This window comes from Bifidobacterium apousia, from assembly GCF_007559275.1.
GTDB lineage: Bacteria > Actinomycetota > Actinomycetes > Actinomycetales > Bifidobacteriaceae > Bombiscardovia > Bombiscardovia apousia.
This window is the reverse complement of record NZ_VMHK01000003.1, coordinates 115,344-172,379: the sequence shown is the minus strand read 5'-3', so window position 1 is coordinate 172,379 and position 57,036 is coordinate 115,344. Positions and strand designations below refer to the sequence as shown.

General features: G+C 61.5%; 51 protein-coding genes and 2 tRNA genes (2 of these 53 running past the window's edge). 31 read left to right on the top strand and 22 right to left on the bottom strand.

Going from position 1 to position 57,036, the window contains the following annotated elements; genetic code table 11:
• Both FPK30_RS05760 and FPK30_RS05755 read left to right on the top strand, forming a co-directional pair.
• Positions 1-119: the 3' portion of a glycosyltransferase gene (locus FPK30_RS05760; RefSeq protein ID WP_144085694.1), read on the top strand. 3,022 nt of this gene lie to the left of the window's left edge; only the last 119 of its 3,141 coding nucleotides appear in the window; the start codon falls outside the window, past its left edge; the stop codon is at positions 117-119.
• Complete coding sequence (locus FPK30_RS05755; RefSeq protein ID WP_144085693.1) at positions 116-1,639, top strand: DUF5719 family protein; 1,524 nt, start codon at positions 116-118, stop codon at positions 1,637-1,639. The genes FPK30_RS05760 and FPK30_RS05755 overlap by 4 nt, the downstream gene beginning before the upstream one ends.
• Positions 1,640-1,649: 10 nt before the next feature.
• On the opposite strand, the gene FPK30_RS05750 is transcribed toward FPK30_RS05755, so the two are convergent.
• Complete coding sequence (locus tag FPK30_RS05750) at positions 1,650-2,084, bottom strand: metallopeptidase family protein (RefSeq protein WP_144085692.1); 435 nt, start codon at positions 2,082-2,084, stop codon at positions 1,650-1,652.
• A gap of 65 nt (positions 2,085-2,149) precedes the next feature.
• Here FPK30_RS05750 and FPK30_RS05745 point away from each other — a divergent pair, with 65 nt between their 5' ends.
• Both FPK30_RS05745 and FPK30_RS05740 read left to right on the top strand, forming a co-directional pair.
• Positions 2,150-2,989, top strand: coding sequence for an HAD-IIB family hydrolase (locus tag FPK30_RS05745; RefSeq protein WP_415873702.1), 840 nt, complete (start codon positions 2,150-2,152; stop codon positions 2,987-2,989).
• A gap of 160 nt (positions 2,990-3,149) precedes the next feature.
• On the top strand, positions 3,150-3,842 hold the full coding sequence (locus FPK30_RS05740; RefSeq protein ID WP_186279407.1) for a ComF family protein: 693 nt from the start codon (positions 3,150-3,152) through the stop codon (positions 3,840-3,842).
• Here FPK30_RS05740 and FPK30_RS05735 read toward each other — a convergent pair.
• From FPK30_RS05735 to FPK30_RS05720, 4 genes are all read right to left on the bottom strand, one after another.
• Entirely contained in the window at positions 3,839-5,191 is a 1,353-nt protein-coding gene (locus FPK30_RS05735) for a Y-family DNA polymerase (RefSeq protein ID WP_144085690.1), read from the bottom strand. The genes FPK30_RS05740 and FPK30_RS05735 overlap by 4 nt on opposite strands.
• The gene (locus FPK30_RS05730; RefSeq protein WP_144085689.1) at positions 5,188-5,805 is read right to left on the bottom strand and encodes a LexA family protein; all 618 of its coding nucleotides are present in this window, start codon (positions 5,803-5,805) and stop codon (positions 5,188-5,190) included. The genes FPK30_RS05735 and FPK30_RS05730 overlap by 4 nt, the downstream gene beginning before the upstream one ends.
• Before the next feature lie 70 nt (positions 5,806-5,875).
• Positions 5,876-7,006, bottom strand: coding sequence for a sensor histidine kinase (locus FPK30_RS05725; protein ID WP_144085688.1), 1,131 nt, complete (start codon positions 7,004-7,006; stop codon positions 5,876-5,878).
• A gap of 18 nt (positions 7,007-7,024) precedes the next feature.
• Positions 7,025-7,762, bottom strand: a complete 738-nt coding sequence (locus tag FPK30_RS05720) for a response regulator transcription factor (protein WP_101432493.1) — start codon at positions 7,760-7,762, stop codon at positions 7,025-7,027.
• A gap of 224 nt (positions 7,763-7,986) precedes the next feature.
• Here FPK30_RS05720 and FPK30_RS05715 point away from each other — a divergent pair, with 224 nt between their 5' ends.
• Entirely contained in the window at positions 7,987-8,607 is a 621-nt protein-coding gene (locus tag FPK30_RS05715) for a CarD family transcriptional regulator (protein WP_024627346.1), read from the top strand.
• A gap of 14 nt (positions 8,608-8,621) precedes the next feature.
• Positions 8,622-9,101, top strand: coding sequence for a 2-C-methyl-D-erythritol 2,4-cyclodiphosphate synthase (locus FPK30_RS05710; RefSeq protein ID WP_144085687.1), 480 nt, complete (start codon positions 8,622-8,624; stop codon positions 9,099-9,101).
• 6 nt (positions 9,102-9,107) lie between these two features.
• Here FPK30_RS05710 and FPK30_RS05705 read toward each other — a convergent pair whose 3' ends face one another.
• Together FPK30_RS05705 and FPK30_RS05700 are read right to left on the bottom strand one after the other, a co-directional pair.
• A complete protein-coding gene (locus FPK30_RS05705) occupies positions 9,108-9,935 on the bottom strand; it encodes a metal ABC transporter permease (protein ID WP_045924561.1) in 828 nt (275 codons plus the stop codon).
• Positions 9,932-10,807: an ABC transporter ATP-binding protein gene (locus FPK30_RS05700; protein WP_144085686.1), complete on the bottom strand. Its 876-nt coding sequence runs from the start codon at positions 10,805-10,807 to the stop codon at positions 9,932-9,934. Before FPK30_RS05700 ends, FPK30_RS05705 begins: the two co-directional genes overlap by 4 nt.
• Positions 10,808-11,018: 211 nt before the next feature.
• Between FPK30_RS05700 and FPK30_RS05695 the strand changes: the two genes are divergently transcribed.
• From FPK30_RS05695 to pyk, 6 genes are all read left to right on the top strand, one after another.
• Positions 11,019-11,939 carry a bifunctional methylenetetrahydrofolate dehydrogenase/methenyltetrahydrofolate cyclohydrolase gene (locus FPK30_RS05695; protein ID WP_144085685.1) on the top strand — a complete coding sequence of 307 codons (921 nt, stop codon included), beginning with the start codon at positions 11,019-11,021 and terminating at the stop codon, positions 11,937-11,939.
• A gap of 103 nt (positions 11,940-12,042) precedes the next feature.
• Entirely contained in the window at positions 12,043-13,548 is a 1,506-nt protein-coding gene (gene rpsA / locus FPK30_RS05690; RefSeq protein WP_144085684.1) for a 30S ribosomal protein S1, read from the top strand.
• Positions 13,549-13,619: 71 nt separating this feature from the next.
• A complete protein-coding gene (coaE, locus tag FPK30_RS05685) occupies positions 13,620-14,267 on the top strand; it encodes a dephospho-CoA kinase (RefSeq protein ID WP_232341979.1) in 648 nt (215 codons plus the stop codon).
• A 38-nt stretch (positions 14,268-14,305) separates the two neighbouring features.
• Entirely contained in the window at positions 14,306-16,417 is a 2,112-nt protein-coding gene (gene uvrB / locus FPK30_RS05680; protein WP_101432488.1) for an excinuclease ABC subunit UvrB, read from the top strand.
• A 141-nt stretch (positions 16,418-16,558) separates the two neighbouring features.
• On the top strand, positions 16,559-17,560 hold the full coding sequence (locus FPK30_RS05675) for a TerC family protein (protein ID WP_144085683.1): 1,002 nt from the start codon (positions 16,559-16,561) through the stop codon (positions 17,558-17,560).
• 111 nt (positions 17,561-17,671) lie between these two features.
• Positions 17,672-19,114 (top strand): pyruvate kinase, encoded by a 1,443-nt coding sequence (gene pyk, locus FPK30_RS05670; protein WP_144085682.1) that lies wholly within the window; start codon positions 17,672-17,674, stop codon positions 19,112-19,114.
• Between the two features lie 202 nt (positions 19,115-19,316).
• Here pyk and FPK30_RS05665 read toward each other — a convergent pair whose 3' ends face one another.
• Entirely contained in the window at positions 19,317-19,910 is a 594-nt protein-coding gene (locus FPK30_RS05665; protein WP_024627356.1) for an NUDIX domain-containing protein, read from the bottom strand.
• 121 nt (positions 19,911-20,031) lie between these two features.
• Between FPK30_RS05665 and FPK30_RS05660 the strand changes: the two genes are divergently transcribed.
• The 9 genes from FPK30_RS05660 (at position 20,032) to FPK30_RS05620 (ending at position 29,077) form a co-directional block, all read left to right on the top strand.
• Positions 20,032-20,105, top strand: a tRNA-Leu gene (locus FPK30_RS05660).
• A 64-nt stretch (positions 20,106-20,169) separates the two neighbouring features.
• Complete coding sequence (locus FPK30_RS05655; RefSeq protein WP_197071164.1) at positions 20,170-20,802, top strand: ANTAR domain-containing response regulator; 633 nt, start codon at positions 20,170-20,172, stop codon at positions 20,800-20,802.
• A 7-nt stretch (positions 20,803-20,809) separates the two neighbouring features.
• Positions 20,810-23,704 carry a DNA polymerase I gene (gene polA, locus FPK30_RS05650; protein ID WP_144085681.1) on the top strand — a complete coding sequence of 965 codons (2,895 nt, stop codon included), beginning with the start codon at positions 20,810-20,812 and terminating at the stop codon, positions 23,702-23,704.
• A gap of 48 nt (positions 23,705-23,752) precedes the next feature.
• Positions 23,753-24,670, top strand: a complete 918-nt coding sequence (locus FPK30_RS05645) for a Nif3-like dinuclear metal center hexameric protein (protein WP_144085680.1) — start codon at positions 23,753-23,755, stop codon at positions 24,668-24,670.
• A 35-nt stretch (positions 24,671-24,705) separates the two neighbouring features.
• Entirely contained in the window at positions 24,706-25,389 is a 684-nt protein-coding gene (locus FPK30_RS05640) for an NUDIX hydrolase (RefSeq protein WP_144085679.1), read from the top strand.
• A gap of 128 nt (positions 25,390-25,517) precedes the next feature.
• Positions 25,518-26,231 (top strand): TetR/AcrR family transcriptional regulator, encoded by a 714-nt coding sequence (locus tag FPK30_RS05635; RefSeq protein ID WP_144085678.1) that lies wholly within the window; start codon positions 25,518-25,520, stop codon positions 26,229-26,231.
• Positions 26,232-26,348: 117 nt separating this feature from the next.
• Positions 26,349-27,080 (top strand): ABC transporter ATP-binding protein, encoded by a 732-nt coding sequence (locus FPK30_RS05630; protein WP_186279406.1) that lies wholly within the window; start codon positions 26,349-26,351, stop codon positions 27,078-27,080.
• Position 27,081: 1 nt separating this feature from the next.
• A complete protein-coding gene (locus FPK30_RS05625; RefSeq protein WP_144085676.1) occupies positions 27,082-27,777 on the top strand; it encodes an ABC transporter permease in 696 nt (231 codons plus the stop codon).
• Between the two features lie 13 nt (positions 27,778-27,790).
• On the top strand, positions 27,791-29,077 hold the full coding sequence (locus FPK30_RS05620) for an MFS transporter (RefSeq protein ID WP_144085675.1): 1,287 nt from the start codon (positions 27,791-27,793) through the stop codon (positions 29,075-29,077).
• Here the strand turns inward: FPK30_RS05620 and FPK30_RS05615 are convergent.
• Positions 29,069-29,142, bottom strand: a tRNA-Pro gene (locus FPK30_RS05615). The two genes, FPK30_RS05620 and FPK30_RS05615, sit on opposite strands and share 9 nt — an antisense overlap.
• Positions 29,143-29,257: 115 nt before the next feature.
• Here FPK30_RS05615 and aroA point away from each other — a divergent pair.
• Complete coding sequence (gene aroA, locus FPK30_RS05610) at positions 29,258-30,616, top strand: 3-phosphoshikimate 1-carboxyvinyltransferase (protein ID WP_144085674.1); 1,359 nt, start codon at positions 29,258-29,260, stop codon at positions 30,614-30,616.
• Positions 30,617-30,648: 32 nt separating this feature from the next.
• On the top strand, positions 30,649-31,449 hold the full coding sequence (gene hisN, locus FPK30_RS05605; RefSeq protein ID WP_144085673.1) for a histidinol-phosphatase: 801 nt from the start codon (positions 30,649-30,651) through the stop codon (positions 31,447-31,449).
• A 157-nt stretch (positions 31,450-31,606) separates the two neighbouring features.
• Here the strand turns inward: hisN and FPK30_RS05600 are convergent, their stop codons facing one another.
• From FPK30_RS05600 to FPK30_RS05590, 3 genes are all read right to left on the bottom strand, one after another.
• Positions 31,607-32,833, bottom strand: a complete 1,227-nt coding sequence (locus FPK30_RS05600; protein ID WP_144085672.1) for an acetate/propionate family kinase — start codon at positions 32,831-32,833, stop codon at positions 31,607-31,609.
• 198 nt (positions 32,834-33,031) lie between these two features.
• On the bottom strand, positions 33,032-34,720 hold the full coding sequence (gene pta, locus FPK30_RS05595) for a phosphate acetyltransferase (RefSeq protein ID WP_144085671.1): 1,689 nt from the start codon (positions 34,718-34,720) through the stop codon (positions 33,032-33,034).
• A gap of 126 nt (positions 34,721-34,846) precedes the next feature.
• Positions 34,847-37,321, bottom strand: a complete 2,475-nt coding sequence (locus FPK30_RS05590) for a phosphoketolase (RefSeq protein WP_144085670.1) — start codon at positions 37,319-37,321, stop codon at positions 34,847-34,849.
• A gap of 337 nt (positions 37,322-37,658) precedes the next feature.
• Between FPK30_RS05590 and guaA the strand changes: the two genes are divergently transcribed.
• Positions 37,659-39,221 carry a glutamine-hydrolyzing GMP synthase gene (gene guaA, locus FPK30_RS05585; protein ID WP_144085669.1) on the top strand — a complete coding sequence of 521 codons (1,563 nt, stop codon included), beginning with the start codon at positions 37,659-37,661 and terminating at the stop codon, positions 39,219-39,221.
• Positions 39,222-39,360: 139 nt separating this feature from the next.
• On the opposite strand, the gene FPK30_RS05580 is transcribed toward guaA, so the two are convergent.
• Genes FPK30_RS05580 through FPK30_RS05570 form a run of 3 tightly spaced genes read right to left on the bottom strand, consistent with a single transcriptional unit; the run spans position 39,361 to position 41,185 of the window.
• Complete coding sequence (locus FPK30_RS05580) at positions 39,361-39,717, bottom strand: PH domain-containing protein (protein WP_144085668.1); 357 nt, start codon at positions 39,715-39,717, stop codon at positions 39,361-39,363.
• 3 nt (positions 39,718-39,720) lie between these two features.
• Positions 39,721-40,140: a helix-turn-helix domain-containing protein gene (locus FPK30_RS05575; protein WP_144085667.1), complete on the bottom strand. Its 420-nt coding sequence runs from the start codon at positions 40,138-40,140 to the stop codon at positions 39,721-39,723.
• A gap of 49 nt (positions 40,141-40,189) precedes the next feature.
• Complete coding sequence (locus FPK30_RS05570) at positions 40,190-41,185, bottom strand: glycosylasparaginase (protein ID WP_144085666.1); 996 nt, start codon at positions 41,183-41,185, stop codon at positions 40,190-40,192.
• A 553-nt stretch (positions 41,186-41,738) separates the two neighbouring features.
• Here FPK30_RS05570 and FPK30_RS05565 point away from each other — a divergent pair.
• A complete protein-coding gene (locus FPK30_RS05565; RefSeq protein ID WP_144085665.1) occupies positions 41,739-42,938 on the top strand; it encodes an MFS transporter in 1,200 nt (399 codons plus the stop codon).
• A gap of 47 nt (positions 42,939-42,985) precedes the next feature.
• Positions 42,986-44,014, top strand: a complete 1,029-nt coding sequence (locus FPK30_RS05560) for an alpha-L-fucosidase (protein ID WP_144085664.1) — start codon at positions 42,986-42,988, stop codon at positions 44,012-44,014.
• Positions 44,015-44,199: 185 nt separating this feature from the next.
• On the opposite strand, the gene FPK30_RS05555 is transcribed toward FPK30_RS05560, so the two are convergent.
• The 5 genes from FPK30_RS05555 to deoC form a co-directional block, all read right to left on the bottom strand.
• A complete protein-coding gene (locus tag FPK30_RS05555; protein ID WP_144085663.1) occupies positions 44,200-45,024 on the bottom strand; it encodes an oxidoreductase in 825 nt (274 codons plus the stop codon).
• 153 nt (positions 45,025-45,177) lie between these two features.
• Positions 45,178-46,104, bottom strand: coding sequence for a ribokinase (rbsK, locus tag FPK30_RS05550; protein ID WP_144085662.1), 927 nt, complete (start codon positions 46,102-46,104; stop codon positions 45,178-45,180).
• 8 nt (positions 46,105-46,112) lie between these two features.
• A complete protein-coding gene (locus tag FPK30_RS05545) occupies positions 46,113-47,129 on the bottom strand; it encodes an aldose 1-epimerase family protein (RefSeq protein ID WP_144085661.1) in 1,017 nt (338 codons plus the stop codon).
• Between the two features lie 14 nt (positions 47,130-47,143).
• Positions 47,144-48,490: an L-fucose:H+ symporter permease gene (fucP, locus tag FPK30_RS05540; protein ID WP_144085660.1), complete on the bottom strand. Its 1,347-nt coding sequence runs from the start codon at positions 48,488-48,490 to the stop codon at positions 47,144-47,146.
• Positions 48,491-48,582: 92 nt separating this feature from the next.
• Positions 48,583-49,233, bottom strand: a complete 651-nt coding sequence (deoC, locus tag FPK30_RS05535) for a deoxyribose-phosphate aldolase (RefSeq protein ID WP_144085659.1) — start codon at positions 49,231-49,233, stop codon at positions 48,583-48,585.
• A 155-nt stretch (positions 49,234-49,388) separates the two neighbouring features.
• On the opposite strand from deoC, the gene FPK30_RS05530 reads away from it, so the two are divergent.
• The 3 genes from FPK30_RS05530 to FPK30_RS05520 all read left to right on the top strand — a co-directional run bounded on the left by FPK30_RS05530 (position 49,389) and on the right by FPK30_RS05520 (position 52,939).
• Entirely contained in the window at positions 49,389-50,333 is a 945-nt protein-coding gene (locus FPK30_RS05530) for a sugar-binding transcriptional regulator (protein ID WP_144085658.1), read from the top strand.
• Between the two features lie 369 nt (positions 50,334-50,702).
• Positions 50,703-51,875: an aminotransferase class I/II-fold pyridoxal phosphate-dependent enzyme gene (locus FPK30_RS05525; protein WP_144085657.1), complete on the top strand. Its 1,173-nt coding sequence runs from the start codon at positions 50,703-50,705 to the stop codon at positions 51,873-51,875.
• Between the two features lie 71 nt (positions 51,876-51,946).
• The gene (locus FPK30_RS05520) at positions 51,947-52,939 is read left to right on the top strand and encodes a D-2-hydroxyacid dehydrogenase (RefSeq protein WP_144085656.1); all 993 of its coding nucleotides are present in this window, start codon (positions 51,947-51,949) and stop codon (positions 52,937-52,939) included.
• 39 nt (positions 52,940-52,978) lie between these two features.
• Here the strand turns inward: FPK30_RS05520 and FPK30_RS05515 are convergent, their stop codons facing one another.
• Positions 52,979-53,569, bottom strand: coding sequence for a xanthine phosphoribosyltransferase (locus FPK30_RS05515; RefSeq protein ID WP_144085655.1), 591 nt, complete (start codon positions 53,567-53,569; stop codon positions 52,979-52,981).
• 247 nt (positions 53,570-53,816) lie between these two features.
• On the opposite strand from FPK30_RS05515, the gene FPK30_RS05510 reads away from it, so the two are divergent.
• Positions 53,817-54,110 (top strand): hypothetical protein, encoded by a 294-nt coding sequence (locus FPK30_RS05510; protein ID WP_045924523.1) that lies wholly within the window; start codon positions 53,817-53,819, stop codon positions 54,108-54,110.
• A gap of 206 nt (positions 54,111-54,316) precedes the next feature.
• A complete protein-coding gene (locus tag FPK30_RS05505; protein WP_144085654.1) occupies positions 54,317-56,842 on the top strand; it encodes a UvrD-helicase domain-containing protein in 2,526 nt (841 codons plus the stop codon).
• 27 nt (positions 56,843-56,869) lie between these two features.
• Here the strand turns inward: FPK30_RS05505 and FPK30_RS05500 are convergent, their stop codons facing one another.
• Positions 56,870-57,036, bottom strand: partial view of a response regulator transcription factor gene (locus tag FPK30_RS05500; RefSeq protein ID WP_144085653.1) — the end only. 496 nt of this gene lie beyond the right edge of the window; only the last 167 of its 663 coding nucleotides appear in the window; the start codon falls outside the window, past its right edge — the gene reads right to left on this strand; the stop codon is at positions 56,870-56,872.

Here is a 57,036-nt window from a genome sequence, read left to right as displayed (position 1 = left end):
GTCAGGCGGCGGCCAGCACCTGGAGGAGGGTCTGGCTCTGGACCCTGGGCTTGGTCCTGCTGGGATACTGCCTGGTGGCTCTGCCGCGTCCTGGCTACTTTGGAGGGGAGCAACTATGAGTGCACGAAGCAAGGGATCCCTGGTGGCTGCTCTGGTCACGGCGCCTCTGGTGGCGGTTTTGATTGCTGTTCTGACGGTATGGACGCCTCCGGCCTCCTTGGCCGACGGGGCCCAGGGCTCGGCAGTCGTTGCCACCCGGGTCAGCCAACGTGAGGCAGCGTCCTACTGCCCGGCTCGCATGACGGTAGCGGATGAGGACAAAGTCGGCGATGACCAGTTCAAGGCCTCGGAGGGCGATCTGAGCGCCCGTGTCACAGCCGCCGCCTTTGGAGCCATCGGCAGTGCCAGCCTGACCCCGCTTGGCGGCGGGCGACGCACCGTGATGGCTGATCCCGATCTCTTGGACGGGCAGAAGACCATGGCTGCATCGCTCGATCCAGGCGCCTCGGCCACGGCCTTCGATTCCCGGATGCTCAAGTCCCAGCCGGGCACGGGGGCGGCTGTCGGCATGGTCTCGTGGGCCACCAAGGGCGATCTGCGAGGGATTCAGGCGTCGGCCTGCCCTCGGGCCGTCATGGATGCCGACTTCCTGTTGCCCGCCACCGGCCGAGGGTCCACACAGCGGCTGGTGGCCTACAACCCGTCATCCAAGGCTACGGTGATCAGTCTTGAGATCCAGGGTTCGCATTCCTCCGGCAACCTGTCCTTGGAGACCGGGAACACCATGACTGTAGCGCCTGGCGGCCATGCCTCATATGACCTGTCTGCGGCGGCTCCCGGACAGCAGGCCATCTATGTCCGGGCTCGCAGCTCCCAGGCGCCAGTGGCCATGTCGGTCTCGGTCAATGTCATGGCTGGACTCGATCCACGCGGGTCAGATCAGGTCACAGCCCTGCCGGCACCCGGCCGTGATCTGGTTATTCCCGGCCTGCGCGGGGCAGACCAGGCCACCCTGCTTCTGCAAGGTTCCAAGGCCACTGCGGTGGAGTTGTCCTGGATGGATGAAGATGGTCGGGAATCCTTGCGGCGGGTGGATTTGCAGGGTTCCAGGGCCACTGCGGTGGACTTGGGCGGCGTGCCTGATGGCAAGCTGGCTCTGCAGGTGCATGCCGACCAGCCTGTCCGCGCGGTCCTGCAGGTGACCGGCCAGGGCAGCCAGGATCAGTCGCAGTCCGACCTGGCGCTCATTCCTGCGGGTACTGCTGCCGCCTCCTCGGCCCTGACCATATCCCAGCCTGCCCAGGCTGCGCTGACCCTGGTCAACCCATCGACGGAGCCGATCAAGGCCGAACTGGTCGGGTTCGATGAGAAGGGCAAAAAATTGGATGAGCGCTCACTGACTGTTGAGCCGGGTCGGGCCCATGAGCTTTCAGCCCGCGATCTGGGCGACCAGGTGGCCGCTGTGCGGCTGAACGAGGATTCCGGGCATGGTTCCTCCCGACTGATCTGGAATGCTCGCCTGAGCGTGGACGCGGTCAACCAGGCTGGCCTGGCCGGTCTGGCCGTCATGGCTCCTGACGGGCTCATGCCTGCCACCACGCTGATCCGCTCCGGCCCCGACTTCACTGCCCTGCCCTGAACGTCCGCTGTCAGCGTCCCCACATGGGGTCGATTTCTTCGGGGTCGCGCCCGTAAAGGTCTGCCAGTTGCAGGACCAGTTCGTCGCGGATCATCAGCTCCAGCTCGGTGCGGTCTCGGGTCTTGCTCTGGATGGGCAGCCGGTAGAGGACGATTCTGGCGGGGATGCCGCGACCTGCCGGGAAACTGCGTGAGAAGAGGTCAGCCCTGTCCTCCCAAGGGGTGGGGTCGGAGGGCGGCACGTCCTCGACCGCGAATTGAACAGGCTTGACCAGTTGGGGCCAGCCGGCGCCCAGCCGCCGGATCTGGGCCGCGGTCAGATCGTCGAAGATCCCGCACCTGGTGCGATAGCGGGGCAGGCGGGTGCCGAAGGTGGGACGACGAATCCCCCGGCCATGACTGTCCCGATAGACGCTGCGGGACCAAGGCGGCTGATCGTTGATCATGACACTCACCTTAGCCCCTCAGCTCAGTGACAGTTTCGATTCAGGGTGTCTTGTAGCATGGAGCGATGATCGACAAGCGGATGGGAGCAATCATGGCGGAGGACGGTGCGGTGAGCGTGGCCTGGTGGGGCAGCCAAGACATAGGGTCCATCTGCGCACGGGCACGGGTCTTGGCCTTCGATCTGGACAATACCCTGGCGCTGTCCAAGACCCGCATGGATCAGACCATGGCCGTCCATTTCGCCGCCCTGACCCGGCTTCGGCCCGTAGCCATCGTCTCTGGCGGGCGGTTCAGCCAGTTCCGCGACCAGGTGCTGGATGCCCTGCCTGACGATACCCGTTTCGGCCAACTGCATCTGATGCCCACCAGCGGCACCCGCTACTACCGCTGGCAGGATGGAAGCTGGGATTGCGTCTACGCCCACGACCTGAGCGCCCAGGACCGGCAGGCCGCCGAGGCCAGCCTGGAGCGCAGGGCCAAGCAGCTGGGCGACTGGGAGGAGCAGGTCTGGGGGCCGCGCATCGAGGATCGCGGCAGCCAGATAACCTTCTCCGCCCTGGGTCAGCAGGCCCCCGTAGAAGCCAAGGAGGCCTGGGATCCGGACAACAGCCGCAAGGATGCCCTGGCCCGGGCCGTGGCCGCCGATCTGCCCAACCTGCAGGTGCGTTCAGGCGGCTCCACTAGCGTGGACATCTCGGCCAAGGGCATTGACAAGGCCTACGCCGTGACCTCCCTGGCCAGGATACTGGGTGTGAATGTCGGCGATATCGCTTTCGTGGGCGACCGGATGGATCCTGACGGCAACGATTATCCGGCGGCCCTGGCGGGGGCCATGGCTCTGCGTGTGCACGATCCGGCCGATGCCCTGGACCTGATTCAGGCCATGGAGGCCGATCTGGTCTGAACCTGTCCGCAGTCTATTCTGTGAACAGACAGCATGTTCATGCACATGGCCCTGATCTGCTTGCCTATCCTCTGCGTATTGGGGTTGGCTGGGCGGTATGCGCAACCCTTCATTGGCATTTGATCGACTCCGTCAGGCTGCTTGTGCTGTCGCCTCAGCCATGGCGGACTCGGCCCTGGACCTGGTGGCTCCTCGAGCCTGCGCCGGCTGTGACCGCCCTGACCTTCTGCTCTGCCCCAGTTGCAGATCCTTGCTCTTCCGGCCCCTGTCGAGGCCCGCCCCCGCCTATGCCACAGGTCTGGCCCTGGCCTGCGCTCCATATCGCGGAGCTGTCAGGCGGATCATTCTGTCCTGGAAGGATCATGACAACCGGCCCTTGGACAGGCCGCTGGGCCAGGTCATGGCCGATCTGGCTCCAGCCCTGTCCAGGCTGATCGATCCTCTGCTCCGGCCCAAGCCTGCCAGGGCCATTCTGGTGGTTCCCGCCCCCTCCTCCCTCGCCTCTCTGCGAAGGCGGGGGAGGGTTCATCTGCAGCCGATCCTCCTGTCCCTGGCCCAGGCCCTGCAGCGGCATGGTCTGGCTGCCCAGGTGGAATCGGCTCTGATCATGAACTCCGTGAGAACCAAGTCTGTTCAGGCGGGCGGCCGTCGGAACCGCTCGCATCGGCTGGCAGGCCGGATTGCGGTTGCGGATCCCTCACGGCTGGCCGGTCATCCTGTCTTGGTGGTGGACGACATCATCACCACGGGATCCACCATCCGCCAGTGCGCTCGAGCCCTGGAGACGGTGGGCGCCCTGCCGCTGGCTGCCCTGGCTCTGGCGGCCGTTCCTCCAGGCCATGAGGACCGCTAGCGGGCCTGGGCCACGGCCATCTCGTCCCAGCGAGTGGTGGCCCTGGGGGAGAGCATGCCCCGGTTCATGGCCCAGTCGGCCCCCGTATCCTCGTCGCCCCGGCCCTGGCCGCGGATGCCTCCGTAGCCTACGCCCACGCGGAAGGGGCCGAAACGACGGGTGGCGTCCTCCAGGACGTCCCCCAGACCATGGGTGTCCCGGGCTGCGTCCAGTCCTTCCAAGGTGTGGAAGTGGTCGGCATCGGTCAGGTCCAGCAGAACCACCCCGGCCCGGATCCAGCGGGCGTGGGGATCCACTCGGCCCTTGAGCGCCCGGCTGGCTGCGCCGGCGATGACCAGCGGGTCGTCGCTGGGATCCTCCAGGACGACGGTCCGGCCAGCTGAGCAGAACTGCTGGGGCGCATAGGGGCTGGTGGAGCAGAAGACCCGCACCCTGCCGCACAGGCCGTGCTGTCGACGCAGACGGCGGCAGGCCTTCTGGGCGTAGATGCTCAGCGCCTGGGCCAGGGTGGCGTAGCCCTCAATGGGGTGGGAGAACATGCGCGAGCACAGAATCTGATCGGTGCGCACGCCCCTGGCGGCATCCGCCTCGGGCTCGATGCAGGGTCGTCCCCTCAACTCCAGGACGGTGCGCTGCAGCATGACGGAGAACCGATGCCGGATCAGGGAGGGATCGGCATCGCGCAGATCCAGGGCGGTGGTGATGCCCATGCCCATGAGCCTGCCGGTCAGCCGTCGGCCCACTCCCCAGACCTGGTCGATGGGCACTGATGCCAGAGCCTTGTCGCCATACTGGGACTCCACCTGGCTCCAGAGGGTGATCCCCTCGGTCGAGGGATGGTCCTTGGCCCAGTGGTTGGCCACCTTGGCCAGGGTCTTGGTAGGCGCCACACCCACGCTGACGGGAATGCCGGTGCATCGCAGGACCGCGGCGCGCAGCTCCCGGCAGATCTCGACGGTGCGCTTGTCGTTCCAGATGCTGTCCATGAAGCACTCGTCGATGGAGTAGATCTCCTGGTTGGGCAGGAAATGGGCCATGATGGCCATCATGCGCCTTGAGAGGCTGGCATAGAGCTCATAGTTGGAGCTGCGGGCCACCACCCCGTCCTGCAGGGCCCGGTCGCGAATGGTGAACCAGGGTGTGCCGTTGGTGATGCCCAGGGCCTTGGCCGGGCGGTTGCGGGCCACCACGCAGCCGTCGTTGTTGGACAGCACAACCACCGGGCGATCAGCCAGGGAGGGGTCGAAGACGGCCTCACATGAGGCAAAGAAAGAGTTGGCATCAGCCAGGACCACCCGGCCTGTCAGAGCGGTCCCGGGTGCCGGCTGGGCCGGTCTCTGCGCGCTCATGCCGACCCCCAGCCCGTGGAAGGATAGGCGGGTTTCCGGCCCTGGCTTCCCGTGCGCCTGCGTCCGTGCGGGGTATGTCCGGGATAGGTGACCTGGGGCAGGGGAGAGCCGCTCCGGGATTCGCCCTTGGTGTCCACCCGCTGCCAGTGGTAGTTGCCGATGACCACCCCCCAGATGACTAGTTCCTCGCCCTCCTGGGGCAGGAAGTCGGGGTAGTCGGGGTTCTCGGCCCGCAGCATGGTCCGTCCCTTGCGTCTGGCCAGCCGCTTGACCAGCAGCTCGTCGTCCAGGATGGCGATGACGATGTCCCCCTCGCGTGGCTCCAGTGACCGGTCGACCACCAACAGGTCCCCGTCGAAGATGCCGGCTCCGGTCATGGAATCGCCGGCCACATGGATGATGAAGGTGGAGTCGGGGTGGACGATGACGTTCTGGTCGAAGCTGAAGTCGCCGCTGAAGTAGTCCTGGGCCACTGAGGGGAAGCCGGCGTGGACGGCCTCCAGGGCCTGGGGGACAGGGCTGGGGTGCCCTCGGAAGGGACTCAGGGCATCGACCCGGCACTCCGGCAGGGAAGCAGGGGCCGCCTCCGGCGACCCATGGATGGTAGCGACCATGGCACACCTCGAACTCGATGGCATTCGAACAAATGTTCGATTTCATTATGAGCCGAAGTGCGCCTCCCCGTCAATGCGGCGCGTCGGGCCCGCCGGAGCCGTCCCCGTCCCCCTCATCCTCGTCGGGGTCGCGGTGATATCTGGGCAGGGTGATCTCGAAGTCCGCTCCGCGCGGATCGTCCACCACCTGCACCTGGCCTCCATGCAACTGGGCCGCCCAGCGGGCGATGGACAGCCCCAGCCCGGTGCCGCCTGACTCCGTGCCCGGGCCGGCCTTGCCCTTGACGAAGCGCCGGAAGATATCGGTACGGGCCTCGGGGGGTATCTGCGAGCCGAAGTTGACCACGTTGGTGACTATGGTCTCCTGCTGCCGGTCCTCGTGGGCCTGGATCAGCACCGTGGTGCCGTCGGCCGAGTGCTTCAGGGCGTTGCTGATGACGTTGGTGAAAAGCTGACGCAGCCGGTCCTGGTCGCCCTCCATTCTCAGGCCCTTCTCCAGGTCCACCTGGATGTCGTGAGCGTGCCCGGCGTCGGCTATGGCCAGGGGCTGGAGGGTCTCGTCGATGAAGTCCCCGAAGTCGAAGTCCTCGATCTGCAGGCTGGCGGCCCCGGCCTCCATCCTCGACAGGTCCAGCAGGAAGGCGATCAGGTCGGACAGGCGGTGGGTCTGCTCCAGGATCCCCTCCAGGTTGGCTGGCGTGGGCTCGGTCACCCCGTCCGCCATGTTCTCCACCATGGCCTGCAGGGCCGAGACGGGGGTGCGCAGCTCGTGGCTGACATTGGCCACCATGTCCCGGCGCATCTGGTCGGCGTGCTGGAGCTCCTCGGCCATCTCGTTGAAGGACTGGGCCAGGAGCCCGACCTCGTCATGGCTGGTCGTGGTGGCGTGGACCCGGACCGTATAGTCACCGTCGGCCATGGCCTCCGCCGCATCCCGCATCTGCCGCAGGGGAGCGGTGAGCCCTCGGGAGAAGAAGTAGGTGATCCCCAGGGCCACCACCAGGGTCAGCGGCATGGCGATCCAGCCGCTCCAGCCCATCTTCAGCAGGAACCAGGCCATGACGAAGGCGATGGCTGTGGAGATGATGATCAGGACACTCAGCTCCACCTTCAATGAGGCGAAGGATCCAATGGGCCGTTCGCGGTCCACCCGCGCACTCAGACTGGGCCCCTTGCGCCGGCTTTTGCCGTCCTTGCTCATGGCGTGCATCCGCGGCTGCTACCGCTGGTCCTGATCCTGATCCTCGGGCGGCTCGAAGGCGTAGCCCACGCCATGCACGGTGCGGATCATCTGCGAACCCAGCTTGTGGCGCAGGGCCTTGACGTGGGAGTCCACCGTCCTGGTGCCCGAGGCATCCACCCAGTCCCAGACCTCCTCCAGCAGCTTTTCGCGGGTGAGCACGGACTTGGGCCGACGGGCCAGCGTGGCCAGCAGGTCGAATTCGGTGGGGGTCAGGTGGATCTGCTCCCCGCGCAGGGTCACGATGCGCTGGGCCGGGTCGATGACCAGGGATCCGAAGTCCAGCACCTTCTCGTTCTCGGAGTTCTTGGCGATGACCTTGGCCCGCTCCACCCGGCGCAGGAGGGCCTTGCAGCGGGCGATCAGCTCGCGCATGGAGAAGGGCTTGGTCATGTAGTCGTCGGCGCCGGCGCCCAGACCGGTCACCTTGTCGGCCTCGTCGTCCCGGGCGGTCAGAATCAGCACCGGCACCGGCCGCTCGGCCACGATCCGCTTGGTGGCCTCCAGTCCGTCCATGACGGGCAGCATGATGTCCATGATGACCAGGTCGGGCTTGATCTGGGAGGCGGCCTGCACGGCGCTGGCACCGTCCGATGCCACCCGGGCCGTCCACCCTTCGGCGGTGATGCGCTGGGCTATGGCAGTGGCCAGGGTGGGTTCGTCCTCAACCACCAGGATGGTGCTGGGTGTAGTGTAGCGGCTTGTGTTTCTGATCATGCCTACCTCTGTCTTCGATCACTGATCCGCAAAACGATGCTCGTCATGCGGGGTGGAGCCTTGTCGGCATTCGTTCCACCACCGTCGTTTCTTCCAGAATAGTCTTCAGAGCCTCCAGGGGAAGTGTGCTCGCGGAGAATCGCGTCGTCCCAGGGCGCCCATCAACAAGTCCATGCGCAATGGCATTATTATATGGTATTTTCTCGACTCGTTCTGGAGGGCATATGGGTTACAAGGTCGGTGACATGGTCGTCTATCCGCGTCATGGGGCCGCCAGGGTGGACGCCATCACCGAACGGACCGTCAAGGGCGTCACCCGCAAGTACCTGCAGCTGTCCGTGCTCTCCTCGGACGGGCTGGTCATCAACGTCCCCGTCGAGAACGCGGCCAAGGTGGGCGTCAGAGACATCGTCGACGCCAAGGCGGTGGCCAAGGTCTTCGAGATCCTGCGCACCCCGGTGGTGGAGGAGAAGGAGATGAACTGGTCCCGCCGCTACAAGCTGAACGTGGAGAAGATCGCCACCGGCGAGGTCAACAAGATCGCCGAGGTGGTGCGCGACCTCTCCCAGCGTGACGTGGACGAGCACGGGCTGTCGGCGGGCGAGAAGCGGATGCTGATCAAGGCCCGCAAGATCCTGACCTCCGAGATCGCCCTGTCAGAGAAGCTGGACGAGGACGAGGCCCAGCGTCTGCTGGACGTCAACCTGGGCTATGCGGAGCCCATGCCCGGCGACGACAAGCACCATACCAAGTCCCCCAAGGAGCCGGCTTCCAAGACCCTGGCGCGGGTGGCCCAGGAGGCCGCCAAGACCAAGGGCAAGGGCAAGACCAAGGCCAAGCGCTGAGACCGGATCCGGTCATGGGCCATCCAAGCATTGGACTGGGCTTTGACGCCCATCGCTTTGATCCAACCGGTGAGCGTCCTCTCTGGCTGGCCTGCCTGTCCTGGAATGATGGAACTCCTGGCCTGTTGGGCGATTCTGATGGCGATGCCGCCGCCCATGCCCTGATTGATGCCATCCTGTCATCCGCCGATCTGGGCGATATCGGCACCCTGTTCGGCCTGGGATCACAGTCCCCCGGAGCGGGCATGCATGGGGCGGACATGCTGGCAAAGACCATGGACTGCCTGCATGGGCACGGTCGCAGGCTGCTCAACGCCTCCCTGGTCATCGTCGGACAGCGTCCCAGAATTTCCTCCCGTCGTCACCTGGCCCAGCAGGCCATGAGCCAGGCTGTTGGTGCACCGGTTCGGTTGACCGCTACCACTACCGATGGCATGGGTTTCACCGGTCACGACGAGGGCATCGCCGTCATGGCCACCGCCATGGTGGACTGACCGGCATCAGGCGCGCAGGGCCGCCCACCCCTTGGCCAGAGCCCAGAAGAGGGTGGACAGGGTCACGATGACGAAGCTTGGAGGAGCGGGAACCATGGCCGAAATCACCAGGCCTCCCCAGATGGAAGCCAGGCAGATCAGTCCCGACAGGAGCATGGCCCGCAGGGGAGAGGCCACCAGGATGTTGGCCGTGGCCGCCGGGGTGACGACCAGGGCGAAGATGAGCAGGGTTCCCACTGCCGGCACGGCGATGGTGATGACCCCGGCCATGATGGCCATGAAGGTCAGGTTCATCAGCCCGATGGGCACGCCACGGGCCTGGGCCACCTGCTCATCCAGGGAGCTGAAGAGCAGGGGCCGGTAGATCAGGGCCAGCAGGATCAGCAGGATTGCATCGAAGATGATGAAGCCAACGACCTGGCCCCGGGTGATGGTCAGGATGGATCCGAAGAGGATGGCCTGCATCTGCTGGGAGGCCGAACTGGACATCCTGGCGAAGAAGAGCCCCAGGCCGGTGGCGAAGGCCAGGACCGTGCCCGTGGCGATCTCCCGCTGGGAGGCCCGCTTGCCCAGGGCTCCGATGACCAGCGCCCCGCCCAGGGCGAACAGGCCCATGCCGGCAGAGACCGGCAGCCCCAGCAGGACGGCCCCTGTGGCCCCGGGCAGACCGATGTGGGCCAGGGCGTGGGCGGCGAAGGTGGAATGTCTGGCGATGGTGAAGTAGCCCATGGCTCCGGCGGCCACGGCGATGCACAATCCGGCCACCATGGCATTGCGCATGAAGGGGGCGGCGAGGATCTCCGTCCAATGGGGGTCGAAGACTGGCGTGGTCATGAGTTCCTTTCCCGGTCCGTCCCGTGCAGGCGGGCCACCTGGCTGGGTTGGTAGCGATTGTGGACGGGTCCGATCGGCTCGTCCATGTCGGGGGCCACGAACATGTCCCCCTGGGGAGTGGTGACCACCTCCACCTTGGTGCCGTAGAGGTGGGTGAGCAGGTCCGAGTCCAGCACGTCGTCCATGCGGGCGTAATGAGGGTGCCCGTCCAGCAGGTAGACCGCCCCGGTCAGCACAGGCAGCAGCATGTTCAGGTCGTGGGCCACCACCTGGATGGACATGCCCAGACGGCTGTTGAGCTGGGCCAGCAGGTGGACGGTGGCGCGCTGCCCGGCCAGGTCCAGATTGGCCAGGGGCTCGTCAAGCATGAGCAGATCAGGATCGCAGACCAGGGCCTGGGCGATGGCCACCCGCTGTCGCAGACCGCCGGAGAGCTGGGACAAGCGCAGGTGGGCCCTGTCCTCCACGCCGACGAAGCGCATGGCCTCTCTGGCGCGCTCGCGGTCCTGCCGGGTGACGGGGTGAATGCCGAACCGGGTGCCGGTCAGTCCCAGCAGGACGGATTGCTCGGCGGTCAGGTTGGAGTCGATATCCGAGGTGTAGCTCTGGGGTACGTAGCCGATGCGGTCGTTGGCCTGGCCGGCCGCTTGCCCCAGGACCTGCAGACTGCCGGCGTCCAGGGGGAGCAGACCCAGTTCGGCCTGCATCATGCTGGTCTTGCCCGTGCCGTTGGTGCCTACGATGGCGGTCACGGTTCCCGAGGGGATGGCGAAGGTTCCTTCAGACCAGATCAGCCGCCCGGATCGGCGGATGGCGGCATGGTCGAAGACGATGCAGGCCTGCGTGGATGTGCTGTCCGTGTCCGTATCCATGGCTTCCTTTCCTGCAAGGGCTCACAAGGTGAACCTGCTCTTATTGAGCATGATTCTCATTATCGCTGGGGAGGGGACAGCACGCAACTTCAGCAGTCGAGTCCTCCCGTCCCGGCCCTTGGACGGAGCTTCCGGTCGGGGAGGAATCTGCGCTAGTCTGGCCCAGACGACTTCGACAAGGGTTTGCGCCCGCTTGAATGATGGAGATGTATTGACTGCAGTGAAACTGGACGGCAAGGCGGCGGCTGCGGAACTCAAGGAGGACCTGCGCGCTCGCGTGGCGAGGCTGACGGCCATGGGACGCACTCCTGGGCTGGGGACCATCCTGGTGGGGGATGACCCCGGTTCAGTCAAATACGTAGAGGGCAAGCATCGGGACTGCAGCCAGGTGGGCATCAGGTCGATCAGGATTGATCTGCCCGCCGATGCCGGCAAGGAGCGGATTCTTGCTGCGGTGGATCAGTTCAACCAGGATCCTGAATGCACCGGCTACATCGTCCAGCTGCCCCTGCCCGAGGGCGTGGATCCCACCGAGATCATCGATCGCATCGATCCGGCCAAGGACGCCGACGGCATGCATCCTTACAGCCTGGGCCAGCTGGTCCTGCATACCGATGGCCAGGTGCGGACCCCCCTGCCCTGCACCCCGCGAGGGATCCTGTACCTGCTGGACCATTACGGGATTGACCTGGCCGGCAAGGAGGTCTGCGTGCTGGGCCGAGGATTGACCGTGGGCCGCACCATCGGTCTGCTCCTGACCAACCGCGGGGTGGATGCCACCGTGACCCTCTGCCATACCCGCACCAAGGACATTGACGCCCATCTGCGCAGGGCTGACGTGATCATCGCGGCCGTGGGCCGAGCCGGGCTGGTTGGTCCGGACCAGGTTCGCCAGGGTGCCGTCCTGGTGGATGTAGGCGTCTCCCGGATCTGGGACCAGCAGGAGGGGCGCTGGCGGATCAAGGGCGACATCGATCCGGCCGCCAGGCTGTCTGCAGCCGCTTATACGCCCAATCCCGGCGGGGTGGGGCCCATGACCCGGGCCATGCTCCTGGTCAATGTGGTCGAATCGGCTGAGCGAGCCGCCGGAATCCCTGTCTGCGACACGCCCGAGGTCTCCCGGCGACAATGACCGCAGTGTCTCCTATCATGGAGAATGTTCGCGCCTGCCGGCGGGAACGCATAACTCAATACGGAAAAAATATCCACCAACTATACAAGAAACAATTTAATTAATGGCAGAGAACAAGAAGGAAGTCCCCCAGGTCGCGGTCAATGACATCGGGTCCGAGGAAGACTTCATCAAGGCAGTCGATTCCACCATCAAGAACTTCGACGATGGGGATCTGGTCGAGGGGACGGTCGTTAAGATCGACCATGACGAGGTTCTGCTGGACATCGGCTACAAGACCGAGGGCGTGATTCCCTCCCGCGAGCTTTCCATCAAGAAGGATGTCGATCCCGACGATGTGGTCCAGGTCGGTGACACCATCGAGGCCCTGGTCGTCACCAAGGAGGACAAGGAAGGCCGCCTGATCCTGTCCAAGAAGCGTGCCCAGTACGAGCGCGCCTGGGGCGACATCGAGAAGATCAAGGAGGCTGACGGCGTCGTTGAGGGCACCGTCATCGAGGCCGTCAAGGGCGGGCTCATCGTCGACATCGGCCTGCGCGGCTTCCTGCCCGCATCCCTGGTCGAGATGCGCCGCGTGCGCGACCTGTCTCCCTACATCGGGCAGAAGATCAAGGCCAAGATCCTGGAGCTGGACAAGAACCGCAACAATGTGGTCCTCTCCCGCCGCCAGTACCTGGAGGAGACCCAGTCCGAGGTGCGCGAGACCTTCATGGCCCAGCTCAAGAAGGGCCAGATCCGCGAGGGCACGGTCAGCTCCATCGTCAACTTCGGCGCCTTCGTCGACCTGGGCGGTGTGGACGGCCTGATCCACGTCTCCGAGCTCTCCTGGAAGCACATCGATCACCCCAGCGAGGTCGTCAAGGTGGGCGACAAGGTCACCGTCGAGGTGCTGGATGTCGATATGGACCGCGAGCGCATCTCGCTGTCCCTCAAGGCCACCCAGGAAGATCCCTGGCAGCGCTTCGCCCGGACCCACGTGCCCGGACAGATCGTCAAGGGCAAGGTCACCAAGATCGTGCAGTTCGGTGTCTTCGTTTCCGTCGAGGACGGCATCGAGGGCCTGGTCCACATCTCCGAGCTGGCCAATCGTCACGTGGAGAACCCCGAGACCGTGGTCAAGCAGGGCGAGGAGATCTTCGTCAAGGTCATCGACGTTGACTTGGATCGCCGCCGCATCTCCCTGTCCCTCAAGCAGGCCGACGACTCCGTCGACCCGACCTCCGAGGACTTCGATCCGGCCATCTACGGCATGCCCGCCGAGTACGACGAGGAGGGCAACTACAAGTACCCCGAGGGCTTCGACCCCGAGAGCAACGAGTGGATCGCCGGCTACGAGAAGCAGCGGGAGGAGTGGGAGTCCCAGTATGCGGCCGCCCACGACCTCTGGGAGCAGCACAAGGCCTTCGTGGCCAAGGAGCTGGAGAACGCCGAGGCTTCGGCCGCCGAGGACAGCCGGTCCTCCCAGGCGCCTGCCTCCGGTTCGCGCTCCCGCCGTCAGAACTCCGAGGAGACCACCAACTACAGCTCGGAGTCCAGCTCCGAGGGCACCTTGGCCTCCGACGACCAGCTGGCCGCCCTGCGCGAGCAGCTGCTCAAGGAAAAGAAGTGAGCATTTAGCGGTGAATGGAGGGGTCCGGCCTCGGTCGGGCCCCTCCATTTGTATCTGCTGTCGTAAAGGATATGCGGGAGGTCAGGATGATACGTGTGGGGTTGACTGGCGGGATAGCGGCTGGCAAGAGCACGGTGGCGGCTCGGCTGGCTCAGGACGGAGCCAAGGTCATCGACTACGACCGGCTCTCCCATGAGGTCATTGCCCCGGGCGGACCCGGCGTAGGGCCGGTCCTGGATCGGTTTGGCACAGACTGTGGGGACGGCCAGGGGGGCGTGGACAGGTCAGCCCTGGCGGCACGGGTCTTCGGCGGCCCGGCGGCCGACCGGGACCGCGAGGACCTGGACGACATCATCCATCCGCTGGTCTATGAGCTGGCCGCCAAGGCCGAGCAGCCCTGGCTGGAGGGCTCCGAGGTGGTGGTCCATGAGGTGCCCCTGCTGACCGAGGTGGGCTCAGCCATTCCTTTTCATTTCGACAGGGTCCTGCTGGTGGAGGCCCCAAGCCAGGTGAGGATTGCGCGTATGGTGAATCAGCGGCATATGACGCCAAGCCAGGCTGTTGAGCGCATCGGTTCCCAGACCAGCAGCAGTTCGCGACGCGCCCAGGCCGATCTGTTGGTGGACGGATCCCAGCCTATCGAACAAATGTTCGAGTCTGTTGATAGAATATATGAAGAGCTGAAATCCTTGGCCCAGGGGTCCTCGCACAGCGACTGAGGGGCCTTGGCGAATGACGCATCCTGGAAGGGAGTTTCATGGGGTTCAACATTGAGCGGACCGACAAGCCCTTCGTGGTCAAGTCTCCCTACAAGCCCTCCGGCGACCAGCCAGAGGCCATCGAGGAGCTGGCCACTCGGATCGAGAACGGCGAGAACGACGTGGTGCTCATGGGCGCCACCGGCACCGGCAAGACCGCGACCACGGCCTGGCTGATCGAGCGCCTGCAGCGGCCCACTCTGATTCTGGAGCCCAACAAGACCCTGGCCGCCCAGCTCTGCGCCGAGTTCCGCGAGCTCATGCCCGACAACGCGGTCTCCTACTTCGTCTCCTACTACGACTACTACCAGCCCGAGGCCTACATCCCTCAAACGGATACCTATATCGAGAAGGACTCGAACATCAACGACGACGTGGAGCGGCTCCGGCACGCCGCCACGGCCAACCTGCTGACCAGGCGCGACTGTGTGGTGGTGGCCACCGTCTCCTGCATCTACGGCTTGGGCACGCCCGAGGAATACGCCGGACGCATGCTCTTCCTGCACGAGGGTGACCGGATCAACCGCGACGACCTGCTGCGCAAGTTCGTGGACATGCAGTACAAGCGCAACGACATCGCCTTCACCCGTGGCACCTTCCGCGTGCGCGGCGACACAGTCGAGATCATCCCCGTCTATGAGGAGCTGGCCGTCCGCATCGAATTCTTCGGGGACGAGATCGACCGCATCTCCACACTGCACCCGCTGACCGGAGACGAGATCGCCCATGAGACCTCCGTGCACATCTTCCCCGCCTCCCACTATGTGGCCGGTCCCGAGCGGATGGAGCGCGCCCTGAAGACCATCAAGGAGGAGCTGGACTGGCGTGTGGGCCAGCTGCGCAAGCAGGGCAAGGAGCTGGAGGCCCAGAGGCTGACCATGCGCACCACCTACGACCTGGAGATGCTCACCCAGATCGGCACCTGCTCTGGAGTGGAGAACTATTCCCGCCACTTCGACGGGCGCGAACCCGGTTCCCCGCCCCATACCCTGCTGGACTTCTTCCCCGACGACTTCCTGTTGGTCATCGACGAGTCCCATGTGACGGTTCCCCAGATCGGAGCCATGTACGAGGGGGATGCCAGCCGCAAGCGGACCCTGGTCGAGCACGGCTTCCGTCTGCCCTCGGCCATGGACAACCGTCCGCTCAAGTGGCCCGAGTTTCTGGACAAGGTGGGCCAGACCGTCTACCTGTCGGCTACGCCGGGCGACTATGAGATGGGCCTGTCCGACGGGGTGGTGGAGCAGGTCATCCGACCCACAGGCCTTCTGGATCCCGAGGTGGAGGTCAGGCCGGTCAAGGGCCAGGTGGACGACCTCCTGGACGAGATCAAGGCCCGGGTGGATCGTCACGAGCGTGTTCTGGTGACCACGCTGACCAAGAAGATGGCCGAGGATCTGACCGACTACCTGCTGGAGCGCGACATCAAGGTGGAGTATCTGCATTCGGACGTGGACACCCTGCGGCGGGTGGAGCTCCTGCGGGAGCTGCGCGAGGGCAAGATCGACGTCATTGTGGGCATCAACCTCCTGCGCGAGGGGCTGGACCTGCCCGAGGTCTCCCTGGTGGCTATTCTGGATGCGGACAAGGAGGGCTTCCTGCGCTCCTACCGCTCCCTGATCCAGACCATCGGCCGTGCGGCCAGGAACGTGTCCGGCAAGGTCATCATGTACGCGGACGAGGTCACCGACTCCATGGACAAGGCCATCAGCGAGACCAACCGTCGCCGGGCCAAGCAGATCGCCTACAACAAGGAGCACGGCGTGGACCCCAAGCCGCTGATCAAGAAAATCAGCGACGTCAACGACATGCTGGCCAAGGAAGACGTGGACACCCAGACCCTGCTGGCGGGCGGCTACCGCAACGCCAACAAGGCCGGCAACTCCCACCTGGGCGTGCCCCTCTATGACAAGGACGAGGCTGACAAGCGGCATCAGGAGATCCTCCAGGCCGGTCTGCCGGCGCAGGACCTTGCCGACCTGATCCGTCAGCTGAGCGACCAGATGCACACGGCTGCGCAACAGCTGCAGTTCGAGCTTGCAGCCCGTCTGCGCGACGAAATCAAGGATCTGAAGAAGGAGCTGCGTCAGATGACCGAGGCCAAAAAGTAAGCAGACCAATACGTAAGTCGGGCCTGTGATGTGGAGGCAAGAGCATCACAGGCCCGACTTGCAGACCGCTGCCTGTGAGGATGTCCTACGGGCAGACGGGGGAGACGAGCACGTCATATCTTGCCGCTAGAGTCTGGTGGTATGTCCGAGACACCTCTGCCGTTCATGGTTGTGAGCCTGGTTGTGCTGGCCGTCTTCTTCGTGGTCGATCTTCTGGTGATCGGGCGTAGGCCGCACGTGCCTTCGACCGGCGAGTGCGTCAGGCACATCGGCTTCTTCGTGGTCATGGCTCTGATTTTTGGTGCTTTGATCTGGAAGGTGGCCGGATCCAAGCCGGCCATCGAGTTCTATTCGGGCTGGCTGACCGAATACTCGCTCAGCATCGACAACCTCTTCGTCTTCGTCATCATCATGAGCAATTTCGCCGTGCCCCTGCAGCTTCAGCGCTATGTGCTCAGCGTCGGCATCACCATCGCCCTGCTGCTGCGCGGCGTCTTCATCCTGGCCGGGACGGCGCTGATCACCCGCTTCACCTGGGTCTTCTTCATCTTCGGCTTCTTCCTGCTCTATACCGCCTGGAACATGGTCTCCAGCCGGGGCAAGCAGGAGGAGTACCACGAGAACGGGCTGATCAGGGCCCTGCGCCGGGTCATCCCTATCACCAGCCATTACGATGGTGAGCGTCTGCGGACCACCTTCGAGGGCAAGCGCTATTTCACGCCCATGCTGGTGGTCTTCCTGGCCATCGGCACCACCGATGTCATGTTCGCCTTTGACTCCATTCCGGCCATCTTCGGACTGACCAAGGATCCCTTCATCGTCTTCACCTCCAATGTCTTTGCCCTGCTGGGCCTTCAGCAGCTCTACTTCCTGCTGGGATCCCTGCTGGACAAGCTGGAGTATCTGCCCCTGGGGCTGGCTGTGGTCCTGGCCTTCATCGGCGTCAAGCTGATCCTGGAGGCTCTGCACGGCAACACCTTGCCTTTCATCAACGGCGGGCACCCCCTGACAGCCGTTCCTGATATTCCGACCTGGGCATCCCTGCTGGTCATCGTCCTGGCCGTAGGCATCGCGGCTTTGGCTTCAGTGCTCAAGAGCCGTCGCCAGTCCCTTGCAACAGCCTCGCAGGGGAAAAACCAATAAACAAACCTTTGAATCACAAGGGGTGTTAGCGCTAACGGGAAATAGTGGTTTCCATCAGGCCGAGTCTGTACAATAGAACGGTAAACAGGAAAAAGAACAGGCAGGTAGCATATGCGCAAAGCCAAGATCGTCGACACCATCGGGCCGGCTTCGGAGTCTCTGGAGAACATCACCAAGCTGGTCAATGCCGGCATGGATGTGGCCAGGCTCAACCGGTCACACGGCACCCCTGAAGATCACCTCAAGGTTTACAACAACGTTCGTCAGGCCAGCAAGGAGACTGGACGAAACGTGGCGGCCCTGGTCGATCTGCAAGGTCCCAAGATTCGCTGTGGCTGGTTCAAGAAGAATGAGCAGGGCGAAGACAAGGTCAATCTCAAGGAGGGTCAGGAGTTCATCATCACCACCGACGATGTCGAGGGTGACGAGCACATGACCTCCACCACCTTCAAGGGTCTGCCCGGGGACTGCCACCCCGGCGATCCCATCCTGATTGACGACGGCAAGGTCCGCCTGGAGGTCACCAAGGTCGAGGGCAACCAGGTCTACACCAAGGTGGTCGTGGCCGGTTCTGTCTCCTCCCACAAGGGCATCAACCTGCCTGGCGTGGCTGTGAGTCTGCCGGCGTTGACCCCCAAGGACGAGGAGGACCTGCGTTGGGGCATCCGCACCGGCGCCGACATCATCGCCATGTCCTTCGTCCGCTTCGCCACCGACATCGACCGCGCCCACGAGATCATGGACGAGGAGGGTCGCCGCATCCCCATCGTGGCCAAGATCGAGAAGCCCCAGGCTGTTGAGAACCTGGAGGAGATCGTCAAGGCCTTTGACGGCATCATGGTGGCCCGCGGCGATATGGCTGTGGAGATGCCCTTCGAGCAGGTCCCACTGGTGACCAAGCGCTGCATCGAGCTGGCCCGTCAGTACGCCAAGCCGGTCATCGTCGCCACCGAGGTCCTGGGCTCCATGGTGCATTCGCCCATCCCCAGCCGCGCTGAGGCCTCCGACTGCGCCAATGCCGTTCTTGACGGCGCCGATGCCACCATGACCTCCAATGAGACCGCCGTGGGCGAATACCCCGACACCACGGTGTCCACCATGGCCCGGATCTCCGACTACGCCACCACGCACGGCTTCGACCGTATCCCGGCCATGCACAACCTGGATATGTCCAACTCTGGCGCCGTCTCCTCCGCCGCCGTGGATCTGGCCGACAAGATCAACGCCAAGGCCATCGTGGCCTTCACCCAGACGGGCAACACCGTGCACCGGATCTCCCGCGAGCGTCCGGCTGCCCCCATCTATGCACTGACCACCAATGAGCACACCTATCATTGGCTGGCCTTGAGCTGGGGCACCGAGGCGTTCCTCTGCGGGCAGGACTACCACGACTTCAATCGCGCAGACCTGATGAACTTCGTGGACTCCACCTTGAAGAAGCAGGGCAAGGTCTCCGACGGCGACTGCCTGGTGGTGCTCAGCTGCGCCCAGGGCGAGCATGAGCCGGGCAACACCGACTGCATCTACGTCCACACCGTGGGCTCCAACGAGTGATTCTCAGATTTGCCGCCTGACTGTCGATTGAGTCAGTCAGGCGGACCCTGAGATTCCCAAGATGCTGATGAAGCAGTGAACCGGTGGTCTTTCCCCGTTGGTAAATGCAGGGGGGAGAGGCCACCGGTTCCTTGTCTGAAGGTGCCGGTCTCAACCAGATATGTCAACCTGTGAAAACATGCAGTAGCTCCAGATCTGTGCGTCAGTGCAGGTCGGAAAGTCCGATTTTGGCCCGCAGGATGGCGATGGTGGTTTTGGCGTCCAGTATGGTCCCTGCAATCACCATGTCGTAGGCCTCATCCACGGTGAAGAGTCGCACGTTCTGGTGCGGGGTCTCTGGTGCCAGGCTGGCCGGCTGGACCGGGGTCAGGCCCTCCGCGTAGAAGAGCGTGGTGTGCTGGGTGGAGAAGCTGGGAGTATTGATGAACCTAGCGAACTGGTTAAAGGAGGCAGCCTTGTATCCGGCCTCCTCGCGCAACCGCCTGGTGGCCACATCGATGGGGGCTTCCTTGTCGTTGAGCGGATGCCCGGCCGGCAGCTCAAGGGTCCAGCGGTGGGTGGGCAGACGGTACTGCTCGACCAGCGGTATCCTTCCGTCGTCGGTGATGGCCAGGACGGCGATGGTGTCTCCATGCTTCTCGCTGACGATGCTGCGATCGAAGGTCTGATTGTCGCTGGATTCAAAGGTGACCCTGTCGACGCTGAAGTAGTGGCTGTCCATAATCTGCTTGCGGGCCTTCTCCTGGACGGGGGAGGTGCGCCAAGGATCGAACCGTCGATAGATCTGAGTGGTCATCATGCTCTCCTTCGACTGCTGATGTGCCTGTATACATACCTGTCTTCATTCTAAGGCAGATTCAACACGAATAACCTTGCGTCGTCGCCAAAGTATGGTAGATTCTCTGTGGTAACGAAAAGCCCCCGTATCCCAATTGGTAGAGGAAACGGCCTCAAAATCCGTGCAGTGTGAGTTCGAGTCTCACCGGGGGCACGATAAAGCGAACCCCATCCGTCTCTCATCGGTTTCCGCTGAAGCTCGGATGGACTTTCAGGAAATGAGGTTGAAAGTGGCTTCAGAGAGTAAGAACCGCAGCGATTCCCCCGAAGGGCGGACCGTGGTTGTGGCGGAGGACGAGGCTTTGATCAGGCTCGATACCGTCGAAGCTCTCGAGGATGCCGGCTATGACGTGGTCGGCCAGGCGGCCAGCGGCCAGGAGGCCATTGATCTGACTCGCGAGCTGAGGCCTGACGTGGTGGTCATGGATGTGAAGATGCCCGGCACTGACGGCATTACCGCCGCCACTGAGATCGGCAAGGAGAACCTGGCCCCGGTGGTTATGCTGACGGCGTTCTCCCAGCAGAGCCTGGTTGAGAAGGCGGCTGATGCTGGAGCCATGGCCTACGTGGTCAAGCCTTTCGCTCCTGAAAAGCTGCTGCCGGCCCTTGAGGTAGCTATCTCACGCTTCGACCAGATCAACGCCCTGAAGGACGAGGTCACCGACATGAAGGCCCGCTTCGAGGCCCGCAAGCGGGTGGATCGGGCCAAGGGCCTGCTCATGGAGAGCATGGGGATGACCGAGTCCGAGGCCTTCCGCTGGATCCAGAAGACCTCCATGGACCGCAGGCTGACCATGCAGGAGGTGGCCGACGTGGTCATCAACAACGTGGCCAACCAGAACGACCGTTAGCCCTCCCATGGAAGACCAGACGAAGAAGCAGGACAAGGACGGCCGCACCCTGCTGGTCGTCGATGGACATTCGCTGGCCTTCCGGGCCTTCTATGCCCTTCCGGTCGAGAGTTTCACCACCTCGACCGGGCAGCCCACCAACGCGGTGTGGGGATTTGCCACCATGCTGGCGGATGTCATGGCCAAGGAGAAGCCCACCCACATGGGCGTAGCCTTTGATGTCAAAGGCGGCACCTTCCGCAATGCCATGCTGCCCCAGTACAAGGGCACCCGTGAGGCCGCCCCCAAGGAACTGCTCAGCCAGCTCCCTCTGATCCAGGACCTGCTCAAGGGCCTGGGCATCACCTATATCGAAAAGCCCGGCTACGAGGGCGACGACATCATCGGCACACTGGCCACCATGGGGGAGCAGGCCGGGTTCAAGACCCTGGTTCTGTCGGGCGACAGGGATGCCTTCCAGCTGGTGGACAACGACATCACCGTGCTCTACCCCGGCCACCACTTCAAGAACCTCAAGCACATGACCCCCCAGGCCATCATGGATCGTTACAAGGTGACCCCGGAGCAGTATCCCGATCTGGCCGCCATGCGCGGCGAGGGCGCCGACAACATCCCTGGCGTGCCGGGCGTGGGCGACGGTTATGCCGCCAAGTGGATCAACAAGTACGGATCGCTGGATTCCATCCTGGAGCACGCCGATGAGATCGGCGGCAAGAAGGGTCAGGCCCTGGCGGAGAACGCCAACCAGGTGCGGCTCAACCGGAAGGTCAACGCCCTGGTGCGCGACCTAGACCTGGGTGTGAAGGTGGAAGATCTGCGTTTTGGCACCATCCATACGGATCAGGTGCTGCCCATCTTCGAGCAGTTGCAGTTCGGCCCTCAGACCCGCAAGAAGATCCTGCGCGGATTCAACACGGTAGCCGATTACGATTATTCTCCAGCCTCGGCACTGGTTGATGTCAGCAACAAGCAGGAGGAGTTCGTCCAGCCCGAGCGTGATAAGGCGGAGTCCGGCGACCAGCTGCGGGATTGGTGCGAGAAGCACCTGCCGGACAAGGCCCTTTGCCAGCGCTCGGCGGATCATGTCAAGGCCATGGCCGATTCCCTGGACAAAATCAAGGACATCGGCGACTCCGACCAGCATGCCATGTGCTGCAGCGAGGCCATGAAGGAGCACTGGGTTCTCCACGCCATCGGCTGGGCCAAGCACGGCGACTATGGCCTGGAGGAGCTGGCCATTCTCTCCATGGACGGCCATGGTCTGGTCCTCATGGCCGAAGATATTGACCAAGACATGCGTGGGGCCATCCAGGAGCTGATCGACCAGCGGATCGGCACCTGCGTGGTCCATGGCTACAAGGAGCACCTGCACCTCTTGGAGAGCCAGGGGTTGCACATGCCCCTGCCCTTGTTCGACACCAAGCTGGCAGGCTATCTGGCTGAGCCTGATTTTCATGCCGACAACCTGGAGCAGGCCGTCGCCCATTTCCTGGCCATCCCCGTAGAGGAGGAGCCCGAGGCTACCCAGGGGGCCTTGGCCCTGGACGGGCGAGAGGACGAGGACGAACGTAGGCGGGGGACCCGGATTCTGCGCCAGGCGCAGTACGTCATGATGGTCTCCGAGCGGCTGCAGGAGCTGATGGACGAGCGTCACCAGTACGGCCTGCTACGCACCATAGAGTTGCCCACCTCGGCAGTCCTGGCGCAGATGGAGACCGAAGGCGCCAAGGTGGACGATGCCCGCCTGAAGGAGATGCACGACCGGTTCGCCGCTGAAGCCCGCCAGGCTCAGGAAATCGCCTGGGACAGGGCCGGCAGCCGTGTCAACCTGCAGAGCCCCAAGCAGCTGAGCAAGGTGCTTTTCGACGACATGGGCCTGGTGCCCACCCACAGGACCAAGACCGGTTCCTACTCGACCAATGTCTCGGTTCTGCAGGACCTGTACATCAAGTCGGTCAACAACGAGCGGGCCAACGACTTTCTGGGCGCCCTGCTCAAGCACAGGGAGACCAACAAGCTCAAGCAGATTGTGCAGACCCTGCGCGAGGCTGTCAATCCTCGGGATGGAAGGCTGCACACCACCTACGAGCAGACCGTGGCCGCTACTGGCCGGCTGAGCTCGGTGGATCCCAACCTCCAGAACATCCCCAACCGTGATGCCAGGGGCCGCGAGATCCGCTCGGCCTTTGTGCCTGGCAGCGGCTACGAGGCGCTGCTCTCTTCGGACTACTCCCAGGTGGAGCTGCGGATCATGGCCCATCTTTCCGGGGATCAGGCCCTGATCGATGCTTTCAAGTCGGGTGCCGACTTCCACCGGTACGTGGCCAGCCTGGTCTACGACATTCCCATGGAGGAGGTCACCGGGGACCAGCGCTCCCATGTGAAGGCCATGAGCTACGGCCTGGCCTATGGACTGAGCACCTACGGCCTGGCCCAGCAGCTTAAGATCAGCCCGGCTGCGGCTGACGTGCTGCGCGCCAAGTACTTCGCCACCTTCGGCAAGGTTCATGAGTACCTGGAGTCCCTGGTGGCCGATGCCCGTGAGAAGGGTTACACCGAGACCATGTTCGGTCGGCGGCGCTACTTCCCTGGGCTGCGCTCCAAGCGTCGTCCAACCCGTGAGGCTGCTGAGCGGGCCGCCCTGAATGCGCCCATCCAGGGGTCGGCGGCCGACATCATGAAGATCGCCATGATCAAGGCCAGCCGTGCCTTGTCCGATCAGGGGCTGAAGAGTCGCATCTCCCTGCAGATCCACGATGAATTGGTGGTGGAGATCGCTCCCGGAGAGACCGACAAGGCCACCAAGCTGGTCAAGGATTCCATGGAACATGCCGTTGAATTGGCCGTGCCCCTGGACGTGTCCACCGGCATAGGCCAGGACTGGGAGCTGGCTGCTCACTGACCTGCCGTGGGGTGCCCTGGGCCCAGCAGGATCCGAGGAGGGATCGTCATGCCTGATGAACAGGATGAGGTTCAGAGGCCTTCAGTGCCCCTGGGCCAGGTTGTGGATCTGCTGGAGGGGCTCTACCCTCTGGACTACGCGGAGGACTGGGATTATCCGGGTCTGGTGGCGGGGGATCCGTCCTGGCCGGTCAGGCGGATTTGGTGCGCCGTAGACCCTCGGCCCGATGTGGTTCAGGAGGCTCTGGACCACAAGGCCGACCTGCTGATCACCCACCATCCGCTCTTCTTCAGGTCGGTCCACCAGGTTTCCGGCCTGGACTTCCGCGGGGATATGATAACCAGACTGGTCGAGGGTCACTGTGGGCTCTGGGTGGGGCATACCAACGCTGATGCCGCCTACCGTGGTGTGGCCCAGGCGGCTGCCGATGCCCTGGACCTGCAGGATGCACGACCGCTGGCCCCTCAGCCGCTCTCAAACCGTGACCTGCACGCCGAACAGGGAATTCGGGTAGGCCTGGGTCGTTGGGGCCGGCTTCCCACGCCCATGCCATTTGAGGATCTGGTCCAGACCGTGGCGGGCCTCCTGCCCAGGACGGCTCTGGGTGTTCAGGCGGTCGGTCCGTCCGAGGCCATGGTCTCCACGGTCGCTCTGTTGCCTGGCTCAGGGGACTCCGAGTTCGACCTGGTCCGGTCCACGGGGGCCGATGTCTACATCACCAGCGATCTGCGCCATCATCCTGCCACGGATGCCTACCAGCAGGCCCTCTATGAGGCCAGGATGGCCGGTCGGCCCAATCAGCCCAGACCCATGCTGATCAACACCCCGCACTCGGCAATTGAGAGCCTCTGGTTCCGCTACGCCAAGGGAGACATTGCCAGGGCCCTGGAGATGGCTACTGGTGTTCGTCCACAGGTGGAGGTCTCATCAATCGTCACAGACCCTTGGACCATGGTGGTGCGTTGACGGCTGAGGATTGATGGTTGAGGAGGAGTGATTTCATGAGCGATGAAGCGCAGGATTTGCAGGCACGATTGGCCGCCAGGCTGGACGGCCGCGATGGCCAGGGGCCCAAGGGCATCGATATGACCCGCGCTCCCGAGCTGATGGATGACAGGGAGGTCTTCCGCGGCCCGATATTCGTTATCGACCAGCAGCGGGTGGCCATGTTTCGGCGTGATGGTTCCAAGGAAACCATCGATCGGCAGCTCATCCGTCACGACCCCTGCGTGGTCATGCTGGTACACGACTGCGCTGCCGATGCCTATCTGCTGACCCGCGAGTACCGGGTGGGTGCCCAGGCCTATGTCTTCGGCCTGCCGGCCGGCTTCATCGATCCAGGGGAGAGCCCCGTCAAGGCCGTCCTGCGCGAGCTGCGTGAGGAGACCGGTCTGGTGCCCGGGCCTGAGGGTGCGCCGGGCTCAGAAAGCCGCCTGGATCCGGAGGACGGTTGGATCGATGCTGCTCCCGATGTCTACTCCTCTCTGGGGATGAGCGACGAGCTCGGCCACATCGTGGTCATGCATCTGCGTCGCTGGCATCAAGGATCCACCGACTTCGACCCGGGCGAGCATATCCAGTCGGCCTGGGTCTCCTGGCAGGAGCTTTGTGCAGCGGGAGTCGCCGATGCCAAGGCAGTGGTGGCCATTCAGCATGAGGCCATCCGTCGCCTGCAGAAGGATTAAGGTCCCAGGCATCAACGCCTGTGATTGGGCGAGTAGAACATACCGGTGGTATGATAGGTTCTTGTCAGAAAAGATGGTCAGGTCAGAATGATCAGGCATTGTTGCGCTGACAGGAAGAGGAGCACTGCATGGGCACGCCGAAGGATCCCGAAGGACATCGCAATCAGATCCTCGATGTAGCCCAGCGGCTCTTCCTGGAAAAGGGCTACGACGGAACCAGCATCCAGGACATCGTCGACGGCCTGGGCGGCATGACCAAGGGGGCGGTCTACTACCATTTTCCCTCCAAGACGGCTATTTTCCACGCGGTTACCGAGCGTATGGCCTCGTCCTCCTCCCAGGGAGACTGGCTGGGGGACTGGCCGGGCGAAACCGGGCTGGACAAGCTGCGCAACGAGCTGATTGCCTCCCTGTCGGCATACTCGCGTCTCGATGTCACCTTTTCCGCCAGAACCCTGCTGAAGAGCCCCCGCATGGTAGGCCAGATGTACTTGAAATCCATGGACAGGATTGTGGATGTGATCACTCCTTATGTCCGTGAAGGTGTGGAAGACGGCTCCATCGCCCCCTGCAATCCTGAGGATCTGGCCCAGGTGCTCTACATCCTGCTCAACATGTGGATAGGGATTCGATTCTCGACCATGACCCGGGACCAGGTGGTCTCCAAGTTCTCCCTCTTGGCGGATATGCTCAAGGGAATAGGGGCGCCTGTCGTCGATGATCGGGTTATTCGTGCGGCCGTGCATTTGCACGCACATCTGAAGAGCAATCCTTTGACTGCCACCAGTGGGGAGTCCACGCAAGAGGAATCTGACAAGAATCAGGATCAAGGGGTCTCTTAGAGCCGATAGATATCTTAAGGCCAAGAGGGCTCTGTCTACTAGCAAGATTCGGGCACTCAACGAGTAATGGTTTTTGTTTCCACTAAACATACCATCGGTATTTTTGAAAGGAGTTTTATGCAGGTGCTGAAGGCGGACGGAATTGTCCAAGTGTTTGAAGGCAGGGAGGTGCTGTCCGGACTGGATTTGACCCTGGGGCAGGGCGAGATTCTGGGCTTGCTAGGTGCCAACGGGGCTGGCAAGTCCACGCTGTTGAAGATCCTGACCGGAATGCAGAGGCCTGTCGGCGGCAGAGTCTGTTTTCTGGGGAGGCCTCTGAGCGAAGACTACCCGGGCAATCTGGCCAGGATGGGAGTGTTCATCAACGAGCCGGTCTTTTATGAGTCCCTCAGCGCTAGGGAAAATCTTGAGATTGACCTGACCTACCTGGCATTGGCAGACCGGGAGCATAGGGATGCCGGACCCACCGGGATCAGCCAACTTTTGGACAAGGTCGGTTTGGCCGCCGATTCAACCACGCCTGTCGGCAGGTATTCCATGGGCATGAGGCAGAGGCTGGCCTTGGCCAGGTGCATGGGCCATCATCCTGACCTTTACCTACTGGACGAGCCGCTCAACGGACTGGACCCTGTGGCCATCGGACAGCTGCGAGATAGCCTGCGCAGCCTGGCAGCCCAGGGGAGTGCAATCCTCTTTTCCAGCCACATTCTCTCCGAAGTGTTGCGCACGGCCGACCACGTGATGGTCGTGGCGGACGGCAGAGTCAGCCTGCGGGCCAGCGTGCCGGAGCTCCTCAATCAGGGCCAGGAGGTCGCCGAGCGAACCCTGGTCAAGGCCATGGAGGGCTGATATGAAGACGCTGCTGAAATTAGAACTGAAAAAGACCAGGCTATGGCCCTGCATCTTCGGAGGGCTGGCAGTAGTGGCCGCAGCCTTGGCCATCGGAGGCATGTTCCTGGCCATTGGCCACACTAGCGGACGGTCAGATCCTCGGTTGTCAAGCCTGGCCTTCGTGCTGCAGATGGCCATGGTCATCCTTCTGGTGGGCTTCTCCCTGGTGGCTGCTGCCCTCTGCAACCTCGTCTTCATTGAGCCCTATACGGGGAGGAACCTGGCGCTCACCCTCTCATTCCCCATATCGCGAAGCCGAATCCTGCTGGCCAAGTTGATCTTCGTCGGCCTCTTCACTGCGCTCTCCTACTTGGCTGGTACGGCCATCACCCTGACCGTCATGCTACTGATCGACCGTCTTGTGGGTTCGCTTGGAACGGGCTCGCCAAGCAGTCTGCTTGAACAGGTTCTCCTCATGCTGGTTACCAGCCTTGCCGGACTGGTGGGGTTGGTTGGCATCGCCCTCTCTATAGGCTTCTGGAAGCGTTCGCTGCCCATCATGTTCGCGGTCCTGCTCCTGCTGGACGCTGTAGTGGGCAACTTGCTCTCCCAATCCCCGCTACTGTCTGCTCTGCTGCTTCTGATCATCTTTCTGGCCTCCCTGCCGGCCTGGTGGCTGCTTCATCGGACCCTCATGAAGATCGAACTGCCCTGATCGACGGCTGACCATGCAGGGGCTTCTGAAGAACAAGCCTTTTGTGACCATGGTTCTGGCCAGTCTGTTGAATACGGTCGGAGGCGAGCTCTTCAACATCGTCTTCATTGTCTATGCCCAGACCATGCCCTTTGCTGGACTGGCTGTCTCCATAGCCTCAATGGCCTGGGTGGCTCCAGCCCTGACAGCCATCCTGACCGGATACCTGGCCGACAGGACCGTGCACAAGACGCGGATGCAAGTGGTGATCAAGCTGATTCAAGTGTGTATCTATCTGGTTATTGCCATAATGATCGGCAGGTCCAAGAGCCTGCCCGTCTTTGTGCTGCTGATAGCCATGGACATGGCGTCTTCCATGCTCGAGGGGTATGCAGGCAGTCTATGGATGCCGGTACTTAAACATCTGGTCCTGCCTAGCCAGCTTCACCAGGCGACTTCAATCACCTCTGCTACCTCCAGCGTCGCGGCTGTCATCAGTGCAGGCGGAGGCGCAGTGTTGATTGCCCTCCTGGGCAACAGATTCGCTGTATTTGCGCTGATCAACGCCCTCACCTTCCTTCTGGCGGGGATCCTCGTGGCTGTTGGCTATCAGAAATTCACCAGGGCGGAGGTCTCAGTCAATGGCTCACCTGTGGGCAAGCATGTGGGACTAGCATCCAGCCTTCATGTGATCTTGGGGGAGCTCCGCCACTCCGCCTTTCTGGTTCTGATGGTGGGTTTCGGATGCATGGTCAACCTTCTGGGGACGGCCCTGCAGCCCCTGCTCAACCTGGGGCTTATCTCCATGCCCGAGGTCTGGTGGGGAAGCTACGGCACGACCATAGCCGCCGTCAACGGCATCTCCTCCCTAGGACTCATTCTCGGCGCACTCCTTGCCGCAGATCCGCTCAAGCGGTTGCCCATGGCCCATCTGCTGACCGGAGTCATGGCCGCAGCCGCCATGGTAGGGATCAACCTGGTATGGCTGCACATTCCTGCCCTGCTGTTCCTCCCGCTCCTGGCCATGAACTATCTTCTGGGCAAGATCAACCCTAGGTTCATGACCATGCTCATCAGCACGGTGGCCGAGGACCACTTGGCCGCAACTATGGGAGTGGTCCAGACTGTCATGATGATCGGAGCACCTCTGGGGCAGATGGTCTTTCTGACGCTGGGTAATCTGGTCGGCATCGCCATCACCATGTCCATGTATGCAGGCCTGACGGGCCTTCTTGCTCTGACGATTTTTTCTGTGGGATTGCTGGGCATGAATGCCAAGGATCCGACTCCCGAAATGGGACGAAAGCAAAAGTCGGGCTAGCCGGATTTGAACCGGCGACATCCTGCACCCAAAGCAGGCGCGCTACCAAGCTGCGCTATAGCCCGGCGCCCATCAGTATCACCGTATGGGCACAATGTATCAATATAGCACAGGGTCGGGTCCCCACTGGACCTCTAGGGGTGAGCAGGGAGCGGGAACAGCTCTGCGCCTGCGGTTACCATGGTGACCATGACAGTGGAAGAGACATGGGCGGCGCCGCAGGCTGATGGCCCCTTGGATGCAACGGTGACCATACCGGGGAGCAAGTCCCTCTCGAACAGGTATCTGATTCTCGCAGCCTTGGGAAGCCGTTCGGTCAGGCTGACTGGTCTGCTCAGGTCGCGTGATACGGACCTGATGATCAGGGCCCTGGAGGCCCTCGGCGTGGACTGTCGGGTTGACCTGAGCAAGGCTACGAATGTGACCGTCATTCCACCGGCAGGCGGGCGCTTCCGTGGCGGCGCTCGTGTGGACTGCGGACTGGCTGGAACCGTCATGCGCTTCGTGCCTAGCCTGGCCATGCTGGCTGATGGCCCCACACGATTCGACGGAGACGAGCAGGCCTATCGCCGTCCCATGAGACCTCTGCTGGAGGGGCTGACCCAGATGGGAGCCAGGATCGAGTACCTGGGCCAGGAGGGCTTCCTGCCCTTTGTGCTCACACCGCCGGATCGCCTGGTGGGCAGGGAGGTGACCATAGACTCCTCGGCTTCCTCGCAGTTCATTTCCGGCCTCCTGCTGCTGGCGGCCAGGGCTGAGGGCACTATGACCATCGTCCACTCTGGTCAGCATCTGCCTAGTCTTCCGCATATCGCGATGACCGTTGAGGACCTGCGTCAGGCTGGAGTCCGGGTCCAGGCCAATCCCGACCGCTGCAGGTGGAGCGTTGAAGGCAGAGGGACTGCAGGGACACGGCTGCCTGATCAGGTTCAGGTGGAGCCCGACCTGTCGAATGCGGCCCCCTTTCTGGGGGCGGCCGTGATAGGAGGCGGGCAAGTCAGTGTGCCCAACTGGCCAGAACGGACCACACAGCCAGGTGGCTTGCTGCCCGGGTATCTGAAGACTATGGGCGCGAAGGTAGACATGGTTCCTGATGGGCAGGGTAGCGCCACCTGTCGGGTGACCGGGGGGGAAGTCATTCATGGACTCGGCGACTTCGACCTTTCTCCGGCGGGGGAGATCGTGCCTTCGGTTGCAGCAATCCTGGTCTTTGCCGATGGGCCCAGCCGCCTGCACGGCATTGGCCACCTGCGTGGTCATGAGACCAATCGGCTGAAGGCATTGGCCACCGAAATCACCAGAATAGGCGGTCAGGCCGGCGAACTGGATGATGGCCTGGCCATCGAGCCCGTGCCTGTTCAGCGTCTGCACGGGGCCGTCATGGAGACTTATGCCGACCATCGCATGGCCACTTTTGCTGCCATGATTGGACTCAGGATACCTGGCATCCGAGTACGCAACATCGGCACCACAGCCAAGACCATGCCTGACTTCCCGGGTATGTGGAAGCGGATGCTAGCAGACGAGGGTCAAGGCTGAGCTACAGCGATTTGAGCGGAAGGAGCCGTGTGATGAGCATCGAGGCTGAAAGGCAGAACTGGCAGGATGATCTGGATCTGGCCATCGCCATGGCCGACCAGGCGGATCAGGTCACCATGGGCTACTTCAAGTCGCCGGATCTTCACGTGGTACGCAAGTCGGACAATACCCCGGTCACCCAGGCTGACAAAGAGGCGGAGGCGGTGATTCGTCGTGTGCTGGCCCAAGCAAGGCCGAATGACACCATTTACGCCGAGGAGCTGGGAAAGCAGGAGTCCAACGGCAGACGGTGGATCATCGATCCGATTGACGGGACCAAGAACTATGTGCGCGGAGTACCGGTCTGGGCGACCCTGATCGGCTTGGAGGCAGACCATCAGATGGTGGTCGGTGCGGTCTCGGCCCCCATGCTGGGCACCCGCTGGTATGCCGCGCGAGGTCAGGGAGCCTACATGGTGCGCCAGGGCGAGGCCCCCAAGGCCATCCACGTATCAAGAGTGGATCGGATGGAAGACGCTTCCATGTCCTTGTCGTCGCTGACAGGGTGGAAGGCCATAGGCCGCCGGGAGCGGCTTCTCGACCTGACTGACCGGATCTGGCGTCTGCGCGGATTCGGCGACTTCTGGCAGTACATGCTCCTGGCCCAGGGTGCCATCGATCTGGCGGCCGAACCGGAGCTGGACCTCTACGACATGGGTGCCCTGGTCCCCATCGTGACCGAGGCAGGCGGGAGCTTTACCGACCTGGCAGGCAACCCGGGTCCATGGGGTGGCAATGGTCTGGCCAGCAACGGTCTTCTGCACAAGGAGGCATTGGCGGCTTTGGGGGACTGACCCAAACGATATATAGAAAAAGGTCGGTGACCACATGCATTGCCGTGGTCACCGGCCTTTTTCTGCTCTTAGGACCAGGTTCCTAGAACCAAACCTTGAACTCAATCATCCCTCATTCAATCATCAATCAGATTGAGGGGACAGGTCCGGTTAACGGTCAGGCCTGGAACTTGTTGCCGTAGGCATCGCCCTGGCTGGCGACGACCTCGGCCTGGCGGGCGATGGAGAGCTCCTCGTTGGTGGGGATGACGCAGACGGCGACCGTGCTGTCAGGAGCGGAGATGATCCGGGCCTCCTTGGACCGCTGGTCGTTCTTCTCCTGGTCCAGCTTCACGCCGAAGGGCGCCAGCTGCTCGATGACCCGACGGCGCACGATTTCATCGTTTTCGCCCACGCCGGCCGTGAAGGTAATGGCATCCAGGCCGCCCATCTGGGCCGTGTAGTTGCCGATGTAGCCGACAATGCGGTGAACGTAGATGTCCAGGGCCAGCTTGGCATCCTCGTCGCCCTCGGCGATCAGCTTGTGGACCTCGCGCATGTCGCCGTGGCCGGTCAGGCCGGTCATGCCGGAGCGCTTGTTGAAGAGGGTGTCCAGCTCGTCAACGCTCATGTGGGCGTTGCGGATCAGGTGGAAGACAACGGCAGGGTCGATGTCGCCGGTGCGTCCGCCCATGACCAGGCCCTCCAGAGGGGTCAGGCCCATGGAGGTCTCGACGGGATGCCCGGAGACCTGCGCCGAAGCGGAAGCCCCGTTGCCGATGTGCAGGACGATCTGCCGCAGACCCTCTGCAGGCTTGCCCAGCAGGCCGGGAACCAGCTGGCCAACATACTGGTGGCTGGTGCCATGGGCGCCGTAGCGACGGATGTGGTACTGCTTGGCGATGTCCTTGTTGAGGGCGTAGGTGGACGCCTTCTTGGGCAGTTCGAAGAAGAAGGAGGAATCGAAGACGAAGACCTGGGGGGTCTGCGGCATCAGCCGGCTCATGACCTCGGCGCCTTCAGCCTCGGGTCCGTTGTGCAGGGGGGCCAGCACGGCCAGATCCTTGACCTGGCTTAGAGTCTTCTGCGTCAGGAGGGCAGGCTTGGGGAAGATGGCTCCACCCTGGACGACGCGGTGGCCCACGGCGATGATGCCGGCCTTGTCCAGATCAGGGCCATACTCCTTGAAGAAGCCCAGAACGCGCTTGAGTCCAGTCTCATGGTCGTGGATGGGCTCTTCAAGCTCATGCTTCTCGCCGTTGACCTCGTGCTTGTAGTGGCCGTCGGTGGGCTCGCCGATCTTCTCGACCAGACCCGAGGCCAGGCTCTGGCTGGTCTCCAGATCGACCAGCTGGTACTTGATCGAGCTTGAACCCGAATTGATGACTAGGACGGTTTTCGCCATTGGGGCATCCTCCTGATGTGCTTGTATAGAGCCTGCGCTCCTCAATCAGTCTTCAAGATTACTCGTCGGCCCTTACAAGCCGCGGTATATAGCCAGGCTGACATAGTTTCGGGACTGCGTTGGATCCGTTTTGGAGATAGGATCCAGCGCAGCCCCCCAGAGATTTATATATTTATATAGACCTTGTAGCGACGGCGATCAGTCCTGGGCTTCGACGGCAGTCAGGGCCACGGTGTTGATGATGTCAGCAACCAAGGCACCGCGGGAGAGGTCGTTGACCGGCTTGTTGAGGCCCTGCAGGACCGGTCCGATGGCCAAGGCGCCCGAGGTGCGCTGTACGGCCTTGTAGCCGATGTTGCCGGCGCTCAGGCTGGGGAAGACGAAGACATTGACCTTCCCGGCGACCGGATCACCCTTGGCCTTGGTGGCCGCCACAGTGGGGGACCAGGCCGCGTCGAACTGGATGGGGCCTACGATGGGCAGGTCCGGCGCCTTCTCCTTGGCCAGGCGGGTGGCCTCTTCAACCAGGTCCACATCCGGGCCCTTGCCTGATCCCAGGGTGGAGTAGGAGAGCATGCCCACGCGCGGGTCCACGCCGAAGGAGCGAGCGGTTTGGGCCGACTGGATGGCGATGTCGGCCAGCTGCTCGGACGATGGGTTGAGGTTGATGGCACAGTCCGCGAAGACCGCCACATGGTCGGGGAAGCACATGAGGAAGGCTCCGGATACCAGAGATGCGCCCGGCTTGGTCTTGATCACCTGCAGGGCTGGGCGGACCGTGTTGGCGGTTGAGTTGATCGAGCCGGACACCAGGCCGTCGGCCTTGCCCAGCACTACCAGCATGGTGCCGAAGTAGGAGGGATCGGCCAGCTGCTTGCGCGCCTGCTCCGGGGTCATGCCCTTCTTGGCGCGCAGCTGGCAGAGGCGATCGACCATGGGTGCCAGCACCTGCTCGTCGTCCATGGGCTGGAAGGAGGCCTTGTCCAGGTTGTTGAGGCCAAGCTCCTTGCCGCGGGCCAGAATGGAATCCTTGTCGCCCACGATGATCAGGTCGACAATGTTGCGGGCCAGCAGGTAGTCGGCCGCCTTGATGATGCGGTCCTCGCCGCCTTCGGGCAGGACTATGGTCTTCCTGTTGGCCTTGGCCTTGGCCAGCAGATCGTTCTGGAAGGCTACCGGCGTGGTGGCCTTGGGGCTGGCGGCGTCGGCGGCCTTCAGCACCTGGTCGACATCCACCTCCTGCTGGAATGTCTGGCTGGTGGCCTGGCGGGCCTGATCGGCGGACGTATCCGTGTCGAAGTCCATCTTGGAGACGGTCCAGGTCGGCAGATCATACTCTTGGAAGGCCTGAGCAAGAGGCGCCTTCTGCTCAGACCGGCATCCGGTGATGAAGATCCCGGCAAGCACGGCTCCCTGGTCCTCGATGGTCCTGCGGCAGGCAGCCACGGTCTTCATGACCTGGCCGGGTTCCCTGCCGATGGTGCAGACGGCCAGCATGACCGGAGACCTCAGGTCGGCGGCGATCTGTGCATTGAGAGCAAACAGGCCGGGGTCGAAGAGCTTTGAGGCATCGCTGCCCACGATCAGGACGCGCTCGGGATGGGTGGCCTCCACCAGACCGTCATAGGCATTGAGGACATCGGCCCGGGTCTGCATAGGGTCCTCAGTGGCGTGCCCAGGGCACTTGCCACGGCAGATCTCCGGATCCGTGTCGGGGAATGAGCTGGCTGCAACCAGTTCCGGGGTCAACGGGTGCTTCCTGCAGGCGATTGGCCTGAATACGGCCGTTCTGGCTTTGGCGCTCAGGGCCTTGGTCAGGCCGTAGGCCACGACATTGCGGCCGTTGGCGGCTTCTGGGCTGATGATGGTGATGCTTGCAAGACTCACTGTGTCTTCTCCTGTCCGGACGTGGTTGCCTTGATGACTGCTTTGTTCACAACCTTGTCCAGTATACAGAAACCGCCCGTCATGCGGGCTGCGCATGACGAGCGGTTCCAGAGTCGGATCAGCGTATCACTCGTTGTCTCCAGCGGTCGCGGCGGTGGCGGAGATGGTCTCCTGGCCGGCCCGGTTGGCATCGGGCCAGACCCAATCGGTGTAATCGGGGTGGTCGTAGCCCTTGTCCACGGCGAACTGGAAGGCCTCGTCGCGGAACTTGGTCCACTTGTCGATCTGGTCGGCGTACTTGCCGGCGTCCACCAGCTTCAGGGCGGAGGCGGCCAGGCACCAGCGGTCCATGTTGTTGACGCGCACCATGTCGAACGGCGTGGTGGTGGAGCCCTGCTCCTCGTAGCCGTGCACGGAGAAGTTGTCGTGGTTGGGACGTCCGTGGATCAGGCGGTAGATGGAGCCGGGGTAGGCGTGGAAGGCGAACAGAACCGGCTTGTCCTTGCTGAAGAGCTCGGTGAACTCCTCGTCGGACAGCGCCTGATCGTTCTCCTCGGTGTCCTGGATCTTCAGCAGGTCGACCACGTTGACGAACTGAACCTTGAGGCCCAGCTTCTGCAGCATGTCGTCGGCGGCCAGGGCCTCCTGGGTGGGGATGTCGCCCGCGGTGGCGATGACGACATCAGCATCCTCGGCATCCTTGGCGTTGGAGGCCCAATCCCAACGGGCAGCCCCCTTCTCCAGCTCGGCGGCGGCCTCGTCCACGCTCTGGTAGGTGGCGGCGGGCTGCTTGCCGGCGAAGATGGCGTTGATGCAGTTGGTCGACTTGTAGCAACGCTCGCCCACGTTCAGCAGCATGTTGGCGTCGGCGGGGAAGTAGATGTTGACCACGTGATCGTTGTTGAAGTTCTTGTTCAGCAGGATGTCGACGAAGCCGGGATCCTGGTGGGAGAACCCGTTGTGGTCCTGACGCCAGACGTGCGAGGTGACCAGGAGGTTCAGGCCGGCGATGGGCTTGCGCCACGGGATTTCGCGGACGGTGGCCTCCAGCCACTTGGCGTGCTGGTTGATCATGGAGTCGATGACGTGCACGAAGGACTCGTAGGAGCTCCAGATGCCGTGGCGTCCGGTCAGCAGGTAGCCCTCCAGGAAGCCTTCCATCTGGTGCTCGGAGAGCTGCTCGATGACCTGGCCGGTGTGGGCCATGTGCTCGTCGGTCAGTTCAGACAGGTAGTCGGCATCCCACTGCTTGTTGGTCACTTCGTAGGCGGCGGCCAGACGGTTGGAAGCCGTCTCATCGGGCCCGAAGATGCGGAAGTCGGTGGGGTTCTTGGCCAGTACGTCGCGGGTGTAGTAGCCCAGGACGCGGGTGGCCTCGGTGGCGCCCCAGCCGTGGCCGTGCTTCTTGACGTCGATCTCGTAGTCGTGGATGTCAGGCAGCTCAAGCGGCTTGAGCAGCCGGCCGCCGTTGGCGTTGGGGTTCTCGCCGATGCGCAGGTCGCCCTTGGGCATGAAGCTGGTGACCTCGGGACGCAGGGTGCCCTTCTCGTCGAACAGCTCCTGGGGCTTGTAGGAGGCCAGCCAGTTCTTGAGGATCTGGAAGTGGGCCTCGGTGTCGCGGGCGGAGGTCAGCGGCACCTGGTGGGCGCGCCAGGATCCCTCGGTCTTCTTGCCGTCGATGAACTTGGGGCAGGTCCAGCCCTTGGGGGTGCGGAAGATGATCATGGGGTAGAAGGGACGGGTCATGTCGTCGGTTTCGGCCCGGGCCTTGATGTCGCAGATCTTGTCGAAGACGGTCTCCAGCATGTCGGCGAAGCGACGGTGGATGGACAGATGGTCCTCGTCGTCGAACCCTGCAACGAACTCGAAGGGCTCATAACCCATGCCATGGAAGTACTCATGCAGCTCCTCGTCGGAGATGCGCGAGAGGATGGTCGGGTTGGCGATCTTGTAGCCGTTCAGGTGCAGGATGGGCAGGACGATGCCGTCGGTGCGCGGGTTGACCAGCTTGTTGGACTGCCAGCCGGTGGCCAGAGGGCCGGTCTCGGCCTCGCCGTCGCCCACGATGCAGGGCACGAAGAGGCTGGGGTTGTTCATGATGGCGCCGTAGGCGTGGGAGAGGGCATAGCCCAGCTCGCCGCCCTCGTGGATGGACCCGGGGGTCTCAGGCGCGAAGTGGGAGGGGATGCCGCCCGGGTAGGAGAACTGGCGGAAGAACTTCTGCAGGCCAGCCTCATCGTTGGTGATCTTGGGGTAGTACTCGCTGTAGGTGCCATCCAGGTAGGACTGCGAGGTGCCGGCGGGGCCGCCGTGGCCGGGGCCCATGATGATCACGGTGTTCTGCTGATGGTCGGCGATCAGACGGTTGATATGGCCCAGCAGGAAGTTCAGGCCGGGGGTGGTGCCCCAGTGACCGACCAGACGGTGCTTGACATCCTCCCGAGTGAAGGGCTCCTTCATCAGGGGGTTGCTGCGAAGATAAATCTGTCCGATGGAAAGATAGTTGGCCGCCCGCCAATACTTGTCGACGGCCTCGAGGGTCTCCTCGGCGATTGGGGTCTCCAGCTTCGCCCAAGGGGTGCCGATAACAGGATTCGTCATGTGTACTCCTGCACTATAGTGCGATTGTTTATTTACCTCGGTTACGGGCTTGCGCAGTGTCATTTCAGGCATCTGTCGGGTCCGTACCCAATGCCTACATGGTACGTGAACGAGCAGACTTTTCTGAACGTTTTCTTGCAGTGTGTGTTCGCTCTTGTGAGAAAATGCGAGGGAATTGTCTGCTTGCAGACAGGAATTTTCGCCGGGGGTGCCGATCAGGGCTCAATGACGGTAGCATTGTCGAAAACTGCAACCATACTGGACTTGTTCGCGAGCGTTGAATCGTCGCTCTCGGGCATCCATGGCAGACACAGCATACGTATATATAAGGAGTCTTATGGCACAGGGTCCCGTCCTGGTGGTCGATTTCGGTGCGCAGTACGCCCAGCTGATCGCTCGTCGAGTCAGGGAGGCGGGGGTCTACTCTGAGCTGGTGCCTCATTCGATGAGCCTGGACCAGATACTAGCCAAGGATCCCAAGGCGGTCATCCTTTCCGGCGGCCCAGCCTCCGTCTACGTGGACGGGGCGCCAACTATCGACAAGAGGATTTTCGAGGCGGGGGTGCCTGTGCTGGGCATCTGCTACGGCTTCCAGGTCATGGCCCATGAGCTGGGTGGCGAGGTGGACAAGGCGGCCCTGGGGGAGTATGGCAAGACCGAGGCCTTCATCGACAGCGCCAAGGGAATACTGCAGGATTCGCCCGCGCAGCAGGATGTATGGATGAGCCATGGCGTCGCCGTCAATCGAGCGCCCGATGGCTTTGAGGTTTTGGCGCATACCGAGGGTGCCCCGGTGGCGGCCATGCAGGATCCATCCCGGGGGCTGTACGGGGTCCAGTGGCATCCCGAGGTGACCAACACCCCTCTGGGGCAGGACCTGATCGACCGCTTCCTGCACCAGTGCGCCGGACTGCCGTCGGATTGGAACGCCTCAGGCATCATCGAGCAGCAGGTGGAGAAGATCCGTCGCACGGTGGGTGACGACCAGGTCATCTGCGGCCTGTCGGGCGGCGTCGATTCAGCCGTGGCGGCCGCTCTGGTCCACAGGGCCGTCGGTGACCAGCTGACCTGCGTCTTCGTGGATCATGGCCTGCTGCGTAAGGGGGAGGCCGAACAGGTCAAGCATGATTTTGTGGCCGCTACGGGCATCAAGCTGATCGCCGTGGATGCCTCGCAGGACTTCCTGACCGCTCTCAAGGGCGTTTCCGAGCCTGAGCGCAAGCGCAAGATCATTGGGGAGAAGTTCATCCGCACCTTTGAAAAGGCCCAGCGGCAGGTGATTGAGGAGGCCGGCAAGACCGGTAAGGAAGTCAAGTTCCTGGTGCAGGGCACGCTCTACCCCGACGTGGTCGAGTCTGGTGGCGGAGACGGAGCCGCCAATATCAAGTCCCACCACAATGTGGGTGGTCTGCCCAAGGACGTCAAGTTCCAGCTGATCGAGCCACTGCGCACCCTCTTCAAGGACGAGGTCCGGGCCATCGGCGCCGAACTGGGCCTGCCTGACCAGATCGTCTGGCGTCAGCCCTTCCCGGGCCCTGGTCTGGGCATCCGCATCATCGGCGAGATCACCCGGGAACGTTTGGAGACCCTGCGCGAGGCTGACGCCATCGCCCGCGAGGAGCTGTCCAAGGCTGGGCTGGATCGGCAGATCTGGCAGTGCCCGGTGGTGCTGCTGGCCAATGTGCATTCAGTAGGTGTGCAGGGCGACGAGCGTACCTATGGTTCGCCGATCGTGCTGCGTCCGGTCTCCTCTGAAGATGCTATGACGGCTGACTGGACGCGTCTGCCATACGACGTGCTGGCCACCATTTCCACGCGCATTACCAACGAGTGCCCGGGCATCAACCGTGTGGTCCTGGACTGCACCTCCAAGCCCCCGGCAACCATCGAGTGGGAGTGAGCATCTGGGCCGACAAGTCATACGGCAATACGTCAAAGCCAGTATGGTTAGTCATATGACTTGTCGGCCCATTCTGTCGGCTTCTAACCACTCGACCGCCGATAGCCAATAGAAGAGCTCGGGTGCTGCAACTCGTCGTTTACTGTTTGGCGATGGCCGCGTTGATCCGGTCAACCAGCTCGCGGGGATGTTCCACCCCGAGCACCAGCCGATCATAGTGCTCGTCCTTGAGTTGGATGACGATGGGGCTTTCCGGTCGGGTGACATTCCAGAATGTCTTTTCCCCGTGTTCAATGTATGTGCCGGCCCATTTACCGGGAACATGAAGGCCGGGCGAACGCAGCCCCTTGGCATCATCGAGAATGCCCGGATCCTCGCTTGCACCCCGAACGTGCTCAAGCGGCACCACCAGTTTCCCCTTGAACGACCACATCTTATCCAAGCCCTGCGGTTCAACCTCCAGCGTCCGCCCGACAATTGCCACCTTGTTGTTCATGACTTATCTTCTTTCGTCATCAGGCTGCAAACGAATATGTGCACGCTGCAGCAGCGTCTCGCCAAGGAGCGTGGCGATATCAAGGGCCGCAGCATTAGTATCATCAGATCCCGAGCTGGACAGCTTCGCAAGGTAATCCCTGACCAGCCCACGAACCTCAAGATCATGATCTGACAGCTCCATGAGTGCCACCAATACCAGATTGAGCACTCCTGAATCGCCCGACTCAGAATCCGTTGCATCACGTAACGCAGCCACGAACATGCCACGCTTGCTGCCGAAGGCACCGTAGAGACTGCCCCGGAGCAGACCCGTGGCCTTGACGAGAGCATCAATCGACGTTCCCTCATAGCCATGCTCCAGGAAAGCCTCGCGGGCACGGGCAAGTACCTCATCATCATCGAAACTTCTCTTGCGGCCCATGCTCACTAAGATAGCATTAGTTGACTAATCAGTCAAGAATGATAAGCGGTCATTTGAGGGGCGCCTTCAATGAGCGTTCGTATTCCTGCAGCCATTCCTTAGTTACTGGTTCGATTCGTGTTCCGCCCTTGCCATCCGGATTGGCCATGAGTATGCGTATCTGCTCGCCCTTCCTGGCTGTACAGAAGGTGAATTCCACGTTTGTGGCGACCCCCCATTCACCTCTCTTGTTGAGAGCGATCATTGAGATCTCGCCGACCTTGCCGTAGCGGTTCCTCAGGAGGTCGTCAAATTCGTAGACTGCGGAATCGCAGGCTTCCTGCGGGCTCAAGCCGCTTCCCATCAGGGCGACGATCCGGTAGGAGAGGCACCCTTTCATGATGTCTTCTCCCAGCCCGGTGGCGGCCGCCCCTCCGATGGCGCTGTCCACATAAAATCCCGAGCCGGGTAGGGGAGAATCGCCTACTCTGCCGGGTTCCTTCATGAAGAGCCCCGATGTTGATGTGCCGGCAGCCATCGAACCGTGCGCATCCAAGGAGATGGTCCCGACCGTATCGTGCCCTCGATAGGGACCGGCAGACTCCGGTGTTGTGGTCTTGGCGGCTTCCAGCTCCCAGCGCTCTCTGGCCCTGTCCGTCAGCATATTGCGCATTTCGAACCCGCTGACCTGGGCGTAACGGGTCGCCCCCTGCCCGACCAGAAAGCTGCTGGTATGGCGTCGACTCAGCTGCCTGGCCACGGATATGGGGTGGAGTACATGCTGGATGCCGGCCACAGCGCCCATTGCCATGCTGTTCCCGTCCATGAAGGCGGCGTCCATCTCCATCTCACCTTCCCGGTTGGGCAAAGCTCCATAACCGACGGAGGTGTAATCGGGGTTGGCCTCAACCTCTCGGATCAGCGCCTCGACAGCATCGCCCGCCTGGCCACCCTCCTCAAGACCGGAACTTGACTTGACTATCCCTTCATAGGCCATCCGCCATGTAGCAATAGAGGCCCATGTGGATTGATCGTGGCTGACTATCTGTGAGGATGAATCACTCATTTCCTTGGTTCTTTCTGTTGGTATGGTCGTTGACTGCTCTTGGGTGGAGCACAGAAACTGTTTTAAAGCAGAAGAGCAGGCGAGACCTCAGCCGGTCGATGAATGATCGAGCTGCTGGACCATGCACCTGAGGGGACAGCCGTCAGTAGCGGGCTTACCTCGCCCGCATGCAGACAGCAACGATGTCCTCTGCCTTATATCTTCTGTCAATGATAATTAATAAAGATACTTTTGTTTCGGAATGTCTTGCCAGCGTTCCAATTGCTTTATCGGCGTTAGCTTTTGCGTACATCACTTAAGGCTGATTCAAAAGGCCGAGTTCCAACAATTCGTTTGGTGATCGCTGGATGGCGGATCCGGCCGATTCGGCCTGACGCACCATCTTCGGCATGTACAGTTTCCAATTTGATATATACTATTAACAAACTATTGTCTCTTGAAATAGTTGAGGACCAAGACGGTCCATGGAATTGAGTTGTTTGCAGTACATGAGTGAATCAATCGCTCGCCATCGCGAAGGGCATGCGATGACAGTTCCGAGGAAGGGACTTTCATGGAGTCAAAAGAGCAACAGGTGAACACCAGTTCACCGATTTTGATGCTGGGCATCTTGTCCATATCGTTCCTGATGTCGGTTTCCAATGCCGTCTCAGGGACTATCCCGTTGATGAAGCAGTACTTTTCCAACATCTCGGAGGCCAACGTCGAGCTGCTGGTCGTCATCCCCACAGGTGGCGTCCTGCTGGGAACTGTGGTCAGCGGCCTGATATCCAACAAGCTGGGCAAGAAGTACACGGTCCTTCTGGGGTTGATAGTCTCCTTGGTCTTTGGCGTCATTCCAGCATTCTTCTACAATTATCCGGCCATATTCCTGTCGCGAGCCATGTTCGGCGTGGGCATGGGTATCTTCACCCCGCTGAGCGTCTCCTACATCACCGATGTCTTCCCTGAGAAAATCAGGAACAGGCTTCTGGGATGGAGGAACTCCGTCGGCGCCATCGGCGACTCGATCATGCTCTTCATTGCAGGGTTCCTGATCAACATCTCCTGGCATGCCACCTATCTGGTCTTCCTCTTTCTGATCGTGCCCATTGTCCTCGTCTCCCTTTTCGTCCCCAAGCGGCTTGATCGTGTCATTGTGGAGGACGGCAAGGAGGTCGAGGAGGACACCTCCATCAAGCCGTCCACCAACGGCGGCGTCATCCAGCTGGCCATTCTCTTCCTCTTCGTCTGCCTTTTCTATTCGGCCATCTCCCTGAAGCTGGCCAGCCATATGGTCGATTCACATATAGGCTCTGCAGCTGATGCCACCAGGATCTTCGGCTTCCTGGTGCTCTGTTCGATCATCTCCGGCATCGCCTTCGAACAGCTCGCCAAGTGGTGCGGACGATACACCGTCTTCATCTTCGAGGTGCTGACAGCAGTGGTCATGATCGCCATGCCCTTCACCAACTCCATTCCGATCTTGCTGGTTCTGGTCCTGGTGGCAGGGTTCTGCAACGGCATCATCAACCCGGCCCTGACGGCACGCATGGTGGCCTATTCGCCCAAGGGCTCCATGAACCTGACCACTTCGATCATCCTGATCGGCATCAACATCGGCTCCCTGGTGGCTCCTTACTTCTTCCAGGCTCTGGGCGGGGTGCTTGGCAAGAATGACCCAGGTTTCATGATCATGTGCGCAGGGGTCTGCTACGTGATCCTGGCCCTTTACGATGCCTTCGTCGTCAAGAAGGACAAGCTGACCATCTGAGGTTGGTCATGGCAATTCGTGTCAATCAACAGAAACAGAGGTAAATAATGAGCGATACCGTGGAATGGTTCAAGCAGGCCAAGTACGGCATGATGATTCACTGGGGTCTCTATTCACTCCTGGGAGGTGAGTACCAGGGGAAGTCGTCAAGCAACTATGCGGAATGGATCCAATCCAAGCTCCAGATCCCCAACAAGGAGTACGAACGCCTGACCCAGGCCTTCAACCCCATTTATTTCGACGCGGATGCCATAGTTGACCTGGCCAAGCGCTGCGGCATGCAGTATCTGGTCGTCACCACAAAGCATCACGACGGCTTCGCCATGTACCGGTCTCTGGTGGATCCTTACAATGTCTATGACGCGACGCCTTTCCACCGGGATGTGATCGGCGAGCTGTCTTTGGCCTGCCGCAAGGCTGGCCTGCGATTTGGTCTCTACTATTCGCAGGATCTGGACTGGCATGAACCGGATGGCGGCGGATACCTTTCGAACGACATCGAGACGGCGGGCACCACCTGGGACAACAGCTGGGACTTCACAGGGGAGAAGAACTACGACCGTGCGTTCAAGCACAAGATCATGCCGCAGATCGAAGAGATCATGAGCAACTATGGGGAGATATCGGTTGCCTGGTTTGATGTTCCCATGACCCTCAGCGACGAGCAGAGCCAGACCATTTACGATACGGTCAAGCGTCTGCAGCCCGACTGCCTGATCAATTCCAGGCTGGGCAACGGCCGCTACGACTACGTCTCTCTAGGGGACAACGAGATTCCTGAAGATTCGGACGCCAGCGACAAGGCCGCCTCGGACGGCAATGTTGACTACAACTCGATCGAAGGGTTCAAGCCCTCAAAGCTTGGCCTCTACGAGACCGCCGGGACCATCAACGATTCCTGGGGATTCTCCTACCATGACCAAAATTGGAAGAGCCCGCAGACCATTCACGATTACAAGGCCCATCTGAACAAGTACGGCATCAACTACCTGCTCAATGTCGGTCTGGATGGATTGGGACGCGTCCCTATGGCGGCCGAGCAGGCACTCCTGGGAGCGCGAGCTTTGGAGGCTTGAGGATTTAGCATCAAGACAATTAGCAAGGGATACTGTTGTAACTATGTTGCTTCTGTGCGACAGCATCCTTTGCCAACTGTCCTTTTCACTCCGCAGGGCTTGGCGAGTCTTGATTTCTTCGAATCCAAACCTCTTTGCAAGCATTCAGCTGCTATGGAGTATTGTTCTGATACCTTGTTTATCGTCTAAAGGTCTTTGGCATGAATCATCAAGTAGTCCCAGGCACGGGTGGGGAGCAGGGCATGAAGGGCGACCAGAGGTTTGGCTCCAAAGCCCAGAAGGTAGCGTGGGCGGGGATGGCGTACAGTCGAAGCACGGACGATGGCCTTGGCAATGGTTGATGGTCGGGTCAAATGCCTGCTGGAGTAAAGCTTGCGCAATCCAGCAGCAGCTTGGAACCCTGACTGTTGATAGGCGCTCTTGCGAGTGACCTTCTGAAGATGGTCGGCGGCGATTGCGCCCCAGTTGGTGGCGATGGCTCCAGGCTCGATCAGGACCACGTCGATGCCGAAGGGGCGGGTTTCCATGCGTAAAGCGTCGCTGAAGGCCTCTAGGGCGTACTTGGTGGCATGGTACCAGGCACCCATATAGGTGACCATCCGGCCAGCCATGGATGAGGTGTTGACGATCCGGCCGCGTCCGGCTCGGCGCATGGCGGGCAGTACCAGCTGGGTCAATCGGGCGAGGCCGAAGAGGTTGACTTCGAATTGTCGACGGACCTCGTCAATGGAGACCTGCTCGACCGGGCCATATGAGCCGTAGCCGGCATTGTTGACCAGCAGGTCGACCCGCTTCTCCTTCTGCAGAATTCGTGCGACGGCCTTCTCAATCGAGGCGGAATCGGTCAGGTCCATCTGTACGGCCGTCACCCCCTTGTCGGCCAGTGGCTTCAATCGTTCGACTCGTCGTCCTGCCGCATATACCTGGTATCCATGATCGGCGAGCAGGCCAGCGGTTTCATACCCGATGCCGCTGGTGGCTCCAGTGACCAGCGCCACTCGATTGGTCATACTTATCACCCCTTCTGGCTGGTGTCTGTGAATCGTGGCTCCTGCTTTGCTTTGAGGCACAGTATATGACAGCATTTCGTTGCAAGGACATAAAAAAGCCAGACGAGGGCGGTCTACCCGTCCACGCCTGGCAATGCGACCATAGCGAATACCTTATGCCTGTACCCTTTCCAGCAGAAGGTCGTTCAGCTCGGCAGCTGTTGGATAAGCCTTCTGGGTGCCGCGGCGTGTAACGCTGATTGCGGCGTATCTGTTGGCATGGCTCAGAGCGGTTGGCACATCCTCGCCCTGCGTGTAGTAGTGGGCGAAAGAGCCGATGAAGGCATCGCCGGCGCCAGTGGTATCCACGGCTTCAACCGTGACCGCAGGCACCAGCAGCTCCTGGTCAGCGCTGACCCATAGGGCGCCCTTGCCGCCCATGGTGACAATCAGGTTGCCCACCCCACGCCTGACCAAGTTCCGTGCTGCGGCCTTGATCTCGTCCAATGTCCCTGTGGGCATTCCAGTGAGCGTGGCCAGCTCGGTCTCATTCGGCGCGAAGAAGGCCACCCTGGAAACGTAGTCGATGTTCAGATCATCATTGGCTGGCGCAGGATTCAGCAGGACAGGCACGCCGTACTCCTCTGCCAGTTCGATGGCATGATAGTTGGTCTCCAAGGCGATCTCCTGTTGGAGAACGACCAGTTTCGACCCCTCGATCAGGTCTTTTTTATCGTCCAGGGCAGCAGGTGTGAGCTGCTTGTTGGCGCCTTTGACGATCAGGATCCGATTGTCGCCGCTGGTGTCCACAAAGATCGGCGCCACGCCGCTGCTTCCATCGGCGATGCCGATCCCATCGGCCCTGATGCCGTTGCTGCGATAGTTCTCCAGCTGCTGTCTGCCGAATTCGTCCCTGCCGACCATGGTGATGAAGTTGACCTGTGAACCCAGGCGGGCGGCGGCGATGGCCTGGTTGGCCCCCTTGCCGCCGAATCCCATCTCGAATTCAGGAGCTTCCACAGTCTCTCCTTCCACCGGCATGCGATCGACAAAGGTGGTCAGCTCATACATATTGGAGCCGATGACGGTGATGTCAGCCATAATGTTCTTTACCTTTCCAGGCCGGTGGTTACTAGGAATGAGCGTGTTTCCTGGGGCTTGAGGTGGATCAGGGTGCCTGCCTTCTCAGCGGCGGCGCGGCCCTCGGGCGTGCTGGTGCCGGGCAGTGCAAAGGCTGCTACCTGCTGATCGGCGTTGTACAGGATCCAGCGGGTGACGATGGGGAATTGTTCCGTGCTGAACCGTGTCAGGAAGTTGTGCTTGGCATTCAGATGGAGCCGGAACTCGGCCATATCCGTGAACTTGGTCAGGTTCTGGGAGAAGAAGACGATCTCAGGATCGTAGTGGCTCTCGTCGTTCAGGTTGTTGATCAGATCACCGCTGGCCTTGAGCTCTTCGTTGTAGGCCAGCCACTGCGGGGTGGGATGGACGTGGGCGGGAACGGTCTGGCGCAGACGGAAAGCCTCGTCAGGCACGTTCTGCTCCATGTGCCCGTCATGCACGTAGGCGTAGTTCATATGGCACATGTACTGCAGAGGCATGGTCTGGTAGTTGGAGAGGTTGGTGACCTCCAGGCCGATGTCGAAGAGACCGGAATCCGTGTGCAATGTTACGGATGGCCTACTCAGGTAGTGGTCGCCGAACCCTTTGACATATTCAAATTGACCATGTATTGACATGGTCCCATCTCCGAATTCCAGCCAGGCACTGTCCATGCGGCTGGTCGGGGCCTCGCCGTGGAGTTGGTAGTCGTCCTCCGGGGCCGGGGTTCCGCCGCCAAGGAGTCCTGACGTGAACTGGAAGCAGCCGTAGGTATCAGCTATGGCGGTGCCGGGCAGGGGTTGCGAGAACATGTCCTTCATCTTCAGACTGATGGAGTCGAAGACCGCATCCCAGATGATCAGGCCCATATAGGGCAGGACGGTGAGCTGGCCGCGCGAGTTCTCCATGCGGACCGCTTCAACTCCTGACGGGTAGGTGAAGGTGACGGCTTTGAAATCATCGTCCTGATAGAGGGTGAATTCGGCCGGGCCGAACATGTCATGATTGAGGTGAAGTTGTTGCATGATTGGTTTTCCTTTCATTGGTTTTTCTCAGCGCCTTCAGCCTTGAAAGCGCGCATCTTTGCTGTGGAATAGACGCAGACGACCGCGAAGCAGACCACATCGACGAGGAAGGACAGGGACATGTTCGAGATATCCGCGACGAATCCCTGCGCTACAGGGATGAAGGCCCCGCCCACGATGGACATGACGATGATGGCTCCCGCTGTTTCCGTGTGGCGTTTGTCGGTCACCGTATCCAAAGTCTGGGAGTAGATGGTGGCCCAGCAGGGTCCGAACAGGCCCGAGACGATGATGGCCGCATAGACGGCGCTCATGTTGCGCACGAGGAGGATGTAGACCAGGGCAGCCAATCCGAATGCCGAGAACCACTGCAGGACCCGGGAGGGGTGCATGGACTTCATCATGAAGTTGGCGATCACCTTGCCTATGAAGAAGGCCGCATAGCTGTAGACCATGAAGGTCGATGCCGAGCGCTCGTTGATCGAGGAATTGAGCTCCATGGCCAGCCTGATGGTGAAGGACCACACGGCCGTCTGCATGCCCACATACATGAACTCGGTGAAAATGCCCCAAAGGAAGCGGCGGTTATGCGCGAGATAAACCAGTGTCTCACCGATGCGCGCTTGAGGCTGCTGTTTGGTTGGATCCACCTTGGGCTTGCCTGAGGGGAATTGCGTCAGTGCGAAAAGCACCAGGGCGACCAAGAGGACGAAGATGATGTATTTGTAAGGCAGCAGCGTATGCTGAAGGGCGCGCTCGCCGAAGGCGATGCGGGCCTGTCCGTGAAGCCCCTTCATCTGCCTTTCCAGGCTTTGGCCGGCACCGAAGATCAGATATTTACCCAGCAGTATGCCGGCTATGGCACCCAACGGGTAAAAGGTTTCAGAGATGTTCAGCCGCAGGGTGGAATACTTCTTCGGGCCCATTAGTGAGCTGTAGGTGTTGGCCGAGGTCTCCAGGAAGCTCAATCCGCAGGCCAAGGCGAACAGGGCGATCAGGAAGAATCCGTAGGTGGCCATGCGCGAGGCGGGGAAGAAGATCGAGCATCCGATGGTATACAGCGAAAGGCCGATCATGATGGCGACCTTGTATGAGGTCTTCTTGATGATGAGCGAAGCCGGTATGGCAATCAGAAAGTAGCCAAGATAGAAGGCCGTCTGCACAAAGGCGCTGGCAACATTGGACAGCGTGAAGATGGTTTTGAATTGGGTTATGAGTATGTCATTGAGACTGGCGGCTGCTCCCCAAAGGGGGAATAGGCAGGAGAGGAGGATGTACTGGAGCATTGGCGTCCTGTCCAGGTATCCATCATCCAATTCCTGTGCGTGCAGTTTGAACAGATGAAAGGTTGGCGATTGCATAACCCCTCCTTGGGTTTGCATTCGGCGGCCGCTGCGCTGCGCCCGCCGAGAATATAAGAGTCGGCCCGGGGGTTGGCCCCCGGATGCCGAAGTCAGGCCTTGCCGATGATGGCCATGCTGGAGCTGGTGCCCAATCGTTCGGCACCTGCCTTGATCAGAGCCTCGGCCTCCTGCCGGGTGTGAATGCCGCCGGCGGCCTTGATGTGGATTCTTCCCTTGACTGCTTCTTTGATGATTTCGATGTCGTGCACACTGGCGCCGCGGCTGGCGAATCCGGTGGATGTTTTGACGAAGTCGGCGCCTGCGTCGGCCACCAGCACGCTGGCCCGCGCGATCTGCTCATCGCTGAGCAGGGCAGTCTCGATGATGACCTTGACTACTTTTCCTGCCTGGTGGACGGTTTCGACGACCGCACGAATGTCCTCGGCGACCACGTCTTCCCGGCCACCTGCCATTTCGCCGATGTTGATCACCATATCCAGCTCATCGGCTCCGTTCGCGATGGCTTCCCGGCTTTCGGCGACCTTGTTTGCCGTGGTGGTGGCGCCCAAGGGGAAGCCGATGACGCAGGCAGTCAGGACATCCGACCCCTTGACCCGCTCATGGACGTGGGCGACCCAGTAGGGATTGACCATGACCGAATAGAAATGGTTGTCCAAAGCTTCGTCGATGACCTGGTCGATCTGCGTCTGCGTTGCGTCCGGTTTGAGCAGTGTGTGATCGATGAGGCGGTTGATCTGCATGGTTGTTACCTCCTTGTGGGCCTCACTGTAACAGTGAATGCACAGAAGTAAAATGCTAAAATGAACATATGTTCAAAAGTGAATGCTCAATCGCCGGCAGGCCGTGAAGCTCTTTGGCATGCTGGTTCCACACGACCGTAAGAAGGGAAGGTTTCATGATCGACGATGAACAGCACAGGAATCAAGCGGTCACGGTCTGCCACTGGTACTACGAGGAGGGGTTAGGCCAGAGCGCGATCGCCCGCAGGTTGAACGTTTCCCGTCCCACGGTTTCGCGTCTTCTGGCCTTTGCCAGGCAGGAGGGACTCGTTCGCGTGCTCATCACTGATCCCCAGGCTGATCTGCAGTCCCTGGCCAGAAAGCTCAAGGTGGCTTTCGGCCTGCGCGAGGTCAGGCTGGCCTATGACTCGACCGGTGATGAAGATGCCATCAGGGACAAACTGGGTGCTGTTACAGCAGATTACCTGGCTGAGATTGTCGGCGATCACGACCGGTTGGGCATCAGCTGGGGGAGGACCCTCAAGGCCGTAGCCGATCATCTGCGGCCCAATGAGCACAAGGATGTATCGGTGGTGCAGCTGAAGGGGAGTGTCTCCGCGTCCGATTTCAACAACTATGCCGCGGATATCGCCCTGAAATTCGGCATGGCCTTCGGCACTACCACTACAGTGCTGCCCTTGCCGGTCATTTTCGACAATGCTTTGACTCGGGACATTGTGCTCAAGGATCGTTTCATAGACGAGATCGTTCGTCAGGGTGAACGGACCGATATCGCCGTGTTTACCTGCGGAACCGTTCGTGACGATGCCATGCTTTTCAAACTGGGATATCTCTCCCGCAGAGAGATCACCATGCTGCAGCATAAGGCTGTCGGCGATGTGCTTTCACGGTTCATCGCTGCCGACGGCTCCATCGCGGATGATGGCATTGACGCGAGAACGGTGGGGATACAGCTTGATCGGTTGCGCAAGAAGCCATGCTCCATATTGGTGGCGGGAGGGCCTTCCAAGATCGCATCCATGCGTGCGGCGCTTCTCGGCGGCTATGCCAACGTGCTGATTACGGATTCCCAGGCTGCCATGCGTCTGCTTGAGGAATGAGCGGGTCTCTGCAATTAAGGGGGTTACGCCGTCTGGTGTGGCTCTTCAGATGCCTATCGTGTCCATAATCACGCAATGGCTTGGTCAAATAATGGTCGCCTTTTTGGATTGCTGAAATTTCGCTGTACGCTAATTGCTAATGCTGATTGTAGATTCCGCAGGAGGTTTCAGCATGCAGGGCACACGATTTACCTATTGGTGGCACGGATTCGATCTGTGACGCCGCGTGCCTTGTAAAAACGGTTGCACGGATCGGAACCCACCGGCCCTGCAGTCGTCGACAGCATTTCCCGTGCATCGTCACCGCATAGTCGGTAGGGCAGCACCAGCGACAATGGTTGTAGTAACCGCATGGGAAAGGACAAGCCAATGACATTGGCGGATCATATGAATGCCAGGGTCAAAGCTCTGGCGCCGAGCGACATTCTCGAGTTCAACAAGGAGATCGCCGGAATAGACGGCATCGTGAAGCTGACTTTGGGGGAGCCGGACTTCTTCACCCCTGAGCACGTCAAGCAGGCGGGCATTCAGGCCATCCAGGACAACCGCAGTCATTACACCGAAAGTCGCGGTATGCCCAGCCTTCGCAAGGCTGCGGCCGACTATCTTCAGGCCAAGTACGGGCTGGACTACGACCCTGACACGCAAATAGTAATTACAGCCGGAGCCACCGGGGGCATCTTCTCGGGCCTGACCGCCATGATCAACCCGGGGGATACGGTCATCCTGCCCACGCCCATCTTTCCGCTCTACATCCCCATTGCCCAGCTGAGCGGTTCCAGGACCGTCTTCGTCGACACCTCCGATGACGGCTTCATTCTCAAGCCGGACAAGCTGGAGGCCGCCATCGAAAACAGCGATGGTCCGGTCAAGGCCCTGGTGCTCAACTATCCGACCAACCCCACCGGGGTGACCTATGCCCGAGAGGATCTGGAGGCTCTGGCTCAAGTGGCGCGCAAGCACGGCTTCTTTGTGCTCAGCGATGAGATCTACGCCGAGTTGACCTACCAGGGCACCCATGTGTCCATGGGCACCATCCTGCCCGAGCAGACGGTCGTGCTTGGCGGGGTTTCCAAATCCCATGCCATGACTGGATGGCGGGTCGGCGTCGCCGCTGGCCCGGCCGATGTCATTGACCAGATCAGCAAGGTCAACGAGTTCAGCATCACTTCCGTGACCACCAATGCCCAGTATGCGGCCCAGGAGGCTCTGACCAAGGGGATGAATGACACGGATCCGATGCGCGAGGCCTACCGCAAGCGGCGGGACTATCTGGTCAAGGCCTTGCCCGAGGTCGGTCTGGATGTGATCGATCCCAAGGGCGCCTTCTATATCTTCGCCCGACTGCCCGAGGGCATGCGCGACAGCTGGAGCTTCGTCTACGACCTGGCTCGTAAGGCCAAGGTGGCGGTAATCCCCGGAGCCAGCTTCGGGCCCGGGGGAGAAGGCTACGTCCGCATCTCCTATGCCGCCTCCATGGAGGATCTGCATACCGCCGTGGAGCGGATCGGCGACTATATGCGCGCTCAAAATCGCGGCTGACCCAACCGGCGATCCATCCGACAGCCACCATCTGACAACCATCAACGAAGACAGTTACCAAGGACTAGAAAATGACTAGCATTCTCATGTATTCAGTACGCCCTGACGAGCAGGAGGCCATTCAGGCCTGGGCGCAAGCCAATGACATTCAGGTAGATACCACTGACCACGATCTGGGGATGAAGACCGTGGACATGATCAAGGGATACGACGGCATCGTCATCCAGCAGCACGCGGCCCTGCCCGAGCCCGAGCTCTACCAGCGGCTCAAGGACTATGGCCTCAAGCAGCTGACCCTGCGGATCACCGGCTATGACATCGTCAACCTGCAGGCCGCTCGGGAGAACGGGCTGGTCGTCACCAACGTGCCTGCCTACTCGCCCCGGTCGGTCTCCGAACTGGTCCTGGCCCAGGTCATGCGCCTGGTCCGGCATCTGGGGGAGGCCAGCGCTCGCGAGGCCAAGGACGACTATACCTGGGATGGGCTTCAGGCCCATGAGATCCACAACCTGACCGTGGGGATCATCGGAGCCGGCAAGATCGGATCGGCAGTGGCCAGGATCTTCCGGGCCCTGGGCTCCACCGTCATCGCCAACGATCCGGTCCACCGCCCCGAGCTGGCGGACACCCTGGATTACGTGGATCTGCCCACGCTTCTGAAGCGGGCCGACATCGTCACCGTTCATACGCCGCTGGACGAGACCACCCACCATCTGATCAACGCGCAGGCCTTGGATGCCATGAAGCCCTCGGCCTTCCTGATCAACGCGGCCCGCGGTCCCATTGTGGACACCCCGGCACTGATCAAGGCCCTGCAGACCAAGTCCATCGCCGGTGCCGCCATCGACACCATCGAGGGGGAGGCCGGCATCTTCGAAAAGGATTTGAGCGGAACCAAGGTCGACAACCAGGCCCTGGAGACCCTCAAGGCCATGCCCAATGTGGAGGTCTCGCCCCACATCGGCTTCTACACCGATGCCGCCGTGAACGCCATGGTCAACATCTCCCTGAACGACGTGAAGACCATTCTGGAGGGCGGCACTAGCGAGCATCAGGTGGACTGAGTCCATTGTTTATGCGACCCGGACAGGGCGCCGACCTGCTCAGTCGGTATTCTGAGCAAAGGTGATGGTGCCCTGGTCCGGGTCCATGCTTTCCACGATGGCCAGGGACTTGAGGTTGTAGCCCTCTTTGCGCAGGGTGCGGCCGCCCTCCTGGAAGCCCTTCTCCACGGCGATGCCGATGCCCTCGATGACGACCTTGGCATCGTGGCAGATGTCGATCAGACCGTGCAGGGCGTTGCCCTTGGCCAGGAAGTCGTCAAGGATCAGCACATGCTCGCCCTCCTTGAGGAAGCGCTTGGCCACGATGACGGGGTACTCACGCTGCTTGGTGAAGGAGTAGATGCGGGCCGTGTACTGGTCGCCGTCAAGGTTGATGGACTGGGTCTTCTTGGCGAAGACCACCGGCACGTCCCCGAAGTGGCGGGCGGCCAGGCAGGCGATGCCGATGCCGGATGCCTCGATGGTCAGAATCTTGTCGATCTGGTGTCCAGCGAACAGGCGGGCCCATTCAGCGCCCATGTGGTCGAAGAGCCGCACGTCGCACTGATGGTTGAGGAAGGCGTCCACCTTGAGTACATTGCCAGGCTTGACCGTGCCCTGGCGGCGGATTCGCTCCTCAAGTTCCTGCATGTCATCGTCCTTGTCGTCATGAATGCGGGGCCCCTATGGTCCCGACGGATAGACACCAAGATAACCCGGTTCTGGGACTGTGGCCCGGCTGCCCTGGTCCGCCAGGTTTCACCTCCAGCGGATTGGAGTGTCTTCCTGGCGTGTCAGCCCGTCAATCCGCGGATTCAAGGCCCTGACTGTTACAGTGAAAATTGACCGCAATGGTCACGCATCGTCACGGTGCGTTCAAGGACCTAAGGAGGACCATATGGGGATTCTGGATGATGCAAAGGATGCCATGAAGTCTGCCGGCGAGAAGATTTCCGATGTCGCTGGCGATGTAAAAGACACCGTTATGGACAAGGCATCCGATGCCAAGGACGCCGTTGCCGATAAGATGGGCGACGCCAAGGACGCTGCCCAGGACAAGATGGGCGACGCCAAGGACGCCGCCTCCGACAAGATGGACCAGGCCAAGGCCGATGCCAAGGTCGGCAAGGCCAAGGCTGAGCAGGGCGCCACCGAGGCTGTCAACAACGCCAAGGACCAAGTGCGCAACTGACTGGGTCATCTCGACTTCCCCGACGAAACCCCGTTCGCTTTCCCTATTCTCAAGGCGGACGGGGTCTTTTATGTCTGCTGGTACGTCTGCCGGCTAACCCATGAGCCAAGATCGATGACACCGCTTTGTGGTAGAAATAGTTGTCTGCCGGGTGTGCGCCATCCGGCCTGAGACGGTGACCGAGACCAGATGGCAAGAGGTGGCTTGTGAACGAGGAACCGGACTTGATCCAGCGCAGCGCCAAGGAGCTGCTCAAGGGGCTCAACGATCGACAGGCCGAGGCGGTTCAATACCAGGGCCCGGCCCTGCTGATCGGAGCAGGCGCAGGCTCGGGCAAAACCAGGGTGCTGACCCGCAGAATCGCCTGGATCCTCAGTCAGTTCGGCGCCTGGCCCAGCCAGATTCTGGCCATCACCTTCACCAACAAGGCGGCCTCCGAGATGCGTGAACGTCTGCGCAGGCTGATCGGGCCCGTGGCCGACCGCATGTGGGTGTCCACCTTCCACTCGGCCTGCGTGCGCATCCTGAGGCGGGATGGCAAGGAGATCGGCCTGCGATCAGGCTTCACCATCTATGACACGGCCGATTCCGAACGCCTGATCAAATTGATCGGCAAGGATCTCAACATCGATCTGAAGCGATACACCCCCAGAAACATTCTGAGCCACATCTCCGACTACAAGAACAACCTGCAGGATTGGCGCACACAGCTGCAGGAGTACGCCCCTGACTACCGGCCCGGGCAGCGCGGCCAGCAGATCACCGCCCGCTTCGGCAACGAGGAGGAGCTCTACTCCGTGGTCTACGCCGAGTACGAGCATCGGCTGGCTCAGGCCAACGCGGTCGACTTCGACGATCTGATCGTACGCACGGTCCAGCTGCTCCAGCAGTCCCCAATGGTGGCCCAGTATTACCACCATCGATTCCGCTACGTGCTGGTGGACGAGTACCAGGACACCAACCATGCCCAGTATGTGCTCATGCGCGAGCTGGCCGGTGCCGATGCCGACAAGCAGGACCAGGCCTGGATCACCGTGGTGGGCGATTCGGATCAGTCCATCTATGCCTTCCGAGGGGCTGACATCAGCAACATCAGGGACTTCGAGAAGGATTTCCCCGGAGCCCGGACCATCCTTCTGGAGCAGAACTACCGCTCCACCCAGACCATACTTGACGCTGCCAATGCCATCATCGTCAAGAACGAGGGCCGCAAGCCCAAGAAGCTCTGGACAGCCCTGGGCAAGGGGGAGCCCATCGTGGGCTATGCCGCCGACAATGCCCAGCAGGAGGCCGCCTGGATCGCCACCGAGATCGCCCGGCTGCGCAGCGAGGAGGGCATTCCATACTCCGACATGGCCATCATGTACCGGGCCAACGCCCAGTCCCGCGCCCTGGAGGAGGGGTTGATCAACGCCGGCCTGCCGTATCAGCTGGTGGGCGGGACCCGCTTCTACGAGCGCAAGGAGATCAAGGACGCCCTGGCCTACCTGCACGCCATCGCCAATCCCCAGGACGATGTGAACATGCGGCGGATACTCAACGTGCCCAAACGCGGCCTGGCCGCACGTGCCGAGGCCGCTGCGACCTCCTATGGGGATCTGCATCAGGTCTCCTTCTGGGAGGGGGTGCAGCATATCGAGGAGGTGCCCGGTGCCTCCACTCTGATGGTCAAGCGGATGAAGGCCTTCAGGGATCTGATTACCTCCCTGACCGACTTCGCCGCAGAACACGATACCAAGCCGTCTCAGATTGTTGAGAAGGTTCTGGAGGAGTCCGGCATGCTGGACGAGCTGCGCAAGTCGGTCGATCCGCAGGATGCCTCCAGGCTGGAGAACCTTGGCCAGCTGCAGTCCGTGGCCGCCGAATTTGAGCAGAAGACTCCCGACGCTACGCTGGCGGGCTTCCTGGAGACCACGGCACTGGTAGCCGACTCGGACCAGCTACCAGGCTTGGGCGACGACTCGGGCAAGGTGACGCTGATGACCCTGCATACGGCCAAGGGCCTGGAGTATCCGGTGGTCTTCCTGACCGGCATGGAACAGGGAACCTTCCCGCACGCTCGCTGCCTTGAGGATACCGATGAGATGCAGGAGGAGCGTCGACTGGCCTATGTGGGCGTGACCCGTGCCAAGAGGCGTCTCTACCTGACCCGGGCGGCCGTCCGCTCACAGTGGGGGCAGGTCAACGAGATGCTGCCCAGCCAGTTCCTCGACGACATCCCTGACGAACTGATCGACTGGAAGCGTAGGCAGGCCGGCAACGAGCGGATGCGCGCAGGCTGGGACCTGGGTGACGACGAAGACGAATTCGGCGGCTTCGAGGATGAAAGCGACGGTCGCGCATTCGGTCATCGTTCATTCGGCGGGTTCGGCTCCGGCTTTGGTTCGGCACGCAATGGATACGGGCGCTCGCGGACCTCCTCACAGCGCTCGTTCGGATCATCAGGATATGGCTCTCGTAGCTCCTCCAGAAATGGAAGGGTCACGACCCGGCGGAGCACGACAAGCTCGTCGTCAACCTCACACGCTGGCAGGGCCTCGGCCCAGCCCAAGTCGAACGGACTGTCCATTCAGGACTTCTCCCTGGGTGACAGGGTGGCCCATGACCAGTATGGCCTGGGCAAGGTAGTCGATATTCAGGACAAGGGGCATAACTCGGTTCTGACCGTAGACTTCGGTTCCGAGGGGACCAAGAGGCTGATGCTGCGCTTGGCGCCGATCGAAAAGCTCTAAAGGATCGAGACTCCAAAAACTGTATGCTCACGACTCTTGTGAGGACAGCCATTCTACAGCGAGCTGGGTGCGGTTTGCCAGGTTGGTCTTGGCCAGGATGGCTGAGATGTGATTGCGGATGGTGCCCTCGCTCAGGTAGAGCCGCCTGGCGATGGCCTGGTTGTCGAGGCCGTCGGCCACCAGAGCGACGATTT

Excerpts from the sequence above, each read along its gene's own strand:
- FPK30_RS05515 (WP_144085655.1), bottom strand. The coding sequence starts at position 53,569 with ATGCAGGAACTTGAGGAGCGAATCCGCCGCCAGGGCACGGTCAAGCCT.
- coaE (WP_232341979.1), top strand. The coding sequence starts at position 13,620 with ATGCGGGAGGTCAGGATGATACGTGTGGGGTTGACTGGCGGGATAGCG.
- FPK30_RS05655 (WP_197071164.1), top strand. The coding sequence starts at position 20,170 with ATGAGGTTGAAAGTGGCTTCAGAGAGTAAGAACCGCAGCGATTCCCCC.
- FPK30_RS05620 (WP_144085675.1), top strand. The coding sequence starts at position 27,791 with ATGCAGGGGCTTCTGAAGAACAAGCCTTTTGTGACCATGGTTCTGGCC.
- FPK30_RS05530 (WP_144085658.1), top strand. The coding sequence starts at position 49,389 with ATGATCGACGATGAACAGCACAGGAATCAAGCGGTCACGGTCTGCCAC.
- pyk (WP_144085682.1), top strand. The coding sequence starts at position 17,672 with ATGCGCAAAGCCAAGATCGTCGACACCATCGGGCCGGCTTCGGAGTCT.
- aroA (WP_144085674.1), top strand. The coding sequence starts at position 29,258 with ATGGTGACCATGACAGTGGAAGAGACATGGGCGGCGCCGCAGGCTGAT.
- FPK30_RS05555 (WP_144085663.1), bottom strand. The coding sequence starts at position 45,024 with ATGACCAATCGAGTGGCGCTGGTCACTGGAGCCACCAGCGGCATCGGG.
- FPK30_RS05580 (WP_144085668.1), bottom strand. The coding sequence starts at position 39,717 with ATGAACAACAAGGTGGCAATTGTCGGGCGGACGCTGGAGGTTGAACCG.
- FPK30_RS05575 (WP_144085667.1), bottom strand. The coding sequence starts at position 40,140 with ATGGGCCGCAAGAGAAGTTTCGATGATGATGAGGTACTTGCCCGTGCC.
- FPK30_RS05625 (WP_144085676.1), top strand. The coding sequence starts at position 27,082 with ATGAAGACGCTGCTGAAATTAGAACTGAAAAAGACCAGGCTATGGCCC.
- FPK30_RS05730 (WP_144085689.1), bottom strand. The coding sequence starts at position 5,805 with ATGGTCGCTACCATCCATGGGTCGCCGGAGGCGGCCCCTGCTTCCCTG.
- polA (WP_144085681.1), top strand. The coding sequence starts at position 20,810 with ATGGAAGACCAGACGAAGAAGCAGGACAAGGACGGCCGCACCCTGCTG.
- FPK30_RS05510 (WP_045924523.1), top strand. The coding sequence starts at position 53,817 with ATGGGGATTCTGGATGATGCAAAGGATGCCATGAAGTCTGCCGGCGAG.
- FPK30_RS05705 (WP_045924561.1), bottom strand. The coding sequence starts at position 9,935 with ATGACCACGCCAGTCTTCGACCCCCATTGGACGGAGATCCTCGCCGCC.
- deoC (WP_144085659.1), bottom strand. The coding sequence starts at position 49,233 with ATGCAGATCAACCGCCTCATCGATCACACACTGCTCAAACCGGACGCA.
- FPK30_RS05675 (WP_144085683.1), top strand. The coding sequence starts at position 16,559 with ATGTCCGAGACACCTCTGCCGTTCATGGTTGTGAGCCTGGTTGTGCTG.
- FPK30_RS05720 (WP_101432493.1), bottom strand. The coding sequence starts at position 7,762 with ATGATCAGAAACACAAGCCGCTACACTACACCCAGCACCATCCTGGTG.
- FPK30_RS05745 (WP_415873702.1), top strand. The coding sequence starts at position 2,150 with ATGATCGACAAGCGGATGGGAGCAATCATGGCGGAGGACGGTGCGGTG.
- FPK30_RS05560 (WP_144085664.1), top strand. The coding sequence starts at position 42,986 with ATGAGCGATACCGTGGAATGGTTCAAGCAGGCCAAGTACGGCATGATG.
- FPK30_RS05630 (WP_186279406.1), top strand. The coding sequence starts at position 26,349 with ATGCAGGTGCTGAAGGCGGACGGAATTGTCCAAGTGTTTGAAGGCAGG.
- FPK30_RS05590 (WP_144085670.1), bottom strand. The coding sequence starts at position 37,321 with ATGACGAATCCTGTTATCGGCACCCCTTGGGCGAAGCTGGAGACCCCA.
- FPK30_RS05740 (WP_186279407.1), top strand. The coding sequence starts at position 3,150 with ATGGCGGACTCGGCCCTGGACCTGGTGGCTCCTCGAGCCTGCGCCGGC.
- FPK30_RS05735 (WP_144085690.1), bottom strand. The coding sequence starts at position 5,191 with ATGAGCGCGCAGAGACCGGCCCAGCCGGCACCCGGGACCGCTCTGACA.
- FPK30_RS05545 (WP_144085661.1), bottom strand. The coding sequence starts at position 47,129 with ATGCAACAACTTCACCTCAATCATGACATGTTCGGCCCGGCCGAATTC.
- FPK30_RS05600 (WP_144085672.1), bottom strand. The coding sequence starts at position 32,833 with ATGGCGAAAACCGTCCTAGTCATCAATTCGGGTTCAAGCTCGATCAAG.
- FPK30_RS05645 (WP_144085680.1), top strand. The coding sequence starts at position 23,753 with ATGCCTGATGAACAGGATGAGGTTCAGAGGCCTTCAGTGCCCCTGGGC.
- FPK30_RS05565 (WP_144085665.1), top strand. The coding sequence starts at position 41,739 with ATGGAGTCAAAAGAGCAACAGGTGAACACCAGTTCACCGATTTTGATG.
- rpsA (WP_144085684.1), top strand. The coding sequence starts at position 12,043 with ATGGCAGAGAACAAGAAGGAAGTCCCCCAGGTCGCGGTCAATGACATC.
- FPK30_RS05755 (WP_144085693.1), top strand. The coding sequence starts at position 116 with ATGAGTGCACGAAGCAAGGGATCCCTGGTGGCTGCTCTGGTCACGGCG.
- uvrB (WP_101432488.1), top strand. The coding sequence starts at position 14,306 with ATGGGGTTCAACATTGAGCGGACCGACAAGCCCTTCGTGGTCAAGTCT.
- FPK30_RS05635 (WP_144085678.1), top strand. The coding sequence starts at position 25,518 with ATGGGCACGCCGAAGGATCCCGAAGGACATCGCAATCAGATCCTCGAT.
- hisN (WP_144085673.1), top strand. The coding sequence starts at position 30,649 with ATGAGCATCGAGGCTGAAAGGCAGAACTGGCAGGATGATCTGGATCTG.
- FPK30_RS05750 (WP_144085692.1), bottom strand. The coding sequence starts at position 2,084 with ATGATCAACGATCAGCCGCCTTGGTCCCGCAGCGTCTATCGGGACAGT.
- guaA (WP_144085669.1), top strand. The coding sequence starts at position 37,659 with ATGGCACAGGGTCCCGTCCTGGTGGTCGATTTCGGTGCGCAGTACGCC.
- FPK30_RS05715 (WP_024627346.1), top strand. The coding sequence starts at position 7,987 with ATGGGTTACAAGGTCGGTGACATGGTCGTCTATCCGCGTCATGGGGCC.
- FPK30_RS05700 (WP_144085686.1), bottom strand. The coding sequence starts at position 10,807 with ATGGATACGGACACGGACAGCACATCCACGCAGGCCTGCATCGTCTTC.
- FPK30_RS05665 (WP_024627356.1), bottom strand. The coding sequence starts at position 19,910 with ATGACCACTCAGATCTATCGACGGTTCGATCCTTGGCGCACCTCCCCC.
- FPK30_RS05570 (WP_144085666.1), bottom strand. The coding sequence starts at position 41,185 with ATGAGTGATTCATCCTCACAGATAGTCAGCCACGATCAATCCACATGG.
- fucP (WP_144085660.1), bottom strand. The coding sequence starts at position 48,490 with ATGCAATCGCCAACCTTTCATCTGTTCAAACTGCACGCACAGGAATTG.
- FPK30_RS05725 (WP_144085688.1), bottom strand. The coding sequence starts at position 7,006 with ATGAGCAAGGACGGCAAAAGCCGGCGCAAGGGGCCCAGTCTGAGTGCG.
- FPK30_RS05640 (WP_144085679.1), top strand. The coding sequence starts at position 24,706 with ATGAGCGATGAAGCGCAGGATTTGCAGGCACGATTGGCCGCCAGGCTG.
- FPK30_RS05520 (WP_144085656.1), top strand. The coding sequence starts at position 51,947 with ATGACTAGCATTCTCATGTATTCAGTACGCCCTGACGAGCAGGAGGCC.
- FPK30_RS05710 (WP_144085687.1), top strand. The coding sequence starts at position 8,622 with ATGGGCCATCCAAGCATTGGACTGGGCTTTGACGCCCATCGCTTTGAT.
- FPK30_RS05525 (WP_144085657.1), top strand. The coding sequence starts at position 50,703 with ATGACATTGGCGGATCATATGAATGCCAGGGTCAAAGCTCTGGCGCCG.
- rbsK (WP_144085662.1), bottom strand. The coding sequence starts at position 46,104 with ATGGCTGACATCACCGTCATCGGCTCCAATATGTATGAGCTGACCACC.